The organism is Qipengyuania gaetbuli, from assembly GCF_020524765.1.
GTDB lineage: Bacteria > Pseudomonadota > Alphaproteobacteria > Sphingomonadales > Sphingomonadaceae > Qipengyuania > Qipengyuania gaetbuli_A.
The window spans coordinates 109,971-167,641 of record NZ_JAIVLR010000002.1 but is presented as its reverse complement, the minus strand read 5'-3'; the positions used below and the strand labels follow the sequence as shown (position 1 = coordinate 167,641).

49 protein-coding genes and 2 tRNA genes (2 of these 51 cut by a window edge) are annotated in these 57,671 nt (G+C 62.3%); 29 read left to right on the top strand and 22 right to left on the bottom strand.

Features of this window, described 5'->3' with window-relative positions:
• Window positions 1-481: the end of an efflux transporter outer membrane subunit gene (locus LC083_RS09355; RefSeq protein WP_319003434.1), read on the top strand. Its footprint begins 983 nt before the window's first position; the window shows 481 of its 1,464 coding nt (coding positions 984-1,464); the start codon falls outside the window, past its left edge; the stop codon is at window positions 479-481.
• Here the strand turns inward: LC083_RS09355 and LC083_RS09350 are convergent.
• From LC083_RS09350 to LC083_RS09340, 3 genes are all read right to left on the bottom strand, one after another.
• Entirely contained in the window at window positions 411-905 is a 495-nt protein-coding gene (locus tag LC083_RS09350) for a hotdog fold thioesterase (RefSeq protein WP_226700171.1), read from the bottom strand. The genes LC083_RS09355 and LC083_RS09350 overlap by 71 nt on opposite strands.
• The gene (locus LC083_RS09345; RefSeq protein ID WP_226700170.1) at window positions 902-1,807 is read right to left on the bottom strand and encodes an alpha/beta fold hydrolase; all 906 of its coding nucleotides are present in this window, start codon (window positions 1,805-1,807) and stop codon (window positions 902-904) included. Before LC083_RS09345 ends, LC083_RS09350 begins: the two co-directional genes overlap by 4 nt.
• Window positions 1,808-2,219: 412 nt before the next feature.
• Window positions 2,220-3,095: a LysR family transcriptional regulator gene (locus LC083_RS09340; RefSeq protein WP_226700169.1), complete on the bottom strand. Its 876-nt coding sequence runs from the start codon at window positions 3,093-3,095 to the stop codon at window positions 2,220-2,222.
• A 102-nt stretch (window positions 3,096-3,197) separates the two neighbouring features.
• Between LC083_RS09340 and LC083_RS09335 the strand changes: the two genes are divergently transcribed.
• Both LC083_RS09335 and LC083_RS09330 read left to right on the top strand, forming a co-directional pair.
• A complete protein-coding gene (locus LC083_RS09335; protein WP_226700168.1) occupies window positions 3,198-3,605 on the top strand; it encodes a DoxX family protein in 408 nt (135 codons plus the stop codon).
• 4 nt (window positions 3,606-3,609) lie between these two features.
• Window positions 3,610-4,380, top strand: a complete 771-nt coding sequence (locus tag LC083_RS09330; RefSeq protein ID WP_226700167.1) for a DODA-type extradiol aromatic ring-opening family dioxygenase — start codon at window positions 3,610-3,612, stop codon at window positions 4,378-4,380.
• Window positions 4,381-4,682: 302 nt separating this feature from the next.
• Here LC083_RS09330 and LC083_RS09325 read toward each other — a convergent pair whose 3' ends face one another.
• The 7 genes from LC083_RS09325 to LC083_RS09295 form a co-directional block, all read right to left on the bottom strand.
• The gene (locus LC083_RS09325) at window positions 4,683-6,668 is read right to left on the bottom strand and encodes a heavy metal translocating P-type ATPase (RefSeq protein ID WP_226700166.1); all 1,986 of its coding nucleotides are present in this window, start codon (window positions 6,666-6,668) and stop codon (window positions 4,683-4,685) included.
• The gene (locus tag LC083_RS09320) at window positions 6,658-9,885 is read right to left on the bottom strand and encodes an efflux RND transporter permease subunit (protein WP_226700783.1); all 3,228 of its coding nucleotides are present in this window, start codon (window positions 9,883-9,885) and stop codon (window positions 6,658-6,660) included. Before LC083_RS09320 ends, LC083_RS09325 begins: the two co-directional genes overlap by 11 nt.
• Window positions 9,886-9,943: 58 nt before the next feature.
• Window positions 9,944-11,089 carry an efflux RND transporter periplasmic adaptor subunit gene (locus LC083_RS09315; protein ID WP_226700165.1) on the bottom strand — a complete coding sequence of 382 codons (1,146 nt, stop codon included), beginning with the start codon at window positions 11,087-11,089 and terminating at the stop codon, window positions 9,944-9,946.
• Between the two features lie 11 nt (window positions 11,090-11,100).
• A complete protein-coding gene (locus LC083_RS09310; RefSeq protein WP_226700164.1) occupies window positions 11,101-12,354 on the bottom strand; it encodes a TolC family protein in 1,254 nt (417 codons plus the stop codon).
• A gap of 64 nt (window positions 12,355-12,418) precedes the next feature.
• Window positions 12,419-12,757: a hypothetical protein gene (locus LC083_RS09305; protein ID WP_222553358.1), complete on the bottom strand. Its 339-nt coding sequence runs from the start codon at window positions 12,755-12,757 to the stop codon at window positions 12,419-12,421.
• A gap of 83 nt (window positions 12,758-12,840) precedes the next feature.
• On the bottom strand, window positions 12,841-13,224 hold the full coding sequence (locus tag LC083_RS09300) for a DUF3703 domain-containing protein (RefSeq protein WP_226700163.1): 384 nt from the start codon (window positions 13,222-13,224) through the stop codon (window positions 12,841-12,843).
• The gene (locus LC083_RS09295) at window positions 13,217-13,837 is read right to left on the bottom strand and encodes a cation transporter (RefSeq protein WP_222553360.1); all 621 of its coding nucleotides are present in this window, start codon (window positions 13,835-13,837) and stop codon (window positions 13,217-13,219) included. Before LC083_RS09295 ends, LC083_RS09300 begins: the two co-directional genes overlap by 8 nt.
• 67 nt (window positions 13,838-13,904) lie before the next feature.
• Here LC083_RS09295 and LC083_RS09290 point away from each other — a divergent pair, with 67 nt between their 5' ends.
• The 6 genes from LC083_RS09290 to LC083_RS09265 all read left to right on the top strand — a co-directional run bounded on the left by LC083_RS09290 (window position 13,905) and on the right by LC083_RS09265 (window position 17,465).
• Window positions 13,905-14,303: a MerR family transcriptional regulator gene (locus tag LC083_RS09290; RefSeq protein ID WP_222553361.1), complete on the top strand. Its 399-nt coding sequence runs from the start codon at window positions 13,905-13,907 to the stop codon at window positions 14,301-14,303.
• A gap of 222 nt (window positions 14,304-14,525) precedes the next feature.
• Complete coding sequence (locus LC083_RS09285; RefSeq protein WP_226700162.1) at window positions 14,526-15,050, top strand: hypothetical protein; 525 nt, start codon at window positions 14,526-14,528, stop codon at window positions 15,048-15,050.
• A 102-nt stretch (window positions 15,051-15,152) separates the two neighbouring features.
• Entirely contained in the window at window positions 15,153-15,677 is a 525-nt protein-coding gene (locus LC083_RS09280) for a hypothetical protein (protein ID WP_226700161.1), read from the top strand.
• A 2-nt stretch (window positions 15,678-15,679) separates the two neighbouring features.
• Window positions 15,680-16,303, top strand: coding sequence for a hypothetical protein (locus LC083_RS09275; protein WP_226700160.1), 624 nt, complete (start codon window positions 15,680-15,682; stop codon window positions 16,301-16,303).
• Window positions 16,300-16,803: a hypothetical protein gene (locus LC083_RS09270; protein WP_226700159.1), complete on the top strand. Its 504-nt coding sequence runs from the start codon at window positions 16,300-16,302 to the stop codon at window positions 16,801-16,803. Before LC083_RS09275 ends, LC083_RS09270 begins: the two co-directional genes overlap by 4 nt.
• A gap of 74 nt (window positions 16,804-16,877) precedes the next feature.
• The gene (locus LC083_RS09265; protein ID WP_226700158.1) at window positions 16,878-17,465 is read left to right on the top strand and encodes a hypothetical protein; all 588 of its coding nucleotides are present in this window, start codon (window positions 16,878-16,880) and stop codon (window positions 17,463-17,465) included.
• A 158-nt stretch (window positions 17,466-17,623) separates the two neighbouring features.
• Here the strand turns inward: LC083_RS09265 and LC083_RS09260 are convergent, their stop codons facing one another.
• Together LC083_RS09260 and LC083_RS09255 are read right to left on the bottom strand one after the other, a co-directional pair.
• A complete protein-coding gene (locus LC083_RS09260; protein ID WP_226700157.1) occupies window positions 17,624-18,649 on the bottom strand; it encodes a helix-turn-helix transcriptional regulator in 1,026 nt (341 codons plus the stop codon).
• 123 nt (window positions 18,650-18,772) lie between these two features.
• Entirely contained in the window at window positions 18,773-25,081 is a 6,309-nt protein-coding gene (locus tag LC083_RS09255) for an Ig-like domain-containing protein (protein WP_226700156.1), read from the bottom strand.
• A gap of 327 nt (window positions 25,082-25,408) precedes the next feature.
• Here LC083_RS09255 and LC083_RS09250 point away from each other — a divergent pair, with 327 nt between their 5' ends.
• Window positions 25,409-26,119: a Crp/Fnr family transcriptional regulator gene (locus LC083_RS09250; RefSeq protein WP_226700155.1), complete on the top strand. Its 711-nt coding sequence runs from the start codon at window positions 25,409-25,411 to the stop codon at window positions 26,117-26,119.
• Here the strand turns inward: LC083_RS09250 and LC083_RS09245 are convergent.
• The 3 genes from LC083_RS09245 to LC083_RS09235 are packed head-to-tail and all read right to left on the bottom strand — an operon-like array spanning window position 26,116 to window position 30,558.
• A complete protein-coding gene (locus LC083_RS09245; protein WP_226700154.1) occupies window positions 26,116-27,300 on the bottom strand; it encodes an SAM-dependent methyltransferase in 1,185 nt (394 codons plus the stop codon). The genes LC083_RS09250 and LC083_RS09245 overlap by 4 nt on opposite strands.
• Window positions 27,287-28,669: a cytochrome P450 gene (locus LC083_RS09240; protein ID WP_226700153.1), complete on the bottom strand. Its 1,383-nt coding sequence runs from the start codon at window positions 28,667-28,669 to the stop codon at window positions 27,287-27,289. The genes LC083_RS09245 and LC083_RS09240 overlap by 14 nt, the downstream gene beginning before the upstream one ends.
• Window positions 28,666-30,558, bottom strand: coding sequence for a lipoxygenase family protein (locus LC083_RS09235; RefSeq protein ID WP_226700152.1), 1,893 nt, complete (start codon window positions 30,556-30,558; stop codon window positions 28,666-28,668). The genes LC083_RS09240 and LC083_RS09235 overlap by 4 nt, the downstream gene beginning before the upstream one ends.
• A gap of 114 nt (window positions 30,559-30,672) precedes the next feature.
• Here LC083_RS09235 and LC083_RS09230 point away from each other — a divergent pair, with 114 nt between their 5' ends.
• On the top strand, window positions 30,673-32,286 hold the full coding sequence (locus LC083_RS09230; RefSeq protein WP_226700151.1) for a TIR domain-containing protein: 1,614 nt from the start codon (window positions 30,673-30,675) through the stop codon (window positions 32,284-32,286).
• Window positions 32,287-32,303: 17 nt separating this feature from the next.
• On the opposite strand, the gene LC083_RS09225 is transcribed toward LC083_RS09230, so the two are convergent.
• A complete protein-coding gene (locus tag LC083_RS09225; RefSeq protein ID WP_226700150.1) occupies window positions 32,304-32,780 on the bottom strand; it encodes a hypothetical protein in 477 nt (158 codons plus the stop codon).
• Window positions 32,781-32,951: 171 nt separating this feature from the next.
• Here LC083_RS09225 and LC083_RS09220 point away from each other — a divergent pair, with 171 nt between their 5' ends.
• From LC083_RS09220 to LC083_RS09180, 9 genes are all read left to right on the top strand, one after another.
• A complete protein-coding gene (locus tag LC083_RS09220) occupies window positions 32,952-34,385 on the top strand; it encodes a hypothetical protein (RefSeq protein ID WP_224831965.1) in 1,434 nt (477 codons plus the stop codon).
• A 74-nt stretch (window positions 34,386-34,459) separates the two neighbouring features.
• Window positions 34,460-34,843, top strand: coding sequence for a hypothetical protein (locus tag LC083_RS09215; RefSeq protein ID WP_226700149.1), 384 nt, complete (start codon window positions 34,460-34,462; stop codon window positions 34,841-34,843).
• A 3-nt stretch (window positions 34,844-34,846) separates the two neighbouring features.
• On the top strand, window positions 34,847-35,296 hold the full coding sequence (locus LC083_RS09210) for a hypothetical protein (protein WP_226700148.1): 450 nt from the start codon (window positions 34,847-34,849) through the stop codon (window positions 35,294-35,296).
• Between the two features lie 23 nt (window positions 35,297-35,319).
• Window positions 35,320-36,663 (top strand): serine hydrolase domain-containing protein, encoded by a 1,344-nt coding sequence (locus tag LC083_RS09205; RefSeq protein ID WP_226700147.1) that lies wholly within the window; start codon window positions 35,320-35,322, stop codon window positions 36,661-36,663.
• A 25-nt stretch (window positions 36,664-36,688) separates the two neighbouring features.
• Window positions 36,689-38,029 carry a mechanosensitive ion channel family protein gene (locus LC083_RS09200; protein WP_226700146.1) on the top strand — a complete coding sequence of 447 codons (1,341 nt, stop codon included), beginning with the start codon at window positions 36,689-36,691 and terminating at the stop codon, window positions 38,027-38,029.
• 168 nt (window positions 38,030-38,197) lie between these two features.
• Window positions 38,198-39,397 (top strand): acyl-CoA dehydrogenase family protein, encoded by a 1,200-nt coding sequence (locus LC083_RS09195; RefSeq protein ID WP_226700145.1) that lies wholly within the window; start codon window positions 38,198-38,200, stop codon window positions 39,395-39,397.
• Window positions 39,398-39,425: 28 nt separating this feature from the next.
• Window positions 39,426-40,556: an acyl-CoA dehydrogenase family protein gene (locus LC083_RS09190; protein ID WP_226700144.1), complete on the top strand. Its 1,131-nt coding sequence runs from the start codon at window positions 39,426-39,428 to the stop codon at window positions 40,554-40,556.
• 261 nt (window positions 40,557-40,817) lie between these two features.
• Window positions 40,818-43,703: a M16 family metallopeptidase gene (locus LC083_RS09185; protein ID WP_226700143.1), complete on the top strand. Its 2,886-nt coding sequence runs from the start codon at window positions 40,818-40,820 to the stop codon at window positions 43,701-43,703.
• 685 nt (window positions 43,704-44,388) lie between these two features.
• Complete coding sequence (locus LC083_RS09180; RefSeq protein WP_226700142.1) at window positions 44,389-45,579, top strand: SGNH/GDSL hydrolase family protein; 1,191 nt, start codon at window positions 44,389-44,391, stop codon at window positions 45,577-45,579.
• Window positions 45,580-45,882: 303 nt separating this feature from the next.
• Here LC083_RS09180 and LC083_RS09175 read toward each other — a convergent pair.
• Together LC083_RS09175 and LC083_RS09170 are read right to left on the bottom strand one after the other, a co-directional pair.
• A tRNA-Thr gene (locus LC083_RS09175) sits at window positions 45,883-45,958 on the bottom strand.
• A 20-nt stretch (window positions 45,959-45,978) separates the two neighbouring features.
• Window positions 45,979-46,052 (bottom strand) — tRNA-Cys (locus LC083_RS09170).
• 129 nt (window positions 46,053-46,181) lie between these two features.
• Between LC083_RS09170 and LC083_RS09165 the strand changes: the two genes are divergently transcribed.
• Window positions 46,182-46,961: an acyl-CoA thioesterase gene (locus tag LC083_RS09165; protein WP_226700141.1), complete on the top strand. Its 780-nt coding sequence runs from the start codon at window positions 46,182-46,184 to the stop codon at window positions 46,959-46,961.
• Window positions 46,962-47,044: 83 nt separating this feature from the next.
• Complete coding sequence (locus LC083_RS14075; protein ID WP_226700140.1) at window positions 47,045-47,872, top strand: transglutaminase-like cysteine peptidase; 828 nt, start codon at window positions 47,045-47,047, stop codon at window positions 47,870-47,872.
• 36 nt (window positions 47,873-47,908) lie between these two features.
• Here LC083_RS14075 and LC083_RS09155 read toward each other — a convergent pair whose 3' ends face one another.
• The 3 genes from LC083_RS09155 to LC083_RS09145 all read right to left on the bottom strand — a co-directional run bounded on the left by LC083_RS09155 (window position 47,909) and on the right by LC083_RS09145 (window position 50,725).
• Window positions 47,909-48,706, bottom strand: coding sequence for a crotonase/enoyl-CoA hydratase family protein (locus tag LC083_RS09155; protein WP_226700139.1), 798 nt, complete (start codon window positions 48,704-48,706; stop codon window positions 47,909-47,911).
• On the bottom strand, window positions 48,681-49,448 hold the full coding sequence (locus LC083_RS09150; protein ID WP_226700138.1) for a winged helix-turn-helix domain-containing protein: 768 nt from the start codon (window positions 49,446-49,448) through the stop codon (window positions 48,681-48,683). The genes LC083_RS09155 and LC083_RS09150 overlap by 26 nt, the downstream gene beginning before the upstream one ends.
• Before the next feature lie 92 nt (window positions 49,449-49,540).
• Window positions 49,541-50,725, bottom strand: a complete 1,185-nt coding sequence (locus LC083_RS09145; protein ID WP_226700137.1) for an LL-diaminopimelate aminotransferase — start codon at window positions 50,723-50,725, stop codon at window positions 49,541-49,543.
• Window positions 50,726-50,876: 151 nt separating this feature from the next.
• Between LC083_RS09145 and LC083_RS09140 the strand changes: the two genes are divergently transcribed.
• The 7 genes from LC083_RS09140 (at window position 50,877) to LC083_RS09110 (ending at window position 57,499) form a co-directional block, all read left to right on the top strand.
• Window positions 50,877-52,754: a PHA/PHB synthase family protein gene (locus LC083_RS09140; RefSeq protein WP_226700136.1), complete on the top strand. Its 1,878-nt coding sequence runs from the start codon at window positions 50,877-50,879 to the stop codon at window positions 52,752-52,754.
• A 108-nt stretch (window positions 52,755-52,862) separates the two neighbouring features.
• The gene (locus LC083_RS09135; protein WP_226700135.1) at window positions 52,863-53,678 is read left to right on the top strand and encodes a phasin family protein; all 816 of its coding nucleotides are present in this window, start codon (window positions 52,863-52,865) and stop codon (window positions 53,676-53,678) included.
• 212 nt (window positions 53,679-53,890) lie between these two features.
• A complete protein-coding gene (clpS, locus tag LC083_RS09130; RefSeq protein ID WP_226700134.1) occupies window positions 53,891-54,253 on the top strand; it encodes an ATP-dependent Clp protease adapter ClpS in 363 nt (120 codons plus the stop codon).
• 83 nt (window positions 54,254-54,336) lie between these two features.
• Window positions 54,337-55,566: an LptF/LptG family permease gene (locus LC083_RS09125; RefSeq protein WP_226700133.1), complete on the top strand. Its 1,230-nt coding sequence runs from the start codon at window positions 54,337-54,339 to the stop codon at window positions 55,564-55,566.
• A gap of 4 nt (window positions 55,567-55,570) precedes the next feature.
• A complete protein-coding gene (lptG, locus tag LC083_RS09120; protein WP_160609001.1) occupies window positions 55,571-56,668 on the top strand; it encodes an LPS export ABC transporter permease LptG in 1,098 nt (365 codons plus the stop codon).
• Complete coding sequence (locus LC083_RS09115; protein ID WP_226700132.1) at window positions 56,665-57,183, top strand: GNAT family N-acetyltransferase; 519 nt, start codon at window positions 56,665-56,667, stop codon at window positions 57,181-57,183. The genes lptG and LC083_RS09115 overlap by 4 nt, the downstream gene beginning before the upstream one ends.
• 61 nt (window positions 57,184-57,244) lie before the next feature.
• Entirely contained in the window at window positions 57,245-57,499 is a 255-nt protein-coding gene (locus LC083_RS09110) for a hypothetical protein (protein ID WP_226700131.1), read from the top strand.
• Between the two features lie 96 nt (window positions 57,500-57,595).
• On the opposite strand, the gene LC083_RS09105 is transcribed toward LC083_RS09110, so the two are convergent.
• Window positions 57,596-57,671, bottom strand: partial view of a fatty acid desaturase family protein gene (locus tag LC083_RS09105; RefSeq protein ID WP_226700130.1) — the 3' portion only. 1,013 nt of this gene lie beyond the right edge of the window; only the last 76 of its 1,089 coding nucleotides appear in the window; the start codon falls outside the window, past its right edge; it ends in the stop codon at window positions 57,596-57,598.

Here is a 57,671-nt window from a genome sequence, read left to right as displayed (position 1 = left end):
GAAGCTGTCCTTTATGGGGATTCTGGGCCTTGGCGGATCTTCCCCCGACGATATCTTCGATGTAGGCGAATTTTCGGCATTGGCGATACCCCGCCTGGAATGGAACTTCCTCGATTTTGGAAGGGTCGACGCGTCGGTCGATCGCGCCGGGGCGGTTCGCGACGAAGCTGTCGCCAACTATCGTCAAACCGTCCTCGCGGCGCTACGGGATGCCGAGCGCGCTCTGGCACGATTTGGCCAACAACGCGTCGCGCTGGCAGCCAGCGCGCAGATCAAGAGCCAGGCGGATAGCGCCGCCGATCTGAACCGCCAACGTTTTGCCGCAGGAGCGATCTCGAAGGCTGACCTCAACCGGGCCCTGCGAGAACAGCAGCAGGCCTCAGCAGACCTCGTCCGGGCAAAAGGCGCCCTTACGCTGGCGTGGATCGCGCTGCAGAAGTCGCTGGGCCTTGGGTGGCAAGAGCCTGTTCGAGATCAATAGTCCCGCCGCGATGATCAAGTGATCCGGTTGACGAGAAGTAGGCGCCCCTGCCGCTGGCGACCAACTTGCCGTCGGGCTCGAGAACCCGGGTTTCCGCCACCGAAATCTGTCGCCCGATCTTCACGATCTGTCCGTGAGCAGTGAGAGGTCCTGAGGTTGCAGGACGGTGGTAATCGACATGCAGATCGGCCGTCGCTCTCGCCGCGACGCCCCCCGCAAGCAGAGTATAAAGCCCGGTGAGGTCGACCAGTGAAGCCAGGATCCCTCCATGCGCCGACCCAATCATAGGGTTCGACACGATCTCTTCGCGCCATGGCATGGTGATCGCGATTCCCTGGTCGGAGCATGTCGCAATCTCAAGCCCAAGCCATCGGTGAAACGGCGCGATATGCAGCATTTCCTGCAAGCGCTCTCGATCGATCATAGCTCCCTTGTCCCCTGTGGCTGAGCCGTATCGCGAGAGTGATGGCGCCCTAGGAAATCGACGATAGCGGCGGAAAAGGCATCGTTCGCATCGCCCACGACCATGTGCGTGGCATCGGCAATATCGGTGTATTCTGCATGGGGGGCGAGTTGTCGCAGATGCAAAACGGCCTCTTCGGAAACAAGATCGCTAGAGCCGCCTCGGATGAGGTGAAGCGGAAGCGTGAGATTCGCCGCAGCTTGGCTCAGCATTGCCGATTGACGTTCTTGGCTGTCTGGGTCGCCTTGTCTGGCTGACATTATATTACGGATAAACACCGGGTCCCAGTGCCAATAGAAGCGCCCATCCGACTTCTGCCGCAGATAGTTTTTCAGACCATCGCTCGCGCCCCGCCTAGGACGATGCGGCATGTAGCGAGCGATCACGTCGGCCGCCTCCTCTGGTGAGGCGAAGCCGCTATCGACATGCTCTTCCATGAAACCAACCACGCGCATCACACCGCTGGGCTCCATGCGCGGGGCAATGTCGACCAATGTGAGTGAAGCAAAGCTACCTGGAGCAAGCTCCCCTGCGGCAATCAGTCCAGCGAGCCCGCCCAGTGAAGCGCCGACCAGCGCTGGCTTCTGGTCCAGGCGCGACGCTGCAGCGACCAGATCCGCCGCGAAGTCGCGCATTTCATAAGCTCCGCATGGCGACCAATCGCTGTCTCCGTGACCGCGCATGTCGAAGGCGATTGCGCGAAAGCCGGCTTGAGCCAGTTCGCTGACCACCCTTCTCCACGCGCGCCGTGTCTGCCCGCCGCCGTGCGCAAGAAGGACGGGTTTAGCGTAGGCATCCCCCTCAGCCTCGGCTGTAAGAGAAATCGCGCCTGCGCCCTCAATCGTAAAGGTTTCTCTCGCCATCTCTGGATGGTAGGAAAGGCGCGCAAAATAGTAAACCGATTTAGTTTGTGGCTCTCGGCTCCGTGTTGGCTGTCCTGCAAGGGCGTTTTAACGACGGCAAAGGTCTATACCAAGAGGGGTTTCTCCAGATCATTGTCTAATGCACCGGCTTGCGATTCGGTCAGCAGTCGCTGTCCGCTTAATCCGCTCAAAGATATAAAAGCTGCCTTTCCGCTTCCGGCCCCAAACCTGCCGATCGAGGTCCTTCGACGTGAATGACTGAAATGGGGCCGGAAGCAGACAGTCTGCTTACGGCTCGGTAATGCGAAGGTCGGTCGGTTAACGACCTGACTGCGGGGATCACCTTGATGACCCACGTTCAACGGCGTTGCCCAAGGTGTTTCGCACAACAGGCTCTCGGCAACACCGAGCTCTAGCCTGAGTTAGGATTCAAGTGCTTCGCATGCTCGCGAAGAGTACGTAGTAATTCATCGATAACCGCTCTTACCCGCGGCATCTGCTGCATATCTCCGTGCACTCCGAGCCAGATGTCACGCACAAGGTCGGGCATCTCTGGGCGGATGCGAACTAGGTCGGGCTCGGAATCGGCCCGGTAGCGAGCGAGGGCCCCGACACCAACGCCAGACTTTGCTGCCCAGACTTGGACCTCCCGACTGTTGGTGCGGAAAGCGAGTTTGGCCTTCGGATACGCCTCTCTCAGCCATTTTGCTTCAGGCAAATGAGCTTGGTCATCAAGCACTGTGATTATACCGACATCCTCCGCTCCTTCTGGCTCATCCCATCCCTTTGACGCGTAAAGAGCGAGGGCCATCTGCCCCACTTTTCGAGCGATAATCTCGTGACTTTCGAAGCGTGCCATTCTCAATGCGATGTCTGCCTCGCGCTTCGAGAGACTAAGCGAGCGAGTATCCGGCACAAGTTCTACGAGGATATCTGGATGGCGAGCCTGCAGCCGTGCCAAGGCAGGAGTAACAATTCTGGCAGCGAGGGTATCTACTGTCGTGAGGCGGACCTCGCCTTCGAGGCGAACATCCTTGCCTGAAATGGTACGTTCCGCAGCCAACATCTCTGCCTCTGCGCGCTCAGCATTTCCCAGAATGGCCTCGCCCACCGGGGTAAGGACGTAGCGACCGGGGGTCTTTTGCAGCAGTCTGGCTCCAGAAGTTTCTTCCATCGCCGTCAATCGCCTGCCTACCGTAGGCTGGGTAAGTCCCAAGGCGCGCGCGGCGCCAGATAGAGTGCCTTGCCGAGCTACGGCGAGAAAAACGCGAAGATCATCCCAGTTCATCAACTCGCTATACGAAAACGCATACCCACTAGTCAATTTCTGGGAATTCCATTCGTTCTTCTGTGAGCATATTTGCTCCTCGTAACAGCGATGGAGCTACCAATGAATTTCACGAACACACAGATTGCGACAACACTGCTGCGGGTCACAAGCGGATCGATGCTTCTGGTCCACGGCCTCACTAAACTCCTGGTATTCACACCAGCTGGCACAGCAGGCTTCTTCGAGAGCATCGGCTTCCCGGGCTTTCTGGCCTATCCGGTAATGGCTGGTGAAATCGTTCTTGGGCTCGCGATGATCCTTGGTGTCTATTCGAGGCTTGCAGCGCTCGCGGCGGTGCCGATCATGGTGGGCGCGATCATTCCTCACGCAAGCGCGGGGTTTTCTTTTTCGAACCCGGGCGGTGGCTGGGAATATCCCGTCTTCTGGTCCTTGGTCCTTATCGTGCAGGCCCTTCTCGGAGACGGCGCTCTTGCGATGCGCAAGAGCTCTACTGCGGCACGGACCTAAAATCATGAAGAGCGTGTTTATCTCACATGGAGCTCCCACCCTGCCTTTCGAGGACGTCGCAGCGCGGCGCTTCCTCAAAGGCTTGGGCACAGCTAATCCTCGGCCCAAAGCTATTGTTGCAGTTTCCGCGCATTGGGAGACGCGTATTCCGATGGTCAATGCGGTGGAGCGCAATGGCACAATCCACGACTTCTATGGGTTCCCGTCCGAGCTCTACGAGATGTCCTATCCGGCGCCCGGTTCTCCGTTGCTAGCAGAACGGATCGTCGACTTGCTTTCCGACGCCGGCATGACTGTCGGTATCGACCGCTACCGCGGCCTCGATCATGGAGCTTGGGTGCCGCTATCGCTTGCCTATCCAGCAGCTGATATCCCAGTCGTCCAATTGTCATTGCAAAGTCATCTCGGCCCTGGCCACCATCTGGAGCTGGGCCGAGCGCTCTCGGCGCTGCCCGAAGATGACATCCTCATAATGGCAAGCGGAAGCATGACCCACGATCTTTCAAGCTGGAGAGGCGCGACCGATAAGGAAGAACCTGATTGGGTAACTGACTTTGCAGATTGGACCGACGCAGCGCTCCGTGAAAATCGGACCTGTGACCTCTTGGCCTATCGCAATGCTGCGCCCTTCGCAGAGCGGAATCACCCTACGGAGGAACATTTTCTGCCGCTTTTCGTCGCGCTGGGAGCCGCTGGACCACAAGCCAAAGCCCAGCGTATCCATTCGAGCACGACCTATGGCGTCCTTCGGATGGATGCCTACGCGTTCAATTGACGGGCACGGGCGACTTGGCTCGTGAACTCGTCAGGGTAGACAGGGTGAATAGCAAAGACACCCGCTGATGACGCAAAGGGGGCCGTTAGCGGACTGGCAGGTGTTGGCAATACAGGCAGCCAAGCAGACCTTGGAGAAAAATTACGCCGTCGTCATGTGAATGCGATTGTGATGGCCACCTTCGCAGGTGCCGGACAATCCCAAAGCGAAGCACGCTCATCTGTCGGTCTTAATGTCGAAACCGAAACCGACACCGACAAAATTCGATTGTTTGCCTGCGGGCCCCAAAAACGGTTCTGCAGTCATCGCTCGTATCGCAGCAAGCGCAACGCGTTGAACACCACCAGCAGGGTCGAGCCTTCGTGCGCGATCACTGCCGGGCCGATGCCGAGGCCGAAGATCGTCGCGGGGACCAGCAGCGCCACCACTCCCAGGCTGACATAGACGTTCTGGCGGATGATCGCGCGTGACTTGCGTGACAGGCCGACGGCAAAGGGCAGATGCCGCAGATCGTCCGCCATCAGGGCGACATCGGCGGTTTCCAGCGCCACGTCAGAACCTGCCGCGCCCATCGCGATGCCCACGGTGGCGCTGGCCATCGCGGGGGCGTCGTTCACGCCGTCGCCGACCATTGCGACCATCCCCTCTTCGCTCAGCGCGGCGATGGTGTCGACCTTGTCCTGCGGCATCAAATCGCCGCGTGCCTCGTCGAGTCCCACTTCGCGGGCGATGGCCTGGGCGACGCCGGTATGATCGCCTGAGATCATCACCATCCGCTCGATTCCCAGCGCGCGCAATTCGGCGAGCGCCTCGCGCGCGCCTTCGCGCGGCGTGTCCATCATGCCGATCACGCCGAGGTCGCGCGCACCATGGCGCACCACCATCGTCGTGCGGCCCTCGGCGCGCAGGCGCTCGATCAGCGCGGAGGCCTGCTCATTTAGCGGAGCAATGCCATCGGCACCGAACATCTCCGCCTTGCCGATCAGCACGGTTTCGCCCTCGAGGCTCGCGCGCACACCGCGTCCGGTCAGGCTTTCGAGCCCACCCGCCGCAGGGATCGCCGCATCGCCGAGCCGTGCACGACCGTCTCGCACCACGGCCTGGGCCAGCGGGTGATCGCTCAGTGCCTCGACCGCGATGGCCACTTGCAGAAGTTCGGCCTCTTCAACGCCGTCCACCGCCACCACGTCGGTGATGCGCGGCTCGCCTTCGGTCAGCGTGCCGGTCTTGTCGAAGGCCATTGCCGTCAGCGTGCCGAAGTCTTCCAGCGCCGCGCCGCCCTTGATCAGCACGCCGCCGCGCGCCGCGCGTCCGATGCCCGAGAGCACCGCGCTGGGCGTAGCGATGGCGAGCGCGCAGGGGCTTGCCGCCACCAGCACCGCCATCGAGCGATAGAAACTGTCGCGGAACGGCTCGTCCACCACCACCCACGCAAACAGCAGCAGCACGGCCAGCGCCAGCACGGCGGGCACGAAGATACGCTCGAACTTGTCGGTCATGCGCTGGGTGGGGGAGCGGCCCGTCTCGGCCGCGGCGACCAGCTCGGCGACCTTGCTGAGCGTGCTTTCGGACGCGATGCGCGTGACTTCGATTTCCAGCGCGCCGCTGCCGTTGATCGTCCCGGCGAACACGCGCTCCTCGTTCTTCAAATCCTGCGGCTGCGCCCGGGCCGCCGCGCGATCCGCGACGGGGGCCTTGTCGACCGGAATGCTCTCGCCCGTGACCGGGGCCTGATCGATCGCTGATCGGCCCTTGATCACGAAGCCGTCCGCCGCCAGCCGTTCGTTGGGACGCACGAGCACGACATCGCCGACGACCAGCTCTTCGACCGGCACCTCGGTTGCGGTGCCATCGCGCAGGACGGTGGCGTGATCGGGGGCCAATTCGGCGAGCGCGTCGATCGCCCGTTTGGCCCGGCCCATCGCGTAGCTTTCCAGCGCGTGGCCGAGGCTGAAGAGAAACAGCAGCAGCGCCCCTTCGGCAAATTCGCCCAGGATCGCGGCCCCGGTTGCCGCCACCAGCATCAGGGAATCGATCTTGAATTGCCGCGCCAGCGCGTTCTGCACCGCTTCGCGCAGGGTAAAAAACCCGCCGAAGAAATAGGCCGCGACATAGCCCGCCAGCGGGAGCCAGTCGGACGCCGAGGGAACCAGCTTCTCCACAGCGAAGCCTGCCACCAGCGTCACGCCGGACAGGATCGCGAAGGCCAGTTCTAGCGGCACGCCAAACAGTTTGGCGTCCCCATGGGCGTGGTTGTGCCCGTCGGTGTGGTTATAATCATCCGCCATGTTGCGGTGCTCCTTCGATAGCAGTTTCTGTTTCGGGAATGTCGTCCCGCCCGCGCAGCACCAGCCGGGCGATGGCGGGTAGCACGAACAGGGTGAGCGCGGTGGCGGTGATGAGCCCGCCGATGACCACGGTGGCGAGCGGGCGTTGCACCTCCGCACCCGTGCCGGTCGCAATCGCCATCGGCACGAAGCCGAGCGAGGCGACCAGCGCGGTCATCAGCACCGGCCTCAGCCGGGCGAGCGCGCCGTCGGCGATCGCCTCCTCCAGCGGCAGGCCATCGGCCAAACGCTGTCGGATCGCCGTCATCATCACGAGCCCGTTGAGCACCGCCACACCCGACAGGGCGATGAAGCCGACCGCCGCCGAAACCGAGAACGGCATCCCCCGCAAGGCAAGGGCAAACACGCCGCCCGCCAGCGCCATCGGAATGGCACTGAACACCGCCAGCGCGGGAACCCAGCCGCCCAGCGCCATGAACAGCAGCAGCAGCACCAGCGCGAAGCACAGCGGCACCACCAGCGAGAGCCGCGCCTGCGCCTCCTGTAGGTTCTGGTACTGACCGCCCCATTCGATGAAGGAGGCCGGGGGCAGGGTGACGCCTTCGGCCACCTTGCCCTGCGCTTCCTCCACGAAAGAGCCCAGATCGCGCTCGCGCACATTGGCGCTGACGATCACCAGCCGCCGCCCCTGCTCACGCCGCACCTCGGCCAGCCCATCCACCACGCGGAAGCTGGCAAGCTGTCGCAAGGGCACGCTCACGCCGTTGTCGAGCAGCACCGGCAAGGCGCCGAGCTGGTCGAAATCGTTGCGCGTGGCATCCGGCAGGCGCACGACCACATCGAACCGGCGATCGCCTTCGAACACCAGTCCCGCAGGCCTGCCGCCCAGCGCGATGGCCACGGACTGCGCGACCTCCTCCACGGTCAGACCATAGCGGGCAATCGTCGGTCGATCGAAGGCGATGTCGAGCGTGGGGAAGCCGGTGACCTGCTGGACCTTGACGTCGGCAGCACCCTCGACGCCGCGAAGCACCCCGGCCACTTCTCCGGCTGACCGGGTCAGCGCCGTGAGGTCGTCTCCGTAGAGCTTGACCGCTACGTCGCCGCGAACACCCGCGATCAGCTCGTTGAAGCGCAGTTCGATGGGTTGGCTGAACTCGTAGAGGTTGCCGACCAGACCGCTGAGCGATTCCTCCATCTCGGCGACGAGTTCGTCCTTCGACAGGTCGGGATCGGGCCACTCTTCGCGCGGCTTCAGGATGACGTAGGCATCGGACGCGTTCGGCGGCATCGGATCGCTCGCGACCTCGGCCGTGCCGGTGCGCGAGAAAACCAGTTCTACTTGTGGGAAAGCCTCGAGCTTGTCCTCCACCTGTCTCTGCATGGCGAGCGAGCGTTCGAGCGAGGTCGACGGTATCCGCAGCGACTGAACCGCGATGTCCCGCTCGTCGAGCTGCGGCGTGAACTCGCTGCCGAGAAAGGTAAACATCAAAGCTGCTACGGCAAACATCCCGGCACCCGCCCCGATCACCGGCCATGGGCGTGCGATGGCACGGCGCAGGGCCGGGCCATAGCGTTCCTTCGCGATCCGGACCGGCTTGACGTCCTTCTCGGTCAGCTTGCGATTGAGGAGCACCGCGATCATCGCCGGGACAAAGGTCAGGGACAGCACGAAGGCGGAGGCGAGTGCCAGCATGACCGTGATGGCCATTGGCGAGAACGTCTTGCCCTCGACCCCCGTGAAGGTGAGAAGCGGCGCATAGACCAAGAGGATGATCGCCTGACCGTAGACGGTCGGCTTGATCATCTCTTGCGCAGCCAGCCGTGTCTCCGTCAGTCGTTCGTCGAGGCTGAGCAATCTACCTTCGCGGTGCTGCCTCGCAGCGAGCCGCGCGACGCTGTTCTCAACGATTATGACTGCGCCATCGACGATTAGTCCGAAGTCCAGTGCCCCGAGGCTCATCAGGTTGCCCGAGACACCAAGCCTATTCATTCCCACCGCTGCCATCAGCATGGATATCGGAATGACCAATGCGGCGATGATCGCTGCCCGGATATTGCCGAGCATCAGGAACAGGACGGCGATCACCAGAAGAGCGCCCTCGACGAGGTTCTTTTCGACCGTGGCAATGGTCGCATCGACGAGCGACGAGCGGTTGTAGACGATCTCGGCGACCACTCCGTCAGGGAGCGAGGCGCGGACTTCTTCCAGTCGCTCGGCCGAGGCGGCAGCCACGGTGCGGCTGTTCTCGCCGCTGCGCATAAGGACCGTGCCAACGACCGCTTCCTCGCCATTGAGCGAGGCAGCACCGGTTCTGAGGTCGCCGCCGATGCGAACCGAGGCGACATCTCCGATCCGGATAGGAACGCCCTCGCGGGTCGCGACCACTGCCTGTTCGATGTCCTGTGTGCCCCCAAGCCGCGCATCGACGCGGACGAGCAGAGCCTCTCCTGCACGATCGACGAAGTTTGCGCCTTCGGCGAGGTTCGCCGCTTCCAGAGCATCGATCAGGGAGACGAACGACAGACCGTAGCCGGTCAGACGAGCAGGATCGGGCTGGACGAGGAACTGCTTCTCGTAGCCACCGATCGAGTCCACGCCCGCCACCCCGTCGATGGAGCGCATGAGCGGAGCCACCACCCAGTCCTGCACCGTGCGAAGATAGGCTGCCTTGGCGACTTCGGTACCGAGGCGCTCGCCGCGTTCGGTGATGAAGCTCCCGTCCGCCTGCCAGCCGGTTCGACCACCCTTGGGCGCATCGCGACCTCCCGGATACTCGTATTCGATCGTATACATGAGCACTTCGCCCAAGCCCGTCGAGATCGGCCCCATCGTAGGCTCGGCGCCTTCCGGCAGGGAGGCGCCGATCGGGGCGAGCCGTTCGTTCACCTGGCTGCGTGCGAAGTAGATATCGGTGCCTTCTTCGAAGATCGCCGTGACCTGGCTGAAGCCGTTGCGCGAGATCGAGCGGGTCTTCTCGAGCCCCTCGATCCCGGCAAGCCCGGTCTCGATGGGAAATGTCACCTGCGTCTCCACCTGCGACGGGGAGAGCGCGGGCGCGCTGGTGTTGATCTGCACCTGCGTGTTGGTGATGTCCGGCACCGCATCGATCGGCAGGCGCAAAAGGTTCATGGCGCCGTAGATCGCGGCGAAGACGGTGAGGACGATGACCGCCCAGCGGAACCGCACGGCGATGTCGAGGATGGCCCCGATCAAACCGTGGCGATGGCTGGCCGAACCGGTGTGGTTTCCCACCTCGGGCGTGGGCCGTGTCTCAGTGACCATGTTCGGCGCCCTCCTTCCCGAGTTCGGCCTTGAGCAGGAAGGCGTTGGCGACAGCGATCCGCCATCCCTCCTGGAGGCCGGAGAGAATTGTCACCATGCCCGCAGACCGAGTTCCGACTTGGACCTCGCGGGCCTGGAACCCGGTCTTCGTCCGGACAAAGACGACATCGCGCCCCTCGACCACCTGGATGGCGTCTTCCGGCACCGCGATGCGGTCGCGGTCGATCTCACCCGAAGGTCTGATCCGCGCCTGGAGAAACGCGCCCGGCTGAAGGCCAGGAACACCGCGCGACAAAGACAGGACCGCAGTGGCACTGCGGCTTTCCGGATCGAGAGAAGGCGTGACCGAACGAACCCGGGCGCCGATTTCGCGGCCATCGCCGACGACCAGCACCGCCTCGTCACCAGGTTGGATGCGTGAGGCTTCAGCCGAAGGCAGTGCCACCTCGATCTGGAGTCCATTGGGATCGACCACGCGGTAGAGTTCTTCGCCGGCATCCACGAAGGCCCCCAGCACAATCGGTACCGCGGTGATCCTGCCAGCGAGGGGTGAGGTGACTGCCAGCGAACGCCCGTCGCCGCTGACACCGGCTGCTGCTACTGCCGCCTGCGCCCGTTGCAATTCCGAACGCGCTACGCTGAGATTGGCCTGCGCGGCTTCCAGGTCCTGGCGGGCGGTGACATTTGCTTCGAACAACCGCCGTTCGCGTTCGTAGGCGGCCGACAGCTCGCCCACCCGCGCACGCGCGGCACTGAGCTGCGAGGCGAGAGCCGCAGCGTCCGCGCTTTCGATGCGGGCGACGGTTTCCCCGCGCGACACATAGTCGCCCAGCGTCTTGCCGACGGAGCGGACGACCCCCGAGGCCCGGGCATCGATACGAGCGGAGGCGGTGGGGCTCGCCGCGACCGTTGCCGGAAAGACGAGCTCGACAGCGGCCCCAGACCGGACGGCGGCAAGCTGTATCCCAGCCTCGCCAATCTGCTCTTCGCTAAGGGTGATCACCCCTTCGGGTGTCTCGACCGCCGATTCCTCCTGTGCATGGTCGCCGACTTCGGAGGTCGGCCAGAATATCAGCGCCATAGTGCCAACCGCGATCACGATACCGACGAGGATAGCCAGTTTTCTGCGTGTCATTGATGTATCCTTCATTGGGCGGCCAGCCCGATCAGTTCGGCTGCGGCCAGGCCCCTCTGTTCTCGGGCGGCGATGAGCGCCTCGCGGATCGTGTCGCGTGCCTCTGCGGCTGCGAGAACTTCGATCAGGGGAAAACGTCCGTTGCGATATCCGATGCGAACGAGGCGCAGCGCCTCCTCCGCCTGCGGGAGCGATGTCTGTGAAAGGGTCTCGACGCGCGCTTCGGCACCAAGATACCTTGCCCGGGCCGTGGCGACCGCCTGCTCGTAATCCGCGAGAGCCACCGCTTCGCGGGCATTCGCTGCCCGCAACCGAGCCTCGGCAGCGGCGATGTTGCCCTGGTTCCGGTCGCGAAAAGGAAGGGGGATTGATACGCCGACAAGGAAAGCATTGTCGCCGCTTTCCCCGAAGCGCCGCACGCCCGCAGAGACCGTCGGATCGGGAATACGCAAACTTCGCTGCCGCTCGATCTCCGCCGCAGCCGCAGTGCTCTCGGCTCGCGCGACCCTATAGGTGAGGCTTTCCTGCGCCTCGGACATCAGCGAAGCGGGCGGAAGTATATCCGGAAATTGCGCCGGAACGAGCGGCGCTTCGCCGCCGGCCCACAGAGTTGCAAGCGCTGTTCGAGCCGACAGGCTCTCCGCCTCGGCCTCGACCAGATGTGCGCGCGCTTCGGCGAGGGCTGCATCCGCTCTCAGCGCGCGCAGAGGCGGCTCGCGGCCGACTTCCACAAGGACGCCAGCTATACGCGCCAGTTCTTCATTGCGCGCGACCACATCCTGCGCAAGTTCGACCCTGGCAGCTGCGGCAACAGCCGTGAGGTATCGCTCGCGCACCAGTTGGCCGAGTTCGACCGTGGTCAGATCGGCCCTGAGGGATGCGAGTCCCGCCTGGGCTTCAGCCGCACTGACACGGGCGGAGCGTTTGCCGCCTAGTTCGAGACGCTGTCCTACAGAGAGTGTATACTCGGTCGCCTGAAGGCCGGAAAAAGCCCCGCTGCCAGCGAGGTTCTCGACCTCGAAGGACACTTCGGGATTAGGCCGGAGGCGAGCCTGATCGACAAGCGCCGCTGCCGCCTCGGATTCCGCGCGGGGACCCACGAGGCGAGGGTTGGTGGTGGCGGTATCGGCCTCAGCGGCGACCCCGCTGAGTTCGAGGGCGTCGTCGAGCGTGACGACACGCGGGTCCTGCGCGCTGGCAGGTCCCGTGGACAGGGCGAGTATCAGCCCCCAGACGGGGGCTGCTCGCCACGATATGGCGAACATTGATGGGTATTCCTCTGGTGACGTTCAGTCAGCGTCGGAAAACAGGTCCGACGCGCGGCGAACGTCAGCCGCGAGGAGGGGGCGTTGCCAGTTCGGTCAGATTGGACGCAAAAGAGGGCTGGTCGCCAGCGCGCAGGGCACTCATCACCGAGCCCAAGGTGACGGCGTCAGACGACCGTCCGACGGCCTGCGAAGCATGATGACAATGGCCATGCGCACATGCGCCGTGCTTCTCCGGGCCACGGTCATCATCGCCGGGCTCGTCGTGCTGCTCGAGTTGGGATGCTACCGGAGGCTCTCCCGCGCATTCGGCCGCTTCCGCCACCGGAGCCCACAGGACACCGAATGCGGTGCACAGCGTGATGAGCTGTAGCAAAAGGGAGCGGGCGAAGAGCCGGGTCATCGCGCGTCCGGTAGCAGCGGAGGCTCGGCTGCGAAAGAACTATCTCGCGAGACGGAATGTGATTTCATAACAAAACCATCGATCTACTTCGAGCCACGAACATCTTGAACTGGCGATTGACCAAGCACACGACTGATCTCCGGTTCTATTTCCAACCGAGCGAATGCGCTTACATTCGAACGACCACTGTTTCCTATTGGAAGTCTCCCGGTGAGGTTGCCTATGGGGGCAAGGGAAAGTCGGAATATCTGACCTAGAAGTTCGCGCCGATCACGCGTTCTCCACGCAAGCTCCAGCATACGCCAATGCGAGACGCAGTGCGGTCCCAAGCGGTCCTGAGCAACTACGTGGGCCCGTTCGAGATGGTGCCAGGCTTCCTCGAAATTCTGCTCGTCCGCAGCCTTCGCTGCGCGTCGGTATTCTTCTGCGAGAAATGCATCCCTGCTGGGAATGGTATTGCTATCCATGGGACAGCTCCTTGCGTGCCTGGCCGAACACCTCCGCACTGCCCCACAGGGCTAGTCCGGCCATGATCGAGGCGACGAGCAGGTCGGGCCACGCGTCGCCCGTTCCGAACACGCCGAGGGCGGCGCCGAGAACCGCAATATTACCGATCGCGTCGTTGCGGGAGCAAATCCATACCGATCGCATGTTCGCATCGCCTTTTCGGAAACGGAAGAGCATGAGCGCGACGATCACATTAGTCGTCAGAGCCAGCGTGCCGACCACTCCCATTGTAGCCGGCTCCGGATTGGCACCCTCCATCAATCCATAGATCGCATAGCCGATCACCCAGATGCCAAAGGCGAGCATGGACGTAGCCTTTACCAAGGCAGCTCTGGCCCGCCATGCGAGCGCCATCCCGGCGACGCCAAGACTGATCGCATAGTTTGCGGCATCGCCGAAGAAATCGAGCGCATCGGCCTGGAGCGAACGGGAATCAGCAGCGACACCAGCCACCATTTCCACCACGAACATGGCTGCATTGACGGTAAGCGCGATCCACAGGACGCGGCGCCAGCGAGGATTGTTGTGCGCGGCGGCATCAGGCTCCGGTGTCTGGCAGCAGGACTTCGCCATGCCACTCTCCTTGCAACGTTCGAGTCGCAAGAACATATGCACCTTGTAGCAACTACAAGGTCAAGCGATGCGTATCGGAGAACTTGCAAAAGCCACCGGCACAAAAGCGGAGACGATCCGCTATTATGAACGAGAAGGCATCTTGCCTGCTGCGGATCGCAGGGACAGCAATTACCGCGACTATTCGGACAATCACTTGGCAGCGCTTACATTCGTTCGCCGCGCGCGCCAGCTCGGCTTCAGCATGGCGCAGGTGCGAGAACTTCTCGCGCTCTCCAACCATGAGGACAACCCGTGTCAGGATGTTGATCGACTGGTTCAGCTGCAGCTGACCGAGGTTGAGCGCAAGATCGCCGATCTAAACGCGCTACGAGACGAGCTGGGACAAATGTTACGGTCCTGCCAGGCGGATAAGATCGGTGAGTGCCAAATCATCGGCAGCCTAGGGCGCCAAAGCGTCATGTGAGACCTTGATGACCGTCTGCTTATGGGTGACCCAGAGAAGCAATGGAATGGCCGACATGGGGGCGCAATGCTGCCGGAGGACGCTCGTTGAATTCGCGGCTGCTCTCCACTGTGAAGGATAGTAGAAATGTCATCTGAGAAGTTTGGTGGCTGACGCCGGAAGGTGAAAATTCCACCACAGGTGCGCAGACTGCAGCCAGCTGTGCGCCGCCTAGAGACTCTCATGACAAAGAAACAAGTAAGAGGCACAGCGTCCTATGAAGGCGCTCTGCTCATCTGTCAGAACCTTGCCGAACTGACCGCCTACGAACTCGCAGGTGACCAAGTCCTGATTCCCGATAGTGGCGGCAGCACATCGGACATTTCGCGATCGCTAATCCTCATGCCCGGGGTCAGGCTGGCCTCCACCGACACGACAAGAGGCATTGCGATGCTGGGTACGAGCGCACTGGGCGTGAGATGCCTGGAGTATCCTGACGGCGAACGCATCGGCGACTTCACCGTGCTTTTCGCAGAGAACGGCAGTGCCGAGCGCTTCGCAGCAATGCGCGCATGGGTCGATCAAGATCGCGGGCTCTACCTCATACCCGATGAGGACGCCGCTGACGCGGGAGAGACCGCCTTCAAGCTCGATCGCGGCCTTCGAAAGGTCGATCAACCTTGGGCTGACGAGGCCGACCGACAGCGCGGTCTCGCCGAAGCGTTAGCCCTCCTCCTGGCTGAAGGGCCCGAAAGCCGGGCCGGCTGATCCCGGAATGAAGTGAAGGCTCGGCATGTAGGCCGAGAGAGTTATGAAAACAGAAGGGAGAGGTCGCGCTCGGCCAGGGCGGCCTCCCTCCAAGGAATTCCAATGAACGCGATATCTTTGCACCGTCCTCTTGAGGGCGAACCCTTGCTGCGGCCTATTACCCATCGGACGGGTAGCCGTTTCGCCTCGCTCCTGATCACCTGCGGTCTCGCCACTGTTGAGACCGCCCGCATCGATGAGCGCATCAGGAGCGGCTTCTTCGAGAACGAAGAGGCCGAAGTGGTGGTGATCGCCACCAGCTGCGATCGCCCACTTCTCTATCACGAGTGCGAGGTACTGGCGCACTTCTCCCACAAGGACCTTGTCCTGTTTCGTTTCGATCCACTCGAAGGGGCCTCCTTCGATGTCCTGCTCGAAGGGAGCCAGACGTGGCAGTGCAACTATTTCGCCTGGCGCCGCGAAGGCGACGGTCTTTGGCTCATTCCCGCTCACACCGAAGGCCCTTTCTTCCGGCTGAGCGAGAAGGGGCTCGAGACCTTTCAGGGGGCTCCTTACGAAAGCGGCTACCAGCGCTATGCAGGGATTATCCGCGCCATCGAAACCGCTTCGTTTGACGGGAGGTTCTGATCATGCCGAAGGCAAAATCCAAGAAGATTGAAGTCGCTAGAGGCGCAGAAGTACAGTCCAAGGTCAGGATGAAGGTCTTTACTCACGAGCCGTGCAGCGAGCATCCGGACTTCGGCTGGTTCCGCTACTGGTACGAAACCGAGTTTGACCGGCCGACCGTCACCGACTGGATCGAGAAAAAGGGCTCGCCCGGCGACGATCCGAAGTTCGGTCGTGCGGCGCGGGTCGAGGTCCTGCTCCCGGCCAGCGCGCCGGCCGACTACACGAGCATCGAGTTCCTAACCCGGCGCTTCGACGAGACCTTGCCGCCCTTCGAGAAGCACGCGCTGGTGCAGGCGAAGATCCTGCTCGACGACGATGAAGCCTGGCACATCGGCTATGAGCGGGTTCGCAGCTTTGCTCGGTCCCACTTCGCACACCGGTTTGTGGTCATTTTGATAGCGCATATCCCCGGGACAGTAGGCCTCAAGGGGCAGGGCAATCACATCCATTGCGCGGTCCTCTCCAGGACGATCAACATCAATGGGTTTGGCAGTGCCTGCACGGCTCTGTGCAGCGATCGCGGCTACGAAGCGGCGGTCGCTGCATGGCAGGAGCATAAGGATAACTGGGACGTCACGGCATGAGTGGAGAAGAGAGCTATGAGCCCGTCTATGCCTTGGCAGAGCACTGGGCCCGAAAGGGGCCCGGTGAAGTCGAAAAAGTGCAGGTGACCTTGAACCTCGCTCGCAAACTTTTGGCGGGCGGGAAGGTTCAGCCATACAGTGAAGGTGAAAATCCGTTCGAACCGGTACCCTATCTTTGGGAAACCACCGAGGTCCCACCGAACATTCCGCGGCGCATATTCCTAGGGACGGTAAGTGATCTCGCCACGGGGCTGGGGCATACGGTGTGGTTTGCCGCTGGCCTCGCTCGGGATGAAGATGAGTTCCGTCGACTAATGGCAGCTCATATTGGGCACATTCTAGCCAATGGCGCGACGGTAAAAGCGGGCATTGAGGACTTTCCGTTCGCGAAGACCTTCATCTCACCCTCACTTCGAAAGATGCTTCGGAAGTTCGACCAAGGCCGGAATGCGCCAGCGGGGTTCTTCTACCTCAGTCAGTGGCACGATAATTGCTCGTGAAGGCTTGCCTGGTCCAGCAAAACCGGGCGACGGCCCCCACTCATTTCCGTGAGATGAAATAGAGACCAATAGAGATGAAGAACATCCTGAACCGAAGCGACCGGCGCATTGCGTTCCTCGACGTCGAAGCATCAGCCCTAGAGACGGGAAGCTACCCGATCGAAGTGGGTGTGGCGCTCGTTCGCGGACCTTCAGAGCCGATTGGTGTCGGCGCTAAACTCATCCGGCCAACCGCCGACTGGCTCAAGACCGGTTTGTGGTCAAAGTCCTCCGAGGCTGTACACGGCCTTTCGCTCGAGCGCGTGCAGCGTGAGGGTGAACCTGTTGAAGCGGTTTGTGACTGGCTTAACGGTTTGCTCGGTACAGACACCATTCTTGCCACAGATGCTCCCAGATACGACCAAGATTGGCTCGATACGTTGTTCGCTGCTGCGGGGCGCCACCAGAAGTTCAGGATTTTCGACTTTCAGGTGCTGACGCGAGACTTCAGCGCTGATCAGCATCGCCACTTGGCGTATTTGCTAAGGAAGGATGCTCCACCGCATCGTGCAGCTGAGGATGCATTGCGTCTGGCTTCCAAACTGATGGAAACGCACTGGGGGCACCCGCCGAGAAAAAGTCCCTTACCCACGCTTTCCGATTTCGGCGGAGAATCCCAGTGAGACTGGGGGCACCCTTGGGGGCATGGAGTGAGACACGACTCTGTAAATGCCCGTGCTACTGGGCTCATGGCGAAATATGTGGCTCCCTCCGTCTCCGCCACTGGTTCTCAAAAGACCGCTGGCAAAAGCCGGGCTCCCCCTCCCGGGGCAGCCTGTCGTCAGGCGGCGACCGGCAGGACCCCGCGAGCGGTTCGGCCGGTGATCAGCGTGAACAGGACGCCGCTGCGCGAATTGACCCCGAGCCTGTCGAGTACGGCTTCGCAATGCCGTCGTGCCGTGTTGACGCTGATCTGCAGTTGTAGGGCGATCTCCTTGTCCGAAGCCCCTTTGGCGATGCATTCGGCCACTTCCGCTTGGCGATCGGTAAGGCCACGACGCACCGCCAGGTCTTCGAAATTGATCGATGCTTCGCGCATATCGATCACGATCTCCGTGCACCGCATGTCGGGCAGGTTCGGTCCTGGAAGATGAAACACCAGCTCGTCGTCCAGCGTCGCGATATCTGTCCAATCCAGCCCGTCTGCCGCGGCATTCGCCGAAGAGATTTCGCCATCGTTGGCTCTGAGGATGGTCGGATAGGGGAGCGCATCGAGAAGAGCCAGGAAACTGGGTCGATCAAAGCTCTTGGCGTAGAGCCGCTGGAAAGCGGAACTATAAGAGGGGTGGATCAGCTTCAGCAGATTGACCGTCGTATCATTGCGGTAATGCGGATCATCCGGCCCGTTGAACCCGAACGCCATGACGGATTCCCCCACCGGCAAGACCACGTTCATGCCGATGATCTGCCCCATGCCCGCTGGAACATAGATATCGCGGTGCCACTCCGATGCAGGGCCTGTGTCTTCGGTATAGAGCTCCCAATCGGGAACGACGCCCCCGCCCATCTGCCGGCGCAACCGGTTCACCAGGTCGTAATCCGGATCACGCAGGATGAAGTTGCCGTCCTCTTCGATGCCGATGAAGTTCTCGTTGATGAAATCCTCGATCTGGGGGCCGATTTCATAGGGCACCCAGACCAGCTGGCCGTCGAACCAGTTGCAGGAGAACCCCCGCGAGGCACCGATCAGCTTGGCCGTCTCCTCGAGGATATCGCGAATGGCGCCGACAGTCATCGCATCGGGCAAGGCGTGGAGTTTCTGCTGGATCGACAGCAGCGCCTCCATCTGGCTCTCGTTCAATTCCACGATCTGTCCCCCCGCCGCAGCCTGACATCGGTCAGTTGAAGGCATCCATTTCTAACCCTTCGCTTCGAAGAATGACAAGTCACCGCATTGCGAGGGCTCGCGCGAAAGAATTACAAATTGAAATCACACGTAATTATCCACGACCAGCTGGTCGGTGTCAGTAGTGGATACCCACATTGCATCATGCGTTACTCCGGCGATTTCGGTCTCGAGCAAGAAAGTTTGGTCATCCAAAGTATCCCCCATTGCGGCGAAATGCAGCGGCTCCGAATTTGGCGCGAGGTTTTCGATGACGGCGTCCATCAGGTTGGACTGCCACATGTCACCAATGACATCGCCGACGATCTGCATATCGTTGCTCGCAGCGGGCGAACCACCGACCGATGTCTGGGATTCGCCCAAGTCATAGATACCGGCCGTCATTTCGGGCTCCATGGCCATGGCCATCAGCATGGATGACTGCTGGGCTGTCCCCGACCCGTTGACGGTGATCGTCACGGTCTGCACCAAGAGGCCGCCTTTTCCGTCATCGATTGTTATATCGAAGCGCTCCTCGGCCCAGCCGCCCTGGCCGAGCGCGACCGCGGCATCGTTATCGACCACGTAGCGCCAGTTCACGCTTCCGGCTCCATCGCCTGTTGCCGGGTCGGTCCCGGTAATCTCCAGCGTGCCACCGATCGCATTGCCGCTGTCGGCGCTCACGGAAATCGCATGGACGTCGGCAAGATCGGCATCGGCGAACAAGACGAAACCATTCAACGTCAGCGGGGGCGCCGTGCCCGGGCCGACAAGATTGCCGTCCGTGTCGATAAACAGCAGGCCGACATTCGCTGCTCCGGAGAACATCACGACGAGGTTGCCGGTACTATCGAAAGCCATGTCCTTGATATCGGCGACGGTGTTAGGGACAAGGCCGGTCACGAACCCGGCGCCGTCACCGAAGCTGGTGTCGAGCTGGCCGTCTGCGGTCAACCTGACCACGGAGACGGTCCGGGCAAGGCTTGCATCCTGCGTCATTCCGGACAGATAGATCCGGCCCTGCCCGTCTACCAGGATGCCGCCCAGCGTGTCATTGCCGATGTCGACAAGCGCAATGCCTCCGGTTCCAAAGCTCTGATCCAACAGGCCATCGGCCGTGTAGCGCACCACTACGAAATCGGATGGACCGGTGTTTACCCGGGTCGTCCCTGCCACCAGCAGGCGTCCCTGATCGTCGAGAGCGGAGCCGCTATAGCCCTCGAACGAGCTTCCGCCCGAGATGTCGAGCCTGGCAAAACCGACACCTGCCGCATAGCCGGTGTCGAGGTTGCCATCGGCGTCGTACTTGGCAACGACGAAATCGCCATTGCTCGCATTGGTCCACCCGGCTGCGAAGACATTGCCCTCTGCGTCGACGAACAGGTCGCGGGTTCCGTCCGACTGGACGATGTTGGTCGAAACCTTGCCGTCCCCGCTGAAGCTCGTGTCGAGACTTCCATCCGGCGTGAACTTGACGATGTAGAAATCGGATCCGTCCGAGCCTCCGACCAGCAAATTCCCGTTCGCATCGAATGTAATGGTCGAAGCCGTCTCGGTGGCGGCGCCGCCAAGCCGGTAATATCCATCCCCGCTGAAGCTGGTGTCCGGCGTTCCATCCTCGTTGAAACGCATGACCACAAGGTCCTGCGTGCCTGCTGACGAGCTCAGGCCGTAACCGACGACGACGATCTTTCCGTTCGCATCAATCGCAACGCCATTTGCTCCGTGATGAGCGGAAAACGTCGAGACATAGGCCCCGTCGCCGGAGAAGGTGGTGTCGAGCGTTCCGTCCGGATTGTAGCGCACCACCATGATCTGCTGGGTGCCGGTGGTTCCGATCCTGGCGTTTCCGACCACGATCATCCGCCCGGCATCGTCGACAATGACCGCACTTGGCGTATCGATGGTGCTTGTCACGCCCATGGCAAAGCCGAGGTCCGTCAGGATCGGGTTTCCGACCAGCCCCTGGTAGTCGGCCTGACCGAAAACGCTGCCCGAGAGGTCACCACCCAGCGAGACCGGTGCATCGTTGCTGCCCGTGATGGTCACGCTTGCCGTCTGGGCTACACTCGCACCATAGGCATCCACGACCTCGTAGGTGAAATCGACGGTCTCGCTTTCGCCCAGCGCCAGGTAGTCATAGGCGGATGGATCGACGGACAGCGAATTGCCGACGAGCGCCATTCCGGTGCCATTGCCGCCGACCACCGCGAAATTGGCCACCGACAGCACGTCGCCCCTGTCAGGGTCGGACGCGCCATCAAGAAGGTCCACGACGAAGTTTGCATCGTTCTGGTCGCCGCTCGCCTCGACCGGTGCGCCAACTTCAGGCGTGTCGTTCACCCCCATCACCTTCACGTTGACCACATGATCTGCGGTGGCGCCGTGAATATCCGTCACCGTGAGGGTAAAGCTCTCGGTGACCTCTTCGCCTTGCGCCAGCGGAATGAAGGCGGCCTCGCTCAGGCTGTAATGCCAGTCGATCAGACCATCGGCATTGTAAGTCTTCGGCGTCACGATAGACGTCGTCAGCACTCCGCCCAGGGTGTTTTCAGCGCTGACCAGGGCAGAGACCGAATGAACGGGGGTCGCAATCCAGTTGTATTTCTCATCGAGATAGCCCGCGTCCTCCAGATCCGGATCGCTGAAAGCCACGGTCCCGTCGGCCAGCAGGGCATAGTTCGACGTGTCGCCGACGAGTTGCAGAACGGCATATTCGTCGGCCACCCCGGAGCCCTGAACGAAATAGGGCGCGTCATTGGTGCCGGTAACGACGATGGTCACCCACTCGGATTTGACTACGGCCCCGAATTCGTCCGTCGCCTGGAACAGGTATTCGCCGGCGCTGAAATATTGCCCGTCCTCGGCCAAGGCCTGTGCATCGGCTTCATTCAGCTGGAAAACCCACTCGCCAGTCGCGGAATCGAGCTGGATCGATCCCAGGTAGCTGCCAGAACCAGCAAGCGAATAGGTGATTACCGCGTCATTATCGGGATCTGTCGCCGAGATCGTCCCGAAGGCGGTCTCTTTTTGGTCCTCTATTACATGGAAATAGGACTGACCCTCGAGCGTCAGCTTGTCATCGGAAGTGGTAATCTCGATTGCTGCGGGGGCATCATTGCGTCCTGTTACCACGACGCTGACCCATTGGGTCGCGGTCCCGCTATTGCCGTCGTCGACAGTAATCGCGAACCGTTCTTCAGCGGTTTCGCCTTCCGCAAGATGCAATGCCATCTCGTTCGGCAACGCGTAATGCCAGGTGACCGAGCCCGAGCCATCACCGGTCGAAGGGTCCGCAATCAGGGCCGTTACAGTGCCGCCCAAGCCGTTATTGGCGTCGGGTTCGACCGACAGTGCGTGCACATCCGCCAGATCGACTTCGGCGAAGTTTATGGTTCCGTCCGCACGCAACACGGGATCGGGCGTCCACGTCTGGCCTGAATCATCGAGTATCGTGAGGCCGAAGCCATACGATCCCGAAGGTTCCACAGTCTGTGCAGTCACCAGCACGCGACCAGATGAATCGACTCCGATTTGCGGGACATCGCCGGCATAGCGGGTGAGCATCATCGTTCCGTTGTCGCCGAATGTGCTGTCGACCTCGCCATCGGCGAGGAAACGGGTGACGGCCAGCAATTGTCCGGTGTCTGTTTGCGTGGTCCCGGAGAGCACGATCCTGCCGTCACCATCGATGGCAACGGTATATCCCGCGTCGTAATCCAGGCTTATGTCGTGCCGTGCGACACCGTCGCCGCCCCCGAAACTGGTGTCGAAACTGCCGTCGGGCAGCAGGCGGATGACGAGCGCGTCGTAACCGGTGCCGGTCGCAGGGTCATAGCCGTAGCCGCCGATAACGAGATTGCCCTGCTCGTCGACAATGCCGGACCATGCGTATTCGGCACCGCCGAGGTCGATCTGGAGGTGACCATCGCCCCCTCCGAAAGCGGTATCGGGGCTGCCGTCTTCCAACACCCGGAAGACCTGGATGTTCGAGGCACCAAACCCGATCAGATAGAATGCCGGTTGCGTTCCGCTGGCGCCTGTGTCCGCGACGACATCCCGAATGCTTAGGTTGCTCAACCCCGCGACGTTGTATTGGGCGATGCCGCCCGAGCCGAATGAGGTGTCGAGAGTACCATCGGCGCTGAAACGTGCCGCCGATGCAACGGTGATTAGGCCATTGCTGCTTTGCTGGTACGACCAACCGCCCACAATAAAGCCGCCCTGGCTATCGAGGATCACGCCTTCTACCCGCGCGCCATCGCCAAAGTCGGCAGTCGCGAGGCCATCGCCCCCGCCGAAATCCATGTCGCGCTGACCGTTCTCGTCATACCGAACCAGGGCCATATCCGTGTATGCGTGGCCGCTTGACGGATCGGTCAGGCTCGTCGCGGCGACGATGCCACCTGTTCCGTCGAAAGCCAGGCCATAGAAGGATTCATTGCGAACGGGATTGAGGTCATCGACGACTATTCCGCCATCTCCGAACGTCTGGTCCAGTGTGCCGTCAGGATTATATCGGGCAATCATGGGCGCCCAGAACCCCTGGTCCACATGGCCGCCGACCACGATGCGATCCTGTGAATCGATCAGCATCGAACGCGGATAATCGTTCAGCACCGATCCGCTGATGATCGGATATTCCGGAATTGAACCGTTGGCGGTGACGGCGCTGTCGAACACGCCGCCGGTGATGGCCGGCCCATCGTTCGCCCCGGTGATCGTGACCGTTGCCGTCTGCGCCGCGCTACCGCCATTGCCGTCGATCACGTCATAGCTGAAGCTGACCACCACGCTCTCGCCAATGGCGAGGTAATCATAGGCCGAGGGGTCGACCGACAGCGTGCTGCCCGAACGCACCATGCCGTCCGCGTCGCCATCCACCAGCGTGAAGTTCGCCACCGACAGAGTGTCGCCAGCATCGGGGTCGCTCGCGCCCGCCAGCAGGTCCACATCGAACCCGGCGTCGTCCTCGCTGGCACCGGCCTCGATCGCCGCTGTCACCTGCGGACCATCGTTCGCCCCGGTGATCGTGACCGTTGCCGTCTGCGCCGCGCTACCGCCATTGCCGTCGATCACGTCATAGCTGAAGCTGACCACCACGCTCTCGCCAATGGCGAGGTATTCATAGGCCGAGGGATCGACCGACAGCGCGCCGCCCGAACGCACCATGCCATCCGCGTCGCCATCCACCAGCGTGAAGTTCGCCACCGACAGAGTATCGCCAGCATCGGGGTCGCTCGCGCCCGCCAGCAGGTTCACATCGAACCCGGCGTCATCCTCGCCGGCGCCGGCCTCGATCGCCGCTGTCACCTGCGGATCATCGTTCGAACTCGTTACCTCGATCGAAACCAGGGCAACATTCCCATCCTGCAATCCGTCATTGGCGAAGTAGGTGAATGTATCGCTGCCCGAGAAATCAGGGTCCGGCGTGTAGGTAAAGCTGCCGTCCGCGTTGAAGGAAAGCGTTCCGTTGTTCGGCCCATCCACCAGGCTGGCGGACAGAGCATCCCCATCGACGTCTAAGTCGTTGCCCAGGACGCCGGTGTCAGGTCCGATAATCAGCGAACCGTCTTCACCCACTTCGTAGCTGTCGTCGCCGGAAGCCGGAGCTGTATTGCCGCCGCCCTGGAAAGTGCCCGTGACAGTGATCGTCACAGTCGCAGTCGATCGTCCACCTTGCCCGTCGTCAATCGTGTAGCTGAAGCTGTCGTCGGTGGTCTGCCCCAGGGGCAGGGTGTCGAAGGCGGAGTTGGGATCGTAGACATAGGAACCGTCTGCTTCGACCTTGAGCGTAGCCCCCGAAGCAAGTGTGATTGCCTGACCTACCGCAGCGGCATCGCCGTTGACCGCTGCCACGGTCAGTGGGTCTCCGTCGACATCACTGTCGTTGTCCAGAAGACTGTCCGGGGAAGAAAGGATAGCGTCGGCGGCTATCGCGCCGCTATCTTCCTCGGCGGTCGGATCGGTATTGCCACCCGACAGGTCGATCGATGAACCGTCCCCGAAAACGATACGTTCGACATCGATCAGCACATCGTCGCCATCCGGACCGCGCTTGCGCGTATCGCTGATGTACACTTTCCCGTCTTCATGACGGATTTCGTAATCGGAGGCGTTCCCGCCGTAGTAGGCAGTGTCGTAGCCATCCCCGCCATCGATCACATCGGATCCGGCGTCGCCGACAAGATGGTCGTTACCTCCACCGCCAAAGAGAGTGTCGGTTCCCGCTCCGCCATCGAGGAAGTCATCGCCGTCTCCGCCAAAGAGCGTGTCTGTGCCATGCTCGCCGAAAATCCGGTCGTCGCCTTCTTCGCCAAGGATGGTATCTGCACCGGACCCACCGAAGATGGTGTCTTCCCCTGCCGTTCCGACCAATTTGTCGTCTTTGCGAGTACCTTGGATTTCAGCCATCATTCCGTTCCTTCAATGCGTTTGCGCACAGCAAGATCTGAAGGGAATGATCGCGGTAAGGCGACTTTGAGCAATAGGTCAGATGCCCTACGATTTGGGCAGGGACAGCCCACACGCTGCCCGAAATGAAGCAGTGTTGCGCGAATTGGGCTCTCCCTCGCTCTTCGCTGGCGCGGGAAAAAAGCCGTGCGAATTCACCCTCTTGCCTCGTCGCGCGCCGTGCTCGCGCAACGAGAGCCGCCATGATGTCGGCCCTTGTCGGGACAAAAGGCGCAAGCGCGCTTGGCAGACCATGCCGCCATGGGTATCTGCTTGGTGGAAATGTCGATGCCCGAAGCCCTCACGAACTTCTGCCAGTCCTGCACGGTGCGCAACCGCGCGATCTGCGGCGACCTGCACGACGATGAAATCAACGTCCTGAACAAGATCGGGCGACGCCGTTGGGTCGAAGCGGGCGAGCAAGTGCTCTGGGAAGGCGACGACGCGGTCGTCGTGGCGAACGTGATCGAGGGGCTTCTGAAGCTTTCGACCCAGACGAGCGAAGGCAAGGAACAGATCCTCGGCATCGCCTATCCGTCCGACTTCCTCGGTCGGCCTTTTGGCGAAACCACACCTTACGGTGTCGAGGCGCTGACCCCTGCTCTCGTGTGCACGTTCCAGCGGTCGGATTTCGACCATTTCGCTCGCGAACACCCGCGACTGGAACACAAGCTGCTTGAACGCACGTTGTCCGAACTGGACCGCACGCGCCGCTGGATGCTGCTGCTCGGCCGTATGAATGCGGAGCAGAAGATGGCGACATTCCTGCTCGACATGGCTGACCGGCTCGTGCCCGCCACCTGCGCACCGATGCCGGAAAGCAACGAGGTCATGGAATTGCCGCTGACCCGGCAGCAGATTGCCGACGTCCTCGGCCTGACGATCGAGACGGTCAGCCGCCAGTTCACGAAGCTGCGCAAGGAAGGCCTGATCGACCTGCCGTCGCGCAGGGACGTTCGGATCATCGACCGCGCTGGGCTGGAAGCGCTGGCCAGCTAGGGCCGGGCGGTTTCCCGGCGCGCGTGGACATACCAGAGCGCGTGCGCAGGCCGCGCCTTCCTCGGCTCCAGATCCATCCCGCCGAATTGCCACATCCACGAACGGCGCAGGTGGTAGATCCACGACCATGGCGCGAACGGGTTCACGACAAGCAACAGCAGCGCGGCAACGATCTTGCGCGCTGTCCAGCGGACGGTGAAATTACCGAAGTGCCGGCTCGAGGCGATCGAGCTGTACTGGTAGTCGACCGTCGTGTCCTGCAGGTGCTCCACCTCGAACCAGGGCGCGCATAACCGGTCGAAATCTCCGATCCGCGGATAGAGGCCGGAATAATGGGCATGAAACGAATAGGCATGCAGCCAGTCCGACGCTGTCCATCCTCCCGAGGCCGAACTGTGCAGCGTGGCGGAAAAGACCTTGCCCGATGCCGTGTCGGCTTTGAGCGCCTCGGATGCCGAACGGAAGACATTGGCATAGACCTCGTCGGTGCCGCGCCGGTCGCGCATCTGGTAAGAGGTGCAGAAGTGTTCGAGCGAGCCGATCAACGTGACCGCATCGAACCTTCCTGCAAGCTTTGCCGGCAGGGGTTTGCGGAAATCGAGCACATGCGCCTCGATCCCCCGCGCCTCGACGATCCGTTGCTGGTCAGGTGACAGGGTGAGGCCGGTCCCGTCGATGCCGACCGATTTCAGATAGGCGAGAAAGTCGCCCAGTCCGCATCCCACGTCGAGCACGCGCATGCCCGGCTTCAGGCCAAGCAGTTCGACGATCCGGCGATACTTGTCGCGCGTCGCCTGCTCGATGCTCTTGTCGAAATCGCCGTCGAACAGGCCTTCTGTAAGGTCTCCGCGAGCCGCCAGGTCGGCCCGGTCGCCGAGGAAGATCGTGAACCACTGATAGACCCGCGCGACGCGTTCGGTCGAAGGGAACAGCCCGCGGTGGAACACGGTAAAGGCCAGCAGCTCCTGCAAGGCCAGCACCGCATAAGCAAAAACGGGCAGCCACCACCACGAGAGACCCGAAACAAGGCAGATTGCGCCGGCAACCGCGATCATGCCGAGCCAGACTGCGGTGCTGACGGGTGTCAGGAAAAGGACCGACCTCAGGTCACCGGCCTGCCGCGAAGTCGCCCGGAGGTCTGCCTCCGCTCGGATATCGGCACTACGCTCAGCGAGCGCCATCTATCGGGGTCCGCTTGCGATCGAAGTTCGAACTCAGGTCCTTCGGCACCATGCAGCCGAACCAGAAATCCTGGTCCAGTTTCTCGCCCAGCCCGACGTTCGGGTCGCTGTGCATCAGCGCGGTTCCAACCGCGAGCTGGATATAGGCGAGGCCCACGTCCTGCGCGAGGCAGGTACGCTCTCCCCTGCCGAAGGGGAAGAAATAGTCACTGCCGAGCGGATCGCTCGCCCGCCTTTCAGCGGTCCAGCGGCCCGGCTTGTAATGGTCGGCATCTTTCCAATGATCGGCATGGGTATGCGCATGGCGATTGCCGATGAGCAGGCTGGTATCCGCCGGCATCCGGTATCCTGCGACCACCACGTCGGCATCCGTCCGGACATTGCGCGTCCAGAGCGAAACGGGCGGCAACAGCCGCAAGGTCTCGAGCACTGCGGCCTGCAATTCCTCGCAGGCCCTGATCTGGGCGTGGGTAGCATCGGGGCCTAGGCCAGCGAGTGCATTGCACACACGCTCCATTTCGGTGTCGGACTTGCCGAGAAGGTAGAGGGTACAGGTTACCGCGCTCGAGCTCGAAACGATGCCGCCGTAATACATGTTGGCCAGTTCGGTGGCGAGCAGGTCATCATCGTGGTCGCAGCCCGCCCTGATCGCATGGCGCAGGAGATCGGTGCCCGTAGGGTTGGTCTCGGCCCGTGCCTTGCGCACTGCCCCGACGAAGGCCGCATGGTTGCGATCCTGCGCCGCCTGCGCCTCTTCGGGAAGCGTATCGAAGAGGAAAGGCATCTTGCTCTTCATCCGCCGGTCGAGTTCGCTGGCAACGATGACCCAGTCGCGGAAAGCGCTTTCCCCGAATTCCTCGCCATAAAGCATCACCGAGAACGCATCGAACGCCATATGCAGCAGCGTGTCGTAAGTGTGCTCGAAACTCTTCCCGACGAAGCCCGAAATCCGCTTCCTGAGCTGCTCGTGCATGCGCGGCAGGGCGGTATCGAGCCAGCCATCGCGCAGGGCGAGAACCATGGGATTGGACGCCATGCGTTCCGCCCAGACCTTGCCGCCCGGCTGGGTGAAAACGTCGCCTTCGTCAGTCGAAACCGGGCGCAGCGCGGCAGTCGGCGTTTTCTTGTAGAAGTCGGCCGTGTCTGTGACCATAATCTGGGTGATCGCTTCCGGATCGCTGACCAGCACGATGTCCGCCCCCGGCAGGTCGACCCGCGACAAGGCTCCCACGTCGCGCGCATAGTGGAGCATCACGTTCCACGGCGGCTGACCATCCACGAAATCGAGCATGTCGCCGAGTATCGGCAGGCCCTTGGGCGAGGGAAGGTCGTCGATCGACGGCTGATGGCCTGCACCCTTGCCCGTCATATGTTGATGCTCGCCGGGACTTTGGACGGAAGCAGGTAGACATAGGGTGCGGAGCGCGTGACGAGGTCACGGTTTTCACGGGTGATCTGTATCTCGATCTCCTTCAGGCGCGCCTGGAACACGGCGAGAGCACCTTCGACGATCTCCGGTTCGGTGATCATGTCGGAATAGGGGAAGCTGTTGGACTTGTATTCGCCCAGATGCGTGTGGTGGACGCCGCCGAGAAGCGAAAGGAACTCGGCCTGCAACTCCCCGAACTGGAGCGGGGGCAGGAGGTCTAGCCAGTCCTGCTCGGTCGCATCCCCTTCCTTCCATTCCGCCCACAGCGCACCGGCAAGCGCGGGGGAATAAGACATGTCCGCCCACTGCGTGAAATTGACCGCCGCGTGCTGTGCGCTGGCGGTGAACATGATCATGGCCAGCGCCTTGCGCAGGTCGGCACGGTTGCTGATCGGCGTGAAGCCCCCGATCCCGCCCTCCGAAGGGGGCGATGAAAGCGTCTTCGACCAAGCCCCGAGTTCGTCGTCGGCAGCAATGTCCGCATCGCTGCGATAGTAATAATCGACATAGGACCGCGCCCAGTCGCCGATGGCATCCCACAGGCGCAGCGCATCGTCACGGTAGGGGTAGTCGACGAGCCGCCCTTCCGGACCGATTTTGCGCCGCGCGAAATCGGCCGGCGGCATGGCGGCATGGAAGTCGTATTCCGACACGGCCCGCCCGGCGAGCCGGATCATGCTTTCCAGCGTGCCTCCGAAGGACAGGTCGATCACGCCGCCCGGCGCCAGCATGGAATGGGCGGCCGAATTGTTGATCGCCAGGGTGCCTTCGAAATGCGGCATCAGCAGCTTGTAGAGCGGATGGCGCGCGGACAAATTGCGCTTCGTGGCCAGTGCCGCCGCCTCCATGATGAGGTGCGTCTGGCCGAGATGGCAGACCAGCTCGTGGTAATTCGCGTCGGCGACCTGCACTGCGGTCTTCGCCTTCTGCCATGCCCACCCGTCGGCTGGGGTGGAAATCGAGAAGCTTTCAGGATCCTGCCCGACCTGGATCGCGACAGGACGCAGGGACCCGCCGGTTGGCGGCACAGCGAACAGGGCAATCGGGGCCGGTGTGTACTTGCGCTCCCCGAGTATGGGGTTGGTGTTATCCTCGACCGTATCGCCGATCAGCTCGTAATCGAGCAGGAAGAGGCGACCGTCCTTCAGGGCCGCAGCCAGCGTGTCACCAGCCTCGGCATTCACCGCATAATGGTCTTCGGTGACCGGAAACTTGGCGGGCAAGGTATCGATGCCCTTGATCAGCATCGGGTTCTGGCCGGCGACTCGCATCTGGGCGAACCAGTTGTCGTCCTGCCAAAGTTCCATGACCGGCGGGCGTTCGACCTCGCGGTAGAGGTCGTCATAGCACTGGATGGACTTCGGTCGGCCGTGCGGCGTCAGAGGCGACATCCATGGGCTGCTGGCCGTGGCATCGTGATGGCCGGTAATGTGCTGGCCGCGCAGCACCTTCTTCATCAGCGAATGGCTGGCGTCTTCGCCGAGGTGGTCGAGCAATTCGCCGACCTGCTCGATGCCAGCCCCGAACCCCTTGATCAGGCTGGTGAAAGTCAGGCCCTTGGCGACCTGCTTTTCGAACGCGTTCTCGACGATGTGCTCTTCTTCGATGCAGCGGTTGGCCACCACGTTGGCGAGGATGTTCTTGAGCGGAAGGAGCGTGCGCAGCGTCCATTCCTTGCTGGGCGTCGCCTCCTCGGGCACCTGCGCCACCATCGGAATTCCGGGCACGATATCATAGGATATCGCATAGCGAGCCTGCGCGACAGCAAGGTCGGCAGATCGTTTCTGCCGATCAGGGTCGTGCTGCGGTAGTGTTGCCGTGTCCCCCATGATGCAAAGTCTGTCAGCAGGATTCGCGCCAGTCAATCGGCGGTTGACCGCCGTGCCCCGTGCGGAGAACAAAGGGCTTGGTCGAAACAGGGAGGCGTTATAGGTCCGCATTCCATGAGCGGGATCTTCATTTCCTATGCCCGGGCGGACGAGCGCAAGGCGCGCTTGCTGGCGGAGATGCTGCGCCTCCACGGCTACAAGGTCTGGCGCGACGACCAGCTTCCTGCGCACCGCGCCTATGCCGAAGTGATCGAGGAACGCCTGCGCGATGCAGAAGCGGTCGTGGCCCTCTGGTCATCGGCAGCCGCACGCTCGCAATGGGTGCGGGCGGAAGCGGATACGGCCCGGCAGGATGGCAAGCTGGTCCAGGTCACGCTCGACGGAGCGCAGCCTCCACTCCCCTTCAACCAGATCCACTGCCTCGACATGAGCGGGTGGGACGGCAAGGAAAGCCCTGCCTGGCACCGCCTGCTGGCAACGATCGAGGAACTGGCCGAAGCCGGCGAGCCGGTGCCCAAGGCCTCACCCCGGCCTGCCATGGGCACCCAGAAGGCAACCATCCCGAGCATCGCCGTCCTTCCGTTCAAGGATCTTTCGCCGCAAGAGAGCGACGAATATTTCGCCGACGGCATCGTCGAGGAAATCGCCACCGTCCTCTCGCGGTTCAATGTCCTCTTCGTCCTGGGGGCGTCCACGAGCAGGGTCTACCGCGACAGCACTTTGCCCCTGCCGGAAATCGCGCTCGAACTGGGGGTGCGTTACCTCCTTGTCGGCAGCGTGCGCAGGGCCAGCGGACGGGTTCGCATCGCTGTCTCGCTGATCGACGGCGAAGGCGGCGCGCAGGTCTGGGCCGGCCGTTTCGACGACGAGCTCGAAGATGTCTTCGAATTGCAGGACCGGATCGCCAATTCGGTCGCCAGCGCGATCGATGCGACGATCGAGGCGCTCGAAACCCGCCGCGCGGTGGAGCGGCCGACCAGTTCACCCGGTGCCTACGAGCTCTTCCTCCGGGCCAACGCTGCCACCATGAGCTGGGATCGCGAAGACATGGAAGTCGCGATCGAGGCCGCCGAGGAAGCGCTGCGCCTCGACCCGAAATTCGCTTGGGCCGCCGTCATTCTCGCGATGAGCCATGCGGTCTATTACAATTCACAGTGGGACGAGAACGGCGAGGAGCACCGCGATAAGGCGCATCGTTACCTCGACCTCGCCCTGCGCCTGCGGGGAGAGGACACCTATGTGCTCGCCCACGGTGCCGGCGTGCTCGTGGCGCTCGGCGAAGACCTGCCGACGGCGGAGCGCCTCATCGGTCGCGCGCTAGAGGTAAACCCCGGCTCGGCCCTCACCCGCCTTTACGCCGGATGGACTGCGCTGGCCGCAGGTCGACCGGAAGAAGGCATCGAGCATTTCGAGGAGTCTCTCAGGCTCGATCCCCATTCCGCGCGCCGCTACGGCCTGCTTTCGGGCAAGGGCCTGTGCCTCGTCGGGCTGGGACGGCTGGACGAAGCGCATATGGTGCTGTCGGAATCGCTGCACCTTGCCCCCGATCACAGTCCCGGCATTTTCGGCCTGACCTTGTGCTTGGCGGCGATGGGCAGGCCCGAGGAAGCCCGGACCATGGCCCGCAGGCTCGATCCGCCATCGGTGATCGAACGATCGCTGGCGGTCGTTCAGGACCCCGACCAGCGCGCTTCGATGCAAGCGATGCTCGCGCAGGTTATGGAATAGCGAGCGCCTCGCCGAAATCAGACAAGCTGCAAGGCGCCGGACTTCTCGCCCCTCGCGAGGTCGAGGCCCTCGGCAATGCTGGAGACGTATTTGAGCGACAGTTCCGTCATCGGCCGAAGATCTTCCGACCCGCGCGATCCGATTTGCCAGTGCCCCTTGGTGTCGCGAGCAATCCAGTTCTTCTTTTCCATCTTCGCGATCTTGCGCCTGACTGTCTCGCGGGGAATCCCTGTCACTTGCGCGATCGAGAGCGTGTTCAAGGGCTTGCGGAAATCGATGTTCTTGCGCGCGAGCAAATCGGCATAGCTGAACGAGACGGGTAATCTGTCAGCCGGCAGCAGGGCTGCACCCACAACCGCCATGATCAGTGCGGCATCGAGATCGCCGTCGAATGCATCCCTCAACTCGGACAAGAGGGCGATCATGCCTTCGACATGGCGCGGCCAGAGGAGGGAAAAATGTTCTTCAGCGATATTCGGCAAACGAACCCCCATTGAAACGTCCGGCAGGAAAATTGCGTTTAGTGCCCATTTTGGGTAATTGATAGCTGGTAAATCGCATCATTTGAGGCGCATAGGGCCAGTCGGGTCGCCATTCATTCCTTTCAGGGAGGCTGGCGTATGCAAGCAGAAGGTGACAGTTCTACCGTTCGTGGGTTTCGCGCGATGCGCGTCAGACCCCTCGTGTTGCTGGCCGCCGCTGTTTCGCCACTCGCCTTCGGATCGCCCGCATTCGCGCAGGATGCCGAACCCGCCGCCGACCAAGGCCCGACCCAGATCAAGTATACGTTCGAAGGCGGCGTAAACGCCGTCGCCGAAGAAAATCTCTACTGGAACCTGGCGGACAAGTTCGCTCCCTCGGCCGGTTTCGATTCGGACACGCAATGGCTCGAATTCTATGTGAAGCCGGGCGTCGAGATCACCCATGACGCAAGCTCGGACATCCAGTTCTACGGCGGCTTTTCCATGGTCGCCTCGGCGACGCTCGGCACTGACGCCTTCGACCAGCAGAACACCAGCCGCGTAACCATCGAAGAGGCCTATGTCGGCTTCCGCACGGGCTCGGTCGAAACCGGCCAGTTCGACCTGTCGGCCGGCGCGCAGGAACTGAAGCTCGGCACGGGCATGCTGATTTCCAACGGTGCCTCCAATGGTTTTGAACGCGGCGCCGTAAAGCTTGGCCCGCGCAAGGCGTGGGAGCGCACCATCATCGGTCGCTTCCGCTACCAGGGCCTTACCGCGACCGGATTCTTCATCGACCCGAACGAGCTCGCCTCCAACAACACCAAGACGCACAGCGTCGGCGGCGACATCCGCTACGATTTCGACAAGACCGATTTCGCCGGCGTCAGCTACGTCAACGTCCTGCAATCGGGCGCTCCGTATCCGCAGGCAGCGCCGGGCGGCAACGGTCCGCCCGCATTCCTCGACGGCGGGCGCGAGGGCCTCAACGCGCTGTCATTCTACGGCATGTTCCACCCGGCCAAGGGTGCGCTGCCCGGCTTCTATGTCGGCCTCGACGGTGCCTATGAATGGAACGACCGCGTCAGCCTCGACGCGTGGGGTGGACGCATCAAGATCGGCCATGCCTGGAACGACAAGCCGTGGCGCCCCGACCTGTTCTATTCCTACCAGACCTTCTCGGGCGACGATCCCGACACGCCCGAGCTGGAGCGGTTCGACCCGCTCAACTACGAAGGCTCGCCCGCAAGCTGGGCCACGGGTTCGAAGGCGGCGCTCGTCTTCATCAACTCGAACGTGCAGTCGCACCAGCTGACGCTCAAGACCATGCCCAGCCCGCGTGACTTCCTGACGCTGAGGGCCGCACACATCCGGGTGAACGAGCAGCGCAGCCCGATCCAGTTCGGCCAGGCGACCAGGCTCGAGATCACCGACGACCTGGGCGCTGTGATCGCCGGCGTCACCGCCAACCATCTCGCGGACGATTTCTTCATCGAATACACCCGCGTACTGACGCCCAATGCCTTCCTGACCGGAGGGTTCAGCATCTCCATTCCCGGCAAGGGGATCGAGAATGCCTTCGGTGGTGATGCGCCCGCGTGGACGGGTGGCTTTGTGAATCTCGTCGTCAATATGTGACCGGATCGGGCCGTCGGGCCCAATGAAGTCGCGCCTTACCCGGACAGCGACTTTCGAATTGAGGAGAGACAGTGATGAAAAAGCTTCTTGGAAAATCTCTCGGCGCTGGCGCCCTTGCCGTGGCCGCCATGGGCCTGTCGCCTGCAGTAGCGCAGGACGATGCCGGCGAAACGCTCAGCCAGGAAGAGCAGGTCGATAACGGCCTCAAGAATTTCGGCTACATCGCTGGTCTCTCGCGCGGGTGCGTCGCCGAAAGCCAGCAGGTCGCTTTCGAGCGGGACGTGCTGGACATGAACGCCTCCATCGCCCGGCTGCTCGGTGTCGACCGCGCCTTCCTGTTCTCCTCCGCCTTCGGTTACGGCACCAGTGTTGCCGTCGAGACCGAGAACTGCGCCGAAGTCCTCAAGCAGTACGAACGGCGCGCGGCGAAATTCCGCGGCGCGGCACAGGAGGGCTGAGCCATGTACGCCAAAATATTGATGGCGCTCGGCACGGTCACCGTTCTCGCGGCTATCCCGTCCGAAGTGCAGGCACAGAGCTGGGAAGTGCGCCGGGAAATCCGCGAAGCCAACCGCGAGGTCAATCGCGAGAGGCGGGAAGCGGACGAACGCATCAGGCGCTGCAAGGACCGCGAATGCGTCGAGCGCGAATACCGCAAGGCCAATCGCGAAGTCGCCCGCGAACGCCGCGAGGCACGGCGCGAAGTGAGCCGCGAAATCCGCGAGGATTATTACGACCGGTTCTACCGCGGAAACGGCCGCTGGTGGCGCGACGGACGGTACTGGAACCGCGATGACTATCTTCGCCGGTACTACAAGCGCAGCGACAATGACGGGGCGGATGTCCTGACGGGCGTGCTCGTCGGAGCGGCCGTGATCGGCGTGATCGCTGCTGTCACGGATGACGATTGAGGCCTCGAACAGGGAGTAATTCCATGCGTTTCATTTCCAGACTCCCCGCGATGGGGCTTTCGCTTGCTGTCGCCGCAGGCCTTTCGGCATCGGCATCGGCCCAGCAGGGCCAGCCGCCCCTTTCGGCAGAGGAATCCGATCCGCGCGTGCTCGGCTGGATGATCGGTTCGCCGCCGCCTGCCGACAAGATCATCACCCAGCCCGATTCGGTCTATTTCAGCTTCCCTCGCCTGCGGTGGAGCGTTTGCCACCTGCGTGAATTCCTCCCGACCGAAGAAATCAGCCGCGGACTCGGCGCGCCGGTTCCGCTGTCCTACCTGACGCCCGACGAGCTCACGCAGTATGCGGAAGAAATCGACGCGCTGACTTTCACGCCGATGAATTCGGACGGGCTGATGACGTGGAAGGATTCGCTCGGCGCCAATTACACCGACGGCATGCTGATCATGCACAAGGGCCGGGTCGTGTACGAGAAATACTCGGGCTGCCTGACCGAGGACGGCAAGCACGCCGCCATGTCGATGACCAAGTCGCTGACCGGCCTTCTCGCCCAGATCCTGGTGACCGAGGGCACGCTCGATGAAACCAAGCGCGTCATCGACATCATTCCCGAAATCAAGGGTAGCGCTTTCGCCACGGCGACCGTGCGCGAGGTCATGGATATGACTACCGGGGTGAAATATTCGGAGAATTACGCCGATCCCAACGCCGATATCTGGGTTTATTCCCGTGCAGCCAGCCCGCTGCCCAAGCCCGAAGGCTACAAGGGCCCGAACGGCTACTGGGAATACCTACAGCAGGTGCAGCCCGATGGGCGTCACGGCGACGAGTTCCACTACAAGACGATCAATTCCGACATGCTCGGCTGGATCATCACCCGGGTGACCGGAAAGGAAGTGACGCAGCTCGCATCCGAACGGCTGTGGTCGAAAATGGGCGCGGAACAGGCCGCCTACCAGACGGTCGACGGCAAGGGTGTGCCCTTCGCCGGTGGCGGTCTCACCGCGAGCCTGAGGGATCTCGGCCGGCTTGGCCAACTCATGCTCGACGAGGGGGTCATCAACGGCCGCAGGCTCTTCCCTGCAGAGGTAGCGCAGCGAATCCGGCAAGGCGGCGATCCGTCGAAATTCGCTGGCTTCCCGACCATTCCGAACGGCAGCTACACCAGCCAGTGGTGGGTCTTCCACAACGATCACGGCGCCTATGCCGCTCGCGGTGTGCATGGCCAGACCATCTATGTCGACCCGACGGCAGAGATGGTGCTGGTGCGCTTCGCTTCGTTCCCGACAGCAGCGAACGGCAGGATCGATCCTACCTCGCTGCCCGCCTACCAGGCGGTGGCCGAATACCTGATGGCAAAGGATTGAGGCCGCCCGAGACGAGGAGGCCGGATTGGCTGTTTCAAAGATAATCGCGCTGTGCTTCGCAGCGTTCTGGACGCTTGCGTTCGCCCATGTGGCGAACGCCCAGGACGCCGCGGAGGAAACTGCAACACCGGCTGTCGAAGAAACCGCGGCGGATGCAGGCGAGGAGGACCTCGTCTCCATGGTCACCCGGTCAGAGATATCCAATCCGGAACTGGCGCACCTGCTCGTACCGCTGACTGCGGATGAACTGCAGCAGGCCAGCGAGGCCTGGCTGGTTCTCGTCCGCACCAAGACCGAGGAGATCGCACGCGCCCAGGCTGACCGCATTGGCGGGGCCGACCCCGCCGACGAGGGGAAGATCGCCAGGATCATCACTCTCGTCGAACAGCGCGCAAAGCTGCTCGAGAAGTTCACGTTGGTGGTCGATTCCCTCGAAAGGAAGGGCGGTGATCCAGACCAGGTCGCCCGCCTGAGGGCTTACCGGAACGGCATCCTGTTCGAAGAAACCTCGCAGGCGAGCGCCAAGGCCCTGTTCGGTTCGATGGTCGAGTGGCTCGGCAGGCCGGATGGCGGTATAGCCTTGCTGAAAAGAGTGTTGGTCGCCCTTTTGGCCCTCGGAGCGATCGTGCTGGCGGCACGGGTGGCGAAAGGTTTCGTCCGGCTCTGGATCGGACGCTTCACCAGTCTGTCGAAACTCCTGCAGGCCTTCATCGTCGGGGCCTTCTTCTGGCTGTTCATACTGGCCGGCATCGTGATCGTCCTCGCTTCAATCGATGTCGACATCACGCCTGTCTTCGCGCTGATCGGGGGTGCTTCCTTCATCCTCGCCTTCGCCTTCCAGGATACGCTCGGCAATCTCGCAAGCGGCCTGATGATCATGATCAACCAGCCTTTCGACGAAGGCGATTACATCGAGGTCGGAGGAGTCGGCGGAACGGTCAGGAACGTGAGCATGGTGGGCACCACTGTGGCCACACCGGACAACCGTATCGTCATCGTCCCCAACAAGAACGTCTGGGGCAACGTCATCGTGAATGCGACGGCGAGCGAGACACGGCGCGTGGACCTGGTATTCGGCGCATCATATGGCGACCCCATCCAGGACGTGCTCGACGTCCTGCAGCAGCAGGTCGCTGCCCATCCCAAGGTCCTTGCCGATCCTGCGCCGGAAATCCGCCCGACCGAACTGGGCGCGAGCGCGGTGACTTTCGTCTGCAGGCCGTGGGTGGCGGCAGAGGATTACTGGGACGTGCATTGCGACCTGACGCGCAGCGTGAAGGAAGCATTCGAGCAGCGCGGCCTCACGATGCCCTATCCGCAGCAGGACGTTCACGTTAAATCGCTGCCCTCCCCCGCAGGCGCCTGATCCGCACGAATCCGGTTCCCGACAACCGAAACCGGGAAGGAATCTGGCACCTTCCGTTGCGTAACGGTTGCGATTCGCTCGAACCTTCCATTACGTGAGATTCGAAAGCCGGCAGGAGCTGGCCCTACCAGGGCTGGCCGGACAGAACGGATATCGGAGCCTGAGCCAATGAATCTCGAATTCACCCCCGAGGAAAAAGCCTTCCGCGACGAAGTGCGCGCCTTCATCTCGCAGAACTATCCCGCCCATCTTGCCGATTTCGGAATGCGCGAGGACATGTCGCCCGAAGACATGGTCGCCTGGCACAAGATCCTGGGCGAAAAAGGCTGGTCCGTACCTGCATGGCCGGTGGAATATGGCGGCACCGGCTGGACGCCGACCCAGCGCTATATCTGGTCGGAAGAAAATGCCCGCGTGAACGCGTTCATGCCGCTCCCGTTCGGCGTGGCGATGGTCGGCCCGGTCATCTACACCTTCGGCAATGAAGAGCAGAAGGCGAAGCACCTGCCCGGCATCCGCAGCGGCGATGTGTGGTGGTGCCAGGGCTATTCCGAACCGGGCGCCGGTTCGGACCTCGCCTCGCTGAAGACCACCGCGGTCCGCGACGGTGACCACTACGTCATCAACGGCCAGAAGACCTGGACCACGCTGGCCCAATATGCGGACTGGGGCTTCTTCCTGTGCCGGACCGACCCCGATGCCGACAAGCCGCAGGAAGGCATCAGCTTCATCCTCGTCGACATGAAGACGCCCGGCGTCGAAGTGAAGCCGATCAAGCTTCTCGACGGGGGCTACGAGGTCAACGAGACCTGGCTGACCGACGTGCGCGTGCCTGTCGAGAACCTCGTCGGCCAGGAGAACAAGGGCTGGACCTACGCCAAGTTCCTGCTCGCCCACGAACGCAGCGGGATTGCCGGTGTCGCCCGTTCGAAGCGCGGCGTCGAAAAACTGCGCGAAATCGCGGCGAAGGAAACGCTCGACGGCCAGCCGCTGATCGAGGACTTCGATTTCGCGCGCAAGGTCAGCCAGCTGGAAATCGATCTCGCCGCGCTCGAGATCACCGAACTGCGCACGCTGGCCGGGGAACAGGCTGGCAAGGGACCGGGGCCCGAAAGCTCGATCCTCAAGATCAAGGGTACCGAAATCCAGCAGCGTTTGACCGAACTCACGCTCGAGGCGGTCGGCAGCTACGGCACGCCCTATTACGGCAGCATCGCCAACGACACCGGATCGAACGAATATCCGATCGGGCCGGAGTATGCGCACCACTCTGCCGCGACCTATTTCAACATGCGCAAGACCTCCATTTATGGCGGATCGAACGAGATCCAGCGCAACATCATCACGAAAATGATCCTCGGCCTGTAAGGCGCGGGGCACCAGCGGAGAGAGACCCGTGGATTTCAACTTCACCGAAGAACAGGACATGGTGCGCGACGGACTTTCGCGCATGGTCCGCGAACAATACGACTGGGAAAGCCGCCGCGCGGCCATTGCGAGCGATGCGGGCTGGCGGCCTGAAGTCTGGGCCCAGCTTGCCGAACTCGGCATCCTCGGCATGCCCTTCAGCGAGGACGTCGGCGGTTTCGGCGGCGGCGCGGTCGATGCGATGATCGTGATGGAAGAGTTCGGCAAGGGCCTCGTGGTCGAGCCCTTCGTTCCCACAGTGGTTTGCGCCGGCGGCTTCCTGAAGCATGCCGGAAGCGAGGCGCAGCGCGAGGAGCACCTGTCGGCCATCATCGACGGCAGCCGCGTTTTCGCCTTCGCCTATGCCGAACCGCGCGGGCGATATGATTATGCCGACCTTGAAACCACCGCGAAAAAGGACGGGGACGGCTATGTCCTCAACGGTCACAAGGCCGTCGTCATCGGCGCACCTTGGGCGAGCCACCTCGTCGTGACTGCCCGCACCGGCGGTGACCGCCGCGACCGCGAAGGCGTGAGCGTTTTCATCGTCGATAAATCGGCCGACGGCATCGTGACGAGGGACTACGAGACAGTCGACGGCCGCCGCGCATCGGAAGTCTACTTCGAAAACGTCTCGGTGCCCGGTGATGCCCTGATCGGCGAAGAAGGCGCTGCCCTTCCCCTGATCGAGCTAGTCACCGACGAGGCGATCGCCGCGCAATGCGCCGAGGCTTGCGGCGCCATGAAGGTCGCCCACGCCATGACCGTCGAATATTCCCGCCAGCGCAAGCAGTTCGGCGTTCCGATCGGCAAGTTCCAGGTTCTCCAGCACCGCATGGTCGACATGTACACCGCTTACGAGCAGTCGGTTTCGCTGACCTATCTCGCGACGCTGAAGCTGGAAGCAGGCGAAAGGGAGCGCAAGCGCGCGGTGTCCGCCGCCAAGGTCGGCGTCGGCCAGGCAGCCCGTCTCGTCGGACAGGAATCGATCCAGATCCACGGCGGCAACGGTGTGACCGACGAATATGCGATCGGCCATTACTTCAAGCGCCTGACGATCTTCGAATCGGAATTCGGCAACGTCGACCATCACCTTAAGCGGCACGTCTCGCTGGCCTGAATCCGCTGAAGGCTTTCAGGCCTTCGGTTCCGGAAAGCGTCTAAACCAGCCAATGGGGCCATCGGACCAATGCCCGGTGAGCCCCCTTTGGGCTGTGCGACGAATAAAGCGAGGCAAGCCTTTGCCGCTCATGTGATGCTTTGCTCGGCCTGTTCTTCGCGCCGCGCGAATTTCTTTCAGGCCGGGGATTGGAAAAACCAATCCAGCGCCTCGCAAAGCGCGATTCATTCGGTTAGCCTTCTGACAACAGAAGGGATTTTCATGCGCAACAGACTCGTTCTCGCCGTTTCCGCCATCGCTCTGGCGGCCAGCCAGGCCAATGCACAGGAGAGCGCAGGAGCGCCCGACACATCGCAACAAGCGGCTCCTGCAAATGCCGCCGCCGAAGTGCGACTGGACTATGAGAAGTTCGTTCTGGGCAACGGGCTGGAGGTCATCCTCGCGGTGGACGATTCCGATCCGATCGTCTCGCTGATGACCGTGGCCCATGTAGGCTCCGCTCGCGAAAAGCCTGGTCGCACGGGCTTTGCGCATTTCTTCGAACACATGGCGTTCAACGATTCCGAAAACGTGCCGCAGGGCGCAAATCGCCGCGATATCCCTGCCTGGGGCGGCGATCGCAACGGCTACACCACCCGCGACCGCACCGTGTACTACGAGACCGTCCCGATCGACGCGTTCGACAAGCTGCTGTGGATCGATTCCGACCGCCTCGGCTTCATGATCAATACTGTCACGGAGGACGCGCTCGAGCGCGAAAAGCAGGTCGTAAAGAACGAGAAGCGCCAGCGGGTCGACAACGCGCCTTACGGCTATGTCGGGGAAGTGGTCGCCGGCGCGCTCTATCCGGCAGACCACCCCTACAACTGGACAGTCATTGGCTCCTTGCCGGACCTGCAGGCAGCAACGCTGGCCGACGTGCGCGAGTTCTACGATGCTTACTACGGCCCGAACAATACGACGCTCGCGATCGTGGGCGACATCGACATTGCCGAGACCAAGGCCAAGGTCGAACGCTGGTTCGGCGAGATTGCCCGCGGGCCAGAGGTTCCCGATGCCACTCCCCGTCCGGTAGAGCTCGATGCCGATGCACGCCTGATGTTCGAGGACAATTTCGCCAAGCTTCCCGAACTGCGTCTCGTCTACCCCACCCCGGCGCAATTCGACGGCGACGAAATGGCATTGAACGTCCTCGCCAACTATCTCGGCTCGAAAGCGTCCCCGCTTTACCGCGAGGTTGTCGAAGGCGGACTGGCTGCCAACGTATTCTCGTTCCACCGGGCCGAGGAACTGGCCGGGGAACTGGCCATCCTGGTTCGCGCCAATGCCGGCACTGACCTCGATGCCGTCCTGGCAGCGGTCGACGCCGGGCTTGCCGAAGTCGCAGCCCAAGGGATTCCCGAAGGCGAGCTGCTTCGAATCCAGGCCGAATCCGAGACCGGCCTCTACAACCAGCTCTCGACCGTGCGCGGCAAGGCCGAGGCGCTGGCTATCGGCAACGAATTTGCCGGAGATCCGGCATATATCCTGAAGACCCTGGCCGATGTCCGGTCCCTCGACACATCCGATGTCGAGCGTGCATTTGCGACGCACGTCGCCCGACAGCCGCGCGTCATCACCAGCTTCGTGCCCAAGGGCGAAGCCGCGCTCGCCGTCGACAAGAGCGAAGTCGCCAAGGTCTGGATCGAAGAGGTTGGCGAAGGCAGCGCCGACGAGGAAGTGAGCCAGGGTGAAGCGGCAGAGTTCGTAAAGACGCCCACCAAGTACGACAGGTCCGAGCCGGCTTTCGGCGAATTGCCACTGTCGAAGACAGTTCCGATCTGGAAAGCCGATCTTGCGGAGAACGTCTCGCTTATCGGCACGACCTTCGACGAAACCCCCGTGGCGTCCTTCATCATCACGTTCGAAGGAGGGACCCGGCTCGACACGGACGCAGGCCTCGGGACGACCGCCCTGCTCACCTCGCTGATGCAAGAAGGCTCCGCCACGCGCAGTGCTGCGGAAATCGAGCAGGCCCTGGGGCGCCTCGGTGCAGGCTATTCGGTAGGTGCGAACTCCGACGGAGTTTCCATCAGCGGCACGACGCTCGCCCGCAACCTGCCCGAGGTGGTCGAGGTGTTGTCGGAAATCATCGCGACACCGCGCTTTACCCCTGATGCCTTGTCGCGAGCGCGCGACAAGCAGTTGTCTGCCATCCGTAACGCGCAGGCCAATCCGGCCGCGATCGCCGCACTTGCTTTCGACGCCCTGGCATACGGCGACCATCCGGAAGGGCGCCGCGCGATCGGAACCATCGAGACGGTCGAGGGGATCGACCTCCAGGCTCTGCGCGATCGCCACGCCGCACTCGGCTCGAACGGCGTCCGCATACACGTCGCAGGCGATGTGAGCGAAGCTGCAGCGACCGCGGCGTTCGCGCCGCTGGCACGCTCGCTCGCGCGGGACGCAGCACCAATCGAACTGGCGCTTGCTGCGGATACGGGCGTGGCAGGCAACGTCTATTTCATCGACGTGCCGGGCTCCAAGCAGAGCGTCATCCGCGCCGGACGTCTGACGGTCGCGTCCGACAGTCCAGAGCACGAACGGATCGAGTTCGCGAACCAGAAGCTCGGCGGCTCCATCGGCGGCGACCTGGCGCAGATGCTGCGCATCGAGAAGGGTTACACTTACGGCGCCTATTCTGCCGTGAGCGGCGGCCGCGTCACTCAGCCATGGGGCGTGCAGACCAGCGTGCGCGCAAACGCGACCGGCCCGTCGCTCGAAATCATTCGCGACATGGTTTCCGCCTACGGCCAGAACTTCGGCGAAGCGGAAGCCGACCTCACGCGCAACCAGATCATCAAGGACACGGCACGATCGCAGGAAAGCCTGGGCGCCAAGCTCGGGCTCATTGCCGAGATGGCCAAATACGACCTCTCGAACCGCTTGGTCGAAGAACGTCAGGAGCGGCTGCTCGCCATGTCCGTGGAAGATTTCCGCAAAACGGCGCAGGAATGGTTCGATCCGGAAGAAATGATCTGGGTCGTGGTCGGCGACGGGGAAACCCAGCGGTCGGCCGTACAGGAATTCGCCGCCAGCCTGCCCGGTAAGTTCATCGAGCTCGATAGCGAAGGCAATCCGGTCAGCAGAATTCCCGAGGGGTCCTGACAGCATTGACGGGAGCCTTCGTCCAGAAACGCGGCACCGCATGCGGGACCGGCGGCCCAATGACGGCCTCCGGTTCCGACATGACGATACACCCGACTGTTCGCTGACAATTTGGAGAATGGTGGTGCCGCTTACGTGACTCGAACACGTGACCCCATCATTACGAAATCCTTAGAGAAAGCTCGAACCCGGCATATTTTACAAAGCCTTATCTCCGCGAAATCATCCATTTCGCCTAGCGACCCAGCTAGTTCCCAAAGCGCCTCAGGAGGGAAACCCGAGTTTGATCAAGTGAATTGACGTTGACCCGGTGGAATCGTCAGCCGCGCCCCATTCTCCTCCCCATTTAGGCCGCTGTTCCGTGTCGAATGCCCCACTTTCAACAGTCCGTTTTGAGTTCAAACCCCGCTGTTAGTCCAATGAAAACTGGCGCCTACAAAGCGGCTAATAAGCGTTGAGCTATAATCCTAGCTGGGGAAAAGCCGGAACCCATATCGCCCCCCCCTTTGTTTACATAGTTGAGCGCCTTAAACGACCGTCCATGAATTCGAGCCGCGCGCGAATAAGCTATCTACTCCCTCCTCTATTCTTGATTTTGACGGCCTGCGGAGAAGGTGACCCACGATCGCCTTCAGGTTCCGTGCCGACTCCAAGCCCATCACCCAGCCCGTCGCCGCCTCCATCAGTGAGCGAAGGGTTCAGAAATTTGCAGCTGGCGCTGGCACATGGTTCCGCGTTTGTGATCGCGCCAGATACTGTAATCGCGGCAACAACGGTTACGAACGAGTCCTCATTTCCGTCACCGTCAGTGATTGAATATAATGATACTCGCGTGGAGTGGCTCGGTGGACGATGGGGCCAAGGATCTGTTTTTCCATACACCATCGCAAAACTCGGCCAATCGACGACCTATCGAGACCCGTCGACAATTTCCCAAACGACCGGGCTACCAGCCTACAGGGCGGGAAATAACAACGGTGTTCGCTTTGTCCTGCCCGCGAACCAGAATGCCTTTGAAATCGTCCTGCTGGACTCGGGGAGCAGGCAACCGATTGATCTGATGATTAACGGCGTCGCCACAAGCGCGCTGGGCTACGATGGGGATCAATCGCAAACTGGCAATGCGAAGTATACACGCTTCTCCCTGCCTCAAGCCAGTTCTGCGCGGACAATCACACTTCACTTCGGGTTTCGTCCTTACATCGGGCTTCGCTTGCCCCAAGGTGAAACAGTTGCGGCGCCGGCACTACCCGCCACTCCCGCGAGCGTCGTCTTCATAGGCGACAGCATCACCGAGGGCGCCGTTTCTCCGATGTCAAACAGGGCTTGGCCAATGCAAGCGTCCTACCGCCTTGGCATTTCGAATCCGATCGTATCCGGCGTTGGTGGATCGGGGTATCTAAACCGCAATCCCTCCGACACGGGCTACAATTTTAGGGATCGGATCAGCGACGTTTTGACCGCTGTCGATGGCGGACCGCCTGATGCAGTCGTCGTGGCCGGAGGAATAAATGATTGCAGCGTCGCTCCCGGGGGGCCGTACACAGCCGAGCAGGTCGGCAACGAAGCCCTCGGCTATTTTCAGCAGCTTCGCGCAGCAGCGCCGAAAATGGCCATCTTTGTCCTTGGCCCCTTCACGGACTACAATAACCCGAATTATTCCCCCACTCTGTACGCCTGCCGAGACGCGATTTTCACGGCCGCACGGCAAGTTGACGATACATACACCGTCGACGTATCCGACTGGGTGACGGCAGAGAACCGAGACGCCGTTTTCGACGGCATCAAGAATGGACCCCACCCAGTGGCGACAGGACATGCGATATACGGGCAGCGGGCTGCCGAAAAAATCTCGCAAATTTTGCTCATGCGCTAGTGCGGGGTGACCCATTGGTCTGCCCCCGAACTTCTCGAAATCGTAAAGAGAACTCCTGCCCGCAGTGATGTCCAACGCTTCATCTGCACTGGTGCGCAACATTGGGGCCCAGTTCTATTCCCAACAGGAATAAATCAAGGTATTGCGTCACTTCGTTTCACATACACCGCATGAATGTGAGTATGGTGGTCTTGCCTAGGCAAAGCGAAATTCCTGCACAAATGCGCCCCAAGCAGTGCCCAAGCGCGCGACCCGCCGAGCTGCTGTTCATCTCGATTATCGGGATTTGCCTACTGAAATATGTGGTGCCGCTTACGTGACTCGAACACGTGACCCCATCATTACGAATGATGTGCTCTACCAACTGAGCTAAAGCGGCACATTCCCATCTGAGGGAAGTGGAGGCCCGAGCCGGAATCGAACCGGCGTGCAAGGATTTGCAGTCCTCTGCGTAACCACTCCGCCATCGGGCCTCGCCCGACCTCTCGGACGGGAAGCGGCGCACTAGCGATTCTGTCCGGCCATTGCAATCGGCTTTGCAAGCCTTCCCCTTCCGTTACGTCAGTCTGGACGAAGCCTGCGCAAGCAGCAATGGAGGTGCGATGAGCATTGCCAGCCTGATCGACCCGATCCCCGCCGAGGGCGGACATGTCCGTTTCGACAATCTCGACCACTGGTTGCAGGGTCGCACGCTTTATGGCGGCGCGTCGGCGCTGGTCGCCTATACTGCCGCCATACGGGCCTTCCCCGACCTGCCTCCGCTCCGGGCCGCCCAGGTTGCCTTCGTGGCACCGACCGCTCCCGAAGCGGAATTGCGCCGCGAAATCGTGCGCCAGGGTCGCAATGTTGCGCAGGTGCGCAGCGAGATCTGGTGCGAGGGCAAGTGCACGCTGACTGCTTTCTGGCTGTTCGGCACCTCGCGCGAGGCCAATGCGCAGCATCCCGCAGCGCCTGTCGCCGACTGGCCGGGTTCCCCCGAAGATGCCGAGCCGGCCATGGCCGGAAAGGGCCCCGCCTTCATCCAGCACAATTTCGAGATCCGCCGCGCCCAGGATGCTCGCGGTCCGGGTGACCCCGTCGTGCGGCGCTGGGCACGGCTCAACGACCGCGAGGGTCTCGACGCGGTCAGCGAACTTATCTTGCTGGGCGATGTCCTGCCTCCCGGCGCAATGCGGGCGATGAAGCGGCAGGGTCCGATCAGCTCGATCAACTGGTCCTTCAACCTGCTCGAAACCGAGCCGACGACGCACGATGGCTGGTGGCTGTCGGAAAATGCCAGCCAGCATGCCGACGGTGGTTATTCGTCGGAGCGGCTGCGGCTCTGGAATGCCGACGGCAAGCAAGTGCTCGACGGGATGCAGAGCGTCGCGATCTTCGGCTGACGCGCACCAACTCCACCTGAAATGCGACATGCAGTGCCCGGCGCGAGTCGGGCAGAGAGGTTGTCCGATTGCCGTACATGGCCGTGGCTGGCATTTTCCATCCCCACGGGATCGACATGGACAAGCGCAAGAAATCGAAGCGATACGCGGCGCTGGCTGCAACGACAGGCGCGTGCCTCGCTTGTTCCTCGGTGCTTGTGGCCGGATCGGAGTCCCCGGTCCTGCCCCTACCCAGCCCGATTGCCGCGCCCGATCCCATTGAGGAGTGTCAGGCAGGCGAGGCATTCGTCATGCCTGCTACCGGCTTTGCGTTTACCCTCCCCCCACTGGACACCGCCGCTGCAGCGCAGCCTTGCGAACCACCTGAGCCGCCGATGCCGATCCGGCCGGCCGCACCCAGCCTCTTCCGGATGGTAGCCCTGCCGGTCGGCAGCGCCGCAGCGCCCATGGGCAAATGGGAAGCCGCGCGCATGATTGCGATCGGCGAACAGGCAGGGCCTTGGAATGAATTGCTGGCGCAAGGCGACCGGATTGGCGCGGACAACCCGCTGGGAACTGTCAATCGCTGGGTAAATTGGCGCGTTCGTTATGTCGACGACAAGCGCGGTGACGAATGGTCCGCCGCCGCCGCCACCCTTGCCCGCGGCTATGGCGATTGCGAGGATTTTGCCCTCGCCAAGATGGCCCTGCTGCAAGAGCTCGGCATTCCTTCGGACGATATGTTCCTGGTGCTGTTGCGCGATCGCGCACAGGACGAACACGCTGTGCTTGCCGTGAGACTGCATGGCCGCTTCCACGTCCTCGACAACCGGACGGACAAGGTCCTCCCCGCCGAGCGGATCGAGGACTACACGCCCATCATGAGTTATTCCGGGGCTTTCGTTTGGACCTACGGCAAGCCGGCCGGCTGATCCCCGCGCTCGGGCGATTGAGAGCCGGCCCTGCGATCAGGCATCCGTGAAGTTCGGCGCCCTTTTCTGCATCCCTGCCATGACCGCCTCGACCTGGTTCGGCCTGCGCATGACGGCTGCCTGCTCGACGCTTTCCGCCATCAGGATTTCATCGCCCGACTGTTCGACCATCGCTTCCGACAGGCGCTTGGCACCGCGAATGGCTTCGGGATTGCGGTTGGCAATCTCGGTAGCGATGTCGTTCGCCTTGCCAAGCGGGTCCTCGCTCACGAAGGTCGCGAGGCCATATTCCTTGGCATCCTCGCCCGAGAATTCGCGATTGGTGAAGACCAATTCGCGCAGGACATCGTCACGGACCAGCCCGCGCCACAGGGCATAGCCACCCATGTCGGGCACCAGGCCCCATTTCATCTCCATGATCGCCATGCGGCTGGCCGGATGCACCACGCGGATGTCGGCCCCGCTGGCGATCTGCAGGCCGCCGCCGAAACAGACGCCGTGGACCGCAGCGATCACGGGCACCGGGCACTTGCGCCAGGTCATGGCGACTTCCTGGAACTTGTTCGCGTTTCCGTGCGTGCGTTCGGTCAGCGGCTTGCGCTCGCCATCGGGCGAAGCAGTAAAGCTGGAAACGTCGAGCCCGGCACAGAAGCTGCGCCCCTCGCCCGCCAGAACCACGGCGCGCAGACCCTTCATGGTGCGCAGCTGTTCACCGGCGTCGATGATGGCATCGAACATCGCCGGGTCTAGCGCGTTCATCTTGTCGGGACGGTTCAGCCGGACCTGGGCAACGCCGTTGTCGGCAAGCTCAATCGTAACGCGGTTGCTGGACATGGGACTCCACAGTGCTTTCTCTCGAGAGCCTGCGTTCCTGCGTTATCATCGCCCCGCTGTCCAGCGCCGCACGCCTGTCGCGTGCAAAGGCCTTGAAGCTCGCGCCCCCTTCCGTGCTCAGGCAATAGCCGCCGTCGGGGTGCGTCTGGACAAGCCAGGCGAGGCCGGACACCGCCAGCTTGGCCCGCAGGCGCGAGACATGCACCTCAAGCGAATTCGTCTCCGGCTCGTGCCGCAGCCGCCAGACATCGGTCAACAGCGCTTCCTTGCTGACCTGTTCGCCTGGGCATTCGGCGAGCCGCCACATCAGCGCGAATTCACGCGGATGCAGGCCGATCCAGCGCCCGTCGGCCTGGGCGTCGCGGTAGAACAGGTCGAGGCGCAGCGGGCCCACAGTCCGGTGGCGGGGGATCATCTTGCGCAAGCCTTCGAGCTTCACCATGCGGGCCGCAAGTTCGACCAATGCGACCTGGCTCGGGAGCGCATCGGCAAACCCGCTGCGGATGAGATCGGCCCGCGCCTGAGCCTCTTCGACACCGACCACGATGGCGTGCCGCCTTTCCGCCATGTCAGCCCAGTCGGGGCACCTTCCGCCGATCCGCCAGTCGAGCATGACCGGCGTGGCAGGCGAAATATCGGACGAACGGAAGGCCGGGGTCATCCGCCAGTCTAGCAGGCGAAGATCCCAACGTCCGGGCGGGCTGGCAGCCACGGACAGCCAGAAAAATTGAGGTTGCGACACAAGCCTTCTCCTAGGCTCTCCCGTCGCGCTACCCAATATTCAATTTGGCTAAGCGTCAGTATTCGCAAGAATACCTAGGTACTGGCTACCGATCACTTCCCCCGATCAGCGAGGAACTTCTTGATGTTGCGCGCGGCCTGCCGGATGCGCTGTTCATTCTCGACCATAGCGATGCGGACATGGCCTTCGCCCTCTTCGCCGAAGCCGACACCCGCCGCCACTGCGACACCGGCGTGCTCCAGCAATTGCTTGGAGAATTCGAGGCTTCCCATGTCCTCGAAACCCGGCGGCAGCTTGGCCCAGGTGAACATGCTGGCAGGCGGATTGGGGATGGCCCAGCCCGCCCTGGTGAAGCTTTCGACCATCACGTCGCGGCGGTGCTGGTAGCGCAAGCGGTTTTCCTCGACCACATCCTGCGGGCCATTGAGAGCGGCGCAGGCAGCGGCCTGGATCGGCGTGAATGCGCCATAGTCGAGATAGCTCTTCACCCGCGTCAGCGCGGCGACCAGTTGCTGGTTGCCGACGCAGAAGCCGATCCGCCAGCCGGCCATCGAGAAGGTCTTGGACATGGAGGTGAATTCCACTGCCACATCCTTCGCCCCCGGCACCTCGAGGATCGAGCGGGTCGGCTTGCCGTCGTAGTAGAGTTCGGAATAGGCGAGGTCGGACAGTACCCAGACCTTGTTGTCTCTCGCCCAGTCGACCAGCCGCTCGTAGAAGGCGAGGTCGACCGTCTCGGCGGTCGGATTGCTCGGGTAGTTCACCACCAGCACCGTCGGGCGCGGGACGGTGTAGAGCATCGCGTTGTCCAGCGCGCGCCAGTAGCGTTCGTCGGGCGTGGTGGGCACGCTGCGGATCGTGGCACCGGCGATCATGAAGCCATAGGTATGGATAGGATAGGCGGGGCTCGGAGCGAGGATAACATCGCCCGGCGCGCTGATCGCGGTGGCCATCGACGACAGGCCTTCCTTTGACCCCATCGTCACCACGACCTCGCTTGCCGGATCAAGGTCTACACCGAAGCGGCGCTTGTAATAGTTCGCCTGCGCGCGGCGCAGCCCCGGAATGCCCTTCGACTGCGAATAGCCATGCGCATCGGGCTTGTTCGCCACTTCGCACAATTTGTCGATCACGTGCTGCGGCGGAGGCTGGTCGGGATTGCCCATGCCAAGGTCGATGATGTCGCGCCCCGCCTGCCGCGCGGCATGCCGCATCGCGTTCACTTCGGCGATGACATAGGGAGGCATGCGTTTGATGCGGTAGAATTCGTCGGACATTTCGGCTCCAAAGCGCGGGCACGGGAATTCGGCTGCGCGGTCACATTGATTACCTATTCACCGTGCAAGCGCAAAGTGGCTCGCTAACACTCTTGTGCGAATTATCGTGTAAGTGGCTAAAGAGGCGCTACAACGCCCGGAAAGACCGATCATGACCGAGACGCCCGACCCCTTCACCAACATGTACGAAGCCCCCGCCAAGCTCGCGCGCGCACTCTTCGCGCCGATGATGGGGACGATGGATGCAGGGGCGGCCGCGCAAGGCGTGATGACGCCCGAGGATGCGCGCCACTGGGGCGAAGTCGCAGCCAAACTGCAGGGCATGTGGGCGCAATACCAGGCCGAACAGCTCGCCAGCCCGCAGGCGCTTGTGCCCTATTTCGACCCGGCGCGCTGGATGGCGCTGGCGACCGACTGGTACCGCCAGATGCCGCTGGCCCAGGCCGACCAGCAGAAGGCCCTCATGGAAGAGGGCATGAAGCTTTGGGAAGACGTGTTGGGGCAATACGGTCTCGGCCCGAAGGCTGCCGAACACGCGGGCGGCGATGTCCAGCTGCCGCGCAAGGACCGCCGTTTCGCCGACGAGAAATGGCGCGCCCATCCGGCCTTCGCGCTGATCCACCAGACCTACCTGTTCCTCGCCGAACGGGTGGCCGAGATGGTCGACAAGGCCGAAGGGCTCAATCCGCAGCAGCGCGAACAGCTTCGCTTCACGACGCGCGCGATCACCGAGGCGGCCAGTCCCGCGAACTTCCCGCTGACCAATCCGGTGGTCATGGAACGCACGCTGGAAACCCGGGGCGAAAACCTCGTTAAGGGTATGGAGCACCTGCTCGCCGACATGCGCCGCGGCCAGTTGTCTCACACCGATGCGAGCGCTTTCCGGCTCGGCGAGAATATCGCGACCACGCCGGGCAAGGTGGTTCACGAAACGCCGCTCTACCAGTTGATCCAGTACGCGCCTGTGACCGACAAGGTCATGAAGACGCCGCTGATCATCTTCCCGCCGTGGATCAACCGGTTCTACATCCTCGACCTCAACGCGAAGAAGAGCTTCGTGAAATGGGCCGTCGAGCAGGGTGTGACCGTGTTCATGGTCAGCTGGAAATCCGCCGATGCCAGCATGAAGGATGTGGTCTGGGACGATTACGTCCGCGCCCAGATGGACGCCATCGACCATGTGCGCGATCGGCTCGATGTGCCCAGCGTCCACGCGATCGGATATTGCGTCGCCGGCACCACGCTGGCCGCGACCCTCGCCATCCTCCACCGGCGCGAACAGCAGGACAAGGTGAAGAGCGCGACCTTCTTCACTGCGCAGGTCGATTTCGAGAAGGCAGGCGAACTGCTCAACTTCATCGACGACCAGCAACTTGGCGCGATCAAGGCGCTGTCGCCCGACGGCTATCTCGACGGGCGCTACATGGCAGCGACCTTCAACCTGCTGCGCGGCACGGACCTGATCTGGAACTACGTCGTCAACAACTACCTGCTGGGCCAAGACTATCCGGCCTTCGACCTGCTCCACTGGAACGGCGACGTCACCAATCTTCCGGCCAAGTGGCACCAGCAGTATTTGCGCGACCTCTACCGCGACAACCGCCTTGTCGAAGGCGATGCGCTCACCGTCGACAACACGCCCGTCGACCTCGGCCGGGTTGCCACGCCGACCTATGTCCAGGCAGGCAAGGAAGACCATATCGCCCCTGCCGAAAGCGTCTGGCGCATCACCGAACACTTCAAGGGGCCGATAAAGTTCGTCCTTGCAGGATCGGGGCATATTGCAGGCGTGGTCAATCCGCCCGAAGCGGGGAAGTACCAGTACTGGACCAATGACGGATCGCCCCGCAGTCTGGCCGAATTCCGCGAAGGCGCGGTGGAGCATCCGGGCAGCTGGTGGCCCGACTGGATCGACTGGCTGCGCGAACAGGACAGCGAAACCGTGCCCGCAACCGGCAAGCGAAAGCCCGGCGGCAAGGGCGACAAGGTGATCGAGGACGCCCCGGGACGCTACGTCGCCACGCGCTAAGCATTTGTAAATGCGGCGCTAACCGCATTATTGTGCAGTGCACAAAAATATCCTTGACTTCGCACTTGCAATGCCTATTTTGTGCAGTGCAACAAAGCGAGGTTTCCCATGGCTGACAGCCAGAGCAAGATCGATGCCGCTGCCGAGAAGGCGTTTGCCGAAGCTGCGGAGAAGAAGACTGCGGAAGCAGTGAACACCAAGGCCGTCGAAAAGGCGGTCGAGGCCGACAAGCCTGCTCCGGTGAAGACCGAAGCGGTCGCCAAGGCGGTTGCCGCTCCGGCGAAAAAGGCTCCGGTTGCCAAGAAGAAGGCCGTTCCGGCCAAGGCCAAGAAGGTCGCTGCCAAGAAGGCTCCGGCAAAGAAGGCCGCTGTGAAGAAGGTTGCCGCCAAGAAGGCTGCACCGAAGAAGACGGCCGCTGCCAAGAAGCCCGCGACCACCAAGACCACCCCGATTTCCAAGTTGAAGGATACCATCATGGCTACTGCCAAGACCGCAAAGACCACCGACTATACCGCCAAGGCGAAGGAATTGGCTGCCGACGTGCAGACCCGCGCCAAGGCTGCCTACGACAAGGGTGCAGAAATGACCCAGGACGTCGTCGAATTCCAGAAGGGCAACCTCGAAGCTCTCGTTGCTTCGGGCAAGATTCTTGCTTCGGGCATGCAGGACATGGGCCGCACCTATGTCGAGGAAGCCAAGTCGGCTGCCGAGACCGTCCAGGCCGACGTCAAGAAGTTCGCCGCCGTGAAGTCGCCGACCGAGCTGTTCCAGCTCCAGGGTGAAATCGCTCGCCGCAACTTCGACGCCATGGTTTCGACCACCTCGAAGAACACGGAAGCCATGGTCAAGCTGGCCAACGAAGCTTTCGCTCCGCTGTCGAGCCGCTTCAGCCTCGCAGCCGAAAAGGTTCGCAAGGCCGCCTAAGGCATACGGACTTCAACCCGCCGGGCACTCTCTCCTCTCTCCCTCGCCCGGTGGTTGGACAGGACGGGTCGGACGACATCACTGTCGTCCGGCCCGTTTCCTTTTTTGCGATGCCCGAAGGCCGCATTTCGACGTTTTCTTAACCCGCGGGAACGCACAGGCATGCTCGCGCCTTGCGAATACGCCAATCGATACGATATTGCCGCTCGACCATGACCAAACCGATCCTCACCTTACCGATTTTCGCCGCACAGGACGGCGATGACCCGCGCGAGGGTGACGGACAGGTCGGCATCGCGACCAAGACCCGCGCCAAGCCGAAGAAACCCAGCCAGTACAAGGTGCTGCTGCTCAACGACGACTACACGCCGATGGAATTCGTCGTGATCGTGCTGAAACGTTTCTTCCGCATGGACATGGAAGAGGCGACCCGCGTGATGCTGCACGTCCACCAGAAGGGCGTGGGCGTATGCGGCATCTTCCCGTACGAGGTCGCCGAAACCAAGGTGAACCAGGTGATGGATTTCGCCCGCGAGAACCAGCACCCGCTCCAGTGCACGCTCGAGAAGGCGTGATCCGCCCTTCCCGCGCACGGGGGCATGACGAGCGCGATTTTTCCCGCTAGAGCCGCCCGACCCGCCAAGCAGACGGACCGCGCGTGTTCAATTTCATCCCCGCCATCGACCGCTACATTTTCCGGCTGGTAGTCGTGCCGATGCTGGGCGTGTTCGCGCTTGCCGCCTCGCTGCTCACGCTCGACAAGATGCTTCGCCTGCTCGACTTCGTCGCGGTGGAAGGCGGCCCGATCGGCGTGGTGTTCAAGATGCTGGCGACGCTGGTGCCCGAATACGCCAGCCTCGCGATCCCGCTGGGCCTGCTGCTCGGCATCCTTCTGGCATTCCGCAAGCTGGCGACGACGAGCGAGCTCGACGTCTTCCGCGCCGTCGGCCTCAGCTACGGCCGCCTGCTGCGCATCCCCTTTCTCATCACCGCCTTCCTGATGGCGGTGAACGTGGCGCTGGTGTTCTTCGTCCAGCCGGTGAGCCGCTTCACTTACGAACGGCTCGAATACGAACTGCGTTCGGGCGCGCTGGGCGCATCGATCAAGGTGGGCGAGTTTACCACCCTTGCCGATCGCATGGCCCTGCGGATCGAGCAGAGCGAGGACGACGGGCGCAAGCTGATGGGCATCTTCGCCCGCGTTGCCAACACCAAGGGGCAGGTTCTCTCGATCTCCGCGCAGGAAGGCGCTTTCCTGGCAACCACCGACGATCCGGACACGATCATCCTGCGCCTGACCAACGGCACGATCGTGCAGGACACCGGCAGCCAGACGCCCCGCGTGCTCACCTTCACCCGCCACGACCTGCCCATCGACCTCCCCGCAATCGAGGAATTCCGCGACCGCGGCGAGGACGAGCGCGAATATATCCTGCCCGAGCTGCTCCGTATCGGCTGGGCCGACAACCAGACGGAGACCAAGCGCGATGCCAGCCAGGCAAGCTTCAATTTCCGCCTTGTCGAAGTGGTCATGATGGCGTTGATGCCCTTGCTGGCGGTGTCGCTGGGCATTCCGCCCAAGCGATCGACGAGCGCGCTGGGCGTCTTCCTGTCGATCATCATGGTCGTCGCCTATCACAAGATAAACCAGTACGGGGAGGACGTCGCCGCTCTGGGACTTGCCGATCCGATACTGGCGCTGTGGGGGCCATTCGTCGTCTTCGCCGCGCTGATATTGTGGATGTACTGGCGCGTGGCGCATGTCCCGGGCGGGCAGGCCATCGGCGCGCTGGAGAACTGGTTCGCCAAGATATCCAAGCGCATCGGCAAGCTGTTCCGCAGGCGGCGGAGGCCGCTGATCGACGATCCCATGACGGCGGAGGGCTGAGACCATGCAACTCGCATTCTTTCCCTCGCGTACGCTGACGACCTATCTGGCCAAGCTCTTCGTGGTCCGCATTCTTGCGGTGCTGATCATGCTCGTGCTTGTTCTCATGATGCTCGACCTGTTGTCGAACAGCGGGAAGATCCTGGCGGTGGAGGGGAACGGGCAAGGCGAACTTCTCACCTATGCCGGGCTCAGAATACCGCAGTTGATCCAGCGCTTCCTGCCTTATTCGGTTCTGCTCGCGACGCTGATCAGCCTCGTCACGCTCAACCAGAACAGCGAGGTCATCGCGATGAAGGCGGCGGGCCTGTCGGCCCACCAAGTGCTGGCCCCGCTGCTGCTGACCGCTGCGATCGTGGGCGGAGCCAGTTTCGTCTTCAACGAGCGCGTCGTGACCCGCGCAACGGCCACGCTCAAGGCATGGGAGGCGGCGGAATACGGCCCGATCCCCGAGGAATCGAACGTCCGCGCCAACGTCTATCTGACCGACGGCGAGAATGTCCTCACCGCAGCGCAGCTGGCTGGTTCCGGCAATGCCATCGCCATGCGCAAGGTCACCTGGTACCGCCGCAGCCCCGAAGGCGCGATCATGGAACAGGTCGTCGCCGACCGCGCGACCTATGCCGCCCCCGGCTGGAAGCTGGAGGATGTGGAACGCTTCGAAGTGGCGACCGCGACCTCGCGCAAGGAAGACGAATTGCTCGTCGGCGAAGGCCTCACGCCTGACCAGATCGACCTCGCGCGGATCGACCCCGACGCGGTCCCCTTCTGGGAACTGGGCGCCTCGATCGACGCCTACGAAGAGGCGGGACGCCGCACCGGCGAATTGCGCGCCAAGTGGTGGCACAAGCTTTCCGGCCCGCTGTCGTCCTTCCTGATGCCGCTGCTGGGCGCGGTGGCCGCGTTCGGCCTTGCGCGATCGGGCCAGCTGTTCCTGCGCGCGATCATCGGCATGGCGCTGGGCTTTGCCTATTTCGTGGTCGACAATGCCGCATTGGCGATGGGCAGCTTTGGCGGCTACCCGCCTTTCCTTGCCGCCTGGGCACCGTTCTTCCTGTTTCTGCTGATCGGCGAGACCGTGCTGATCCGCACCGAGGAATGAGCGATTTCTCGATCAGGCTCGCGCGGGTCGAGGATGCGGCACATCTTCCCGAGATCGAACTGGCGGCCGGCAGGCTTTTCCTGGACATCGAGGGATTGTCGGGCGTCGCGGGAATGCATGCCATTCCTGCGGAGAGACAGGCTTCGCTGATCCGCAAGGGGCACTCGCTGGTCGCTGAGACCGAAGGCCGCCTGGTCGGCTTCATCTCCACCGAACCGTTCCGCCGCGAACTGCATATCCGCGAATTCTCGGTCCATCCGGACATGCAGCGCAAGGGCGTCGGCTCGGTCCTGCTACGGGCGCTTGGTATCGACGCACATAACAGCGGTTTTGCCTCGCTGACGCTCACCACCTTCGTGGACGTGCCGTGGAATGCCCCCTTCTACGCCCGCCACGGGTTCGAGACGGTCAGCGACCTCGATGCACACCCCAGGCTCAAGGCGGATATCGAGCAGGAAGTCGCCCACGGCCTCCCGCGCGAGCGTCGCTGCGCGATGATACGGTTTCTCGGATAGGCGGGAACCGCCACATTTCCGGCGCATTGATGCCCGAATGTCGCCACAAAGGAGATGTGACATGAAGAAGTTCGCAATCCCCGCCCTCGCCGCCGCCCTCGCCCTCGGCGCGTGCGCCGAAGCCAATGCGCCGGAAGCCGAAGACACTGCCGCTGCGGAAGGCACCGACACCACGGTCATCCAGCCGACCGCGACCGAGACCGTCGTGGCAGAGCCGGTCGAAGGTGAAGAAGGCTCGAGCCTGACCATCGACGGCGCCGATGTCGACGCCACTGTCAGCGAAGACGGTGTGAAGGCCGAAATCGACGCCAACTAAGCGTTTCACTAAGGGTCGCAGACCCGTGATAGCGAAGGGCCGCCCCCATCCACCGAGTGGGGCGGCCCTTTTGTTTTGTCTCGTGAAGGATTGCGCCTAGCGGCGGCCCATCGTGCTGCGGGCGATGCGGGCCACGAGCACGCCCATGCCGGAATGGTTGGCACCGTGATAG

What these genes read in the sequence shown, in the direction of transcription:
- LC083_RS09140 (WP_226700136.1), top strand. Translation starts at nt 50,877, where the DNA reads ATGACCGAGACGCCCGACCCCTTCACCAACATGTACGAAGCCCCCGCC.
- LC083_RS09275 (WP_226700160.1), top strand. Translation starts at nt 15,680, where the DNA reads ATGCCGAAGGCAAAATCCAAGAAGATTGAAGTCGCTAGAGGCGCAGAA.
- LC083_RS09265 (WP_226700158.1), top strand. Translation starts at nt 16,878, where the DNA reads ATGAAGAACATCCTGAACCGAAGCGACCGGCGCATTGCGTTCCTCGAC.
- LC083_RS09350 (WP_226700171.1), bottom strand. Translation starts at nt 905, where the DNA reads ATGATCGATCGAGAGCGCTTGCAGGAAATGCTGCATATCGCGCCGTTT.
- LC083_RS09225 (WP_226700150.1), bottom strand. Translation starts at nt 32,780, where the DNA reads ATGGGGGTTCGTTTGCCGAATATCGCTGAAGAACATTTTTCCCTCCTC.
- LC083_RS09230 (WP_226700151.1), top strand. Translation starts at nt 30,673, where the DNA reads ATGAGCGGGATCTTCATTTCCTATGCCCGGGCGGACGAGCGCAAGGCG.
- LC083_RS09315 (WP_226700165.1), bottom strand. Translation starts at nt 11,089, where the DNA reads ATGACACGCAGAAAACTGGCTATCCTCGTCGGTATCGTGATCGCGGTT.
- LC083_RS09135 (WP_226700135.1), top strand. Translation starts at nt 52,863, where the DNA reads ATGGCTGACAGCCAGAGCAAGATCGATGCCGCTGCCGAGAAGGCGTTT.
- lptG (WP_160609001.1), top strand. Translation starts at nt 55,571, where the DNA reads ATGCAACTCGCATTCTTTCCCTCGCGTACGCTGACGACCTATCTGGCC.
- LC083_RS09245 (WP_226700154.1), bottom strand. Translation starts at nt 27,300, where the DNA reads ATGGCGCTCGCTGAGCGTAGTGCCGATATCCGAGCGGAGGCAGACCTC.
- LC083_RS09295 (WP_222553360.1), bottom strand. Translation starts at nt 13,837, where the DNA reads ATGGCGAAGTCCTGCTGCCAGACACCGGAGCCTGATGCCGCCGCGCAC.
- LC083_RS09240 (WP_226700153.1), bottom strand. Translation starts at nt 28,669, where the DNA reads ATGACGGGCAAGGGTGCAGGCCATCAGCCGTCGATCGACGACCTTCCC.
- LC083_RS09290 (WP_222553361.1), top strand. Translation starts at nt 13,905, where the DNA reads ATGCGTATCGGAGAACTTGCAAAAGCCACCGGCACAAAAGCGGAGACG.
- LC083_RS09250 (WP_226700155.1), top strand. Translation starts at nt 25,409, where the DNA reads ATGCCCGAAGCCCTCACGAACTTCTGCCAGTCCTGCACGGTGCGCAAC.
- LC083_RS09345 (WP_226700170.1), bottom strand. Translation starts at nt 1,807, where the DNA reads ATGGCGAGAGAAACCTTTACGATTGAGGGCGCAGGCGCGATTTCTCTT.
- LC083_RS09335 (WP_226700168.1), top strand. Translation starts at nt 3,198, where the DNA reads ATGAATTTCACGAACACACAGATTGCGACAACACTGCTGCGGGTCACA.
- LC083_RS09215 (WP_226700149.1), top strand. Translation starts at nt 34,460, where the DNA reads ATGAAAAAGCTTCTTGGAAAATCTCTCGGCGCTGGCGCCCTTGCCGTG.
- LC083_RS09255 (WP_226700156.1), bottom strand. Translation starts at nt 25,081, where the DNA reads ATGGCTGAAATCCAAGGTACTCGCAAAGACGACAAATTGGTCGGAACG.
- LC083_RS09145 (WP_226700137.1), bottom strand. Translation starts at nt 50,725, where the DNA reads ATGTCCGACGAATTCTACCGCATCAAACGCATGCCTCCCTATGTCATC.
- LC083_RS09155 (WP_226700139.1), bottom strand. Translation starts at nt 48,706, where the DNA reads ATGTCCAGCAACCGCGTTACGATTGAGCTTGCCGACAACGGCGTTGCC.
- LC083_RS09185 (WP_226700143.1), top strand. Translation starts at nt 40,818, where the DNA reads ATGCGCAACAGACTCGTTCTCGCCGTTTCCGCCATCGCTCTGGCGGCC.
- LC083_RS09195 (WP_226700145.1), top strand. Translation starts at nt 38,198, where the DNA reads ATGAATCTCGAATTCACCCCCGAGGAAAAAGCCTTCCGCGACGAAGTG.
- LC083_RS09330 (WP_226700167.1), top strand. Translation starts at nt 3,610, where the DNA reads ATGAAGAGCGTGTTTATCTCACATGGAGCTCCCACCCTGCCTTTCGAG.
- LC083_RS09110 (WP_226700131.1), top strand. Translation starts at nt 57,245, where the DNA reads ATGAAGAAGTTCGCAATCCCCGCCCTCGCCGCCGCCCTCGCCCTCGGC.
- LC083_RS09235 (WP_226700152.1), bottom strand. Translation starts at nt 30,558, where the DNA reads ATGGGGGACACGGCAACACTACCGCAGCACGACCCTGATCGGCAGAAA.
- LC083_RS09270 (WP_226700159.1), top strand. Translation starts at nt 16,300, where the DNA reads ATGAGTGGAGAAGAGAGCTATGAGCCCGTCTATGCCTTGGCAGAGCAC.
- LC083_RS09165 (WP_226700141.1), top strand. Translation starts at nt 46,182, where the DNA reads ATGAGCATTGCCAGCCTGATCGACCCGATCCCCGCCGAGGGCGGACAT.
- LC083_RS09205 (WP_226700147.1), top strand. Translation starts at nt 35,320, where the DNA reads ATGCGTTTCATTTCCAGACTCCCCGCGATGGGGCTTTCGCTTGCTGTC.
- LC083_RS09340 (WP_226700169.1), bottom strand. Translation starts at nt 3,095, where the DNA reads ATGAACTGGGATGATCTTCGCGTTTTTCTCGCCGTAGCTCGGCAAGGC.
- LC083_RS09325 (WP_226700166.1), bottom strand. Translation starts at nt 6,668, where the DNA reads ATGGCGGATGATTATAACCACACCGACGGGCACAACCACGCCCATGGG.
- LC083_RS09220 (WP_224831965.1), top strand. Translation starts at nt 32,952, where the DNA reads ATGCGCGTCAGACCCCTCGTGTTGCTGGCCGCCGCTGTTTCGCCACTC.
- LC083_RS09210 (WP_226700148.1), top strand. Translation starts at nt 34,847, where the DNA reads ATGTACGCCAAAATATTGATGGCGCTCGGCACGGTCACCGTTCTCGCG.
- LC083_RS09115 (WP_226700132.1), top strand. Translation starts at nt 56,665, where the DNA reads ATGAGCGATTTCTCGATCAGGCTCGCGCGGGTCGAGGATGCGGCACAT.
- clpS (WP_226700134.1), top strand. Translation starts at nt 53,891, where the DNA reads ATGACCAAACCGATCCTCACCTTACCGATTTTCGCCGCACAGGACGGC.
- LC083_RS09280 (WP_226700161.1), top strand. Translation starts at nt 15,153, where the DNA reads ATGAACGCGATATCTTTGCACCGTCCTCTTGAGGGCGAACCCTTGCTG.
- LC083_RS09300 (WP_226700163.1), bottom strand. Translation starts at nt 13,224, where the DNA reads ATGGATAGCAATACCATTCCCAGCAGGGATGCATTTCTCGCAGAAGAA.
- LC083_RS09305 (WP_222553358.1), bottom strand. Translation starts at nt 12,757, where the DNA reads ATGACCCGGCTCTTCGCCCGCTCCCTTTTGCTACAGCTCATCACGCTG.
- LC083_RS09285 (WP_226700162.1), top strand. Translation starts at nt 14,526, where the DNA reads ATGACAAAGAAACAAGTAAGAGGCACAGCGTCCTATGAAGGCGCTCTG.
- LC083_RS09310 (WP_226700164.1), bottom strand. Translation starts at nt 12,354, where the DNA reads ATGTTCGCCATATCGTGGCGAGCAGCCCCCGTCTGGGGGCTGATACTC.